This is a genomic window from Rothia sp. 27098_8_161 (assembly GCF_041432905.1).
Lineage (GTDB): Bacteria > Actinomycetota > Actinomycetes > Actinomycetales > Micrococcaceae > Rothia.
Map to the genome: position 1 here is coordinate 1 of NZ_JAPWAL010000011.1, position 57,671 is coordinate 57,671.

Sequence of the window (57,671 nt, forward strand, 5' to 3'; positions counted from 1 at the left end):
ATGCAACCCAAGGAGACAGCAATGAAGCTCATCTATACTGCTTCCCAGGTACGCGAAGCAGAAAAGCCCTACATTGAAGCCGCCGACTATGACGGCTACCTCATGCAACGCGCCGCAGACGCCGTCGCAGCCGAAGCGCAGGAGCTGCTCCACGGTAAAGACAAAGCAAAAATCCTGCTACTCATCGGTCCGGGCAACAACGGTGCAGACACCATCTACGCCGGCGCCCGCCTCAGCGCCAAGGGGCACCGCGTTGATGCAGTCATTTTCGACTCCAGCGAAAAGAACCTCGAACTCATCGCCCGCGAAGGCGGCGAAGGCACCCGCGTGCTCGACCCCGAACACGCCCTTGAACAGCTTGTAGGCTACGACCTGACCATCGATGGCATCCTAGGTACCGGCTCCAGCGGTGCCGTACGCGGTAACGCCGGCGAATACCTGGGAGTCCTCCGCGCCGCGCAGCTCGACGGTAAGCTCAGCGCAGTCCTCGCCGTTGATACCCCCTCCGGGGTCGATAACAACCGCGGAACCGTGCACGAACCATCCTTACGCGCCGACCGCACCGTCACCTTCATCGGTCACAAGCTACCGGCAGGCACCAGCCATAGCGTCCACTCCGGAGATATTAAACTCTACGACCTGGGTGTGCCCGAAGCCCTCGACGCCCACAAGCCCGCCCTGCGCGTTCTCGACCGCGAAGACTACCGCGAACTCATTGAAATCCCCGACGAGCACTCCCACAAGTACACCCGTGGCGTACTCGGCATGCTCACCGGAAGCCTCGAATACCCCGGTGCAGCCCTCATGAGTGTGCGTGCTGCCCTCAACACCGGCGTTGGTATGGTTCGCTTCGGCGCCATCTCCCACGAGCTCCGCCAGCTCATGATCGCTCACAACCCCGAAACCGTCTACTTCAGCGGCGCACCTGCCCTGCAGAGAGTTACCGTGTGGGCCGGCGGCTCTGGCTCCAGCTACGACTCGCTGGACAAGAACCGCTACCTGCTCCACTCACCCGAACCCGCAATCCTCGATGCTGGTGCCTGCGACCTGGCGGCAGAATACATGGCAACCGGTAAGCACCTCGGATCCCACAAGATCCTCACCCCGCACGCGGCAGAGCTCGAACGATTCCTGCGCATCGTGCACGAGCTCGCGCCCGAAACCTGGAAGAAGCACCTGGGTGACGCCATCGTACCTAGCCGCAAGGACATTGACGCAGAGCCCTTCCGCTGGGTGCGTGCCGCCTCCGAACTCTCCGGCGCCACCGTCATGCTCAAGGGCGGTTACACGCTCATTGCGGCACCCAACGGCGCCACCTACAGCGTTGCCGGAGGAAGCCCCTGGCTCGCCACCGCAGGCAGCGGAGACACCCTCACCGGCATCTACGGCGCGCTGCTTGCCCAGACCGTAGCCGCCTTTGAAGCCCGAGGAGAAATCTTGGAAGACTGCACCTACGCCTCCATCGGTGCGCTCGCAGTCTACCTGCACGGTGAAGCCGCACGTGCCAGTGCCACCGGAAGTGTCAAGGACGAGCTGTTGGGCCCCGCCCCGGCAACCCGCGTTGCGAAGATGCTCCCCGAAGTTATTGCGCGACTCATTGCCGAATAGGGCAGAGATACCCAGCGTGCCTTCACCCTAATGCCTTCAAGAGGCCCTGGAGCGTCTATAAGAGAACTAAACAGAATGCCACACAGAAGGGGCGTGAATCCACCGGAAATGGATTCACGCCCCTTCTGTGGGTTTATATCAATGGATGATGCCAAGCTGCCTGTGCCGGAACAGTGTCTTCAAAAACAGCATACATTCCAGTGGGAGACCCCCCAACTCTTCTTAGTACGCGCCTTCCTTAGCGAAAACCGCACGGACAGTACGCAGAAGAATAATGAGGTCACCGGTAAGCGACCAGTTCTCAACATAGTAGAGATCCAGACGAACCGACTCTTCCCAAGAAAGGTCACTACGGCCAGAAACCTGCCACAGACCGGTAATACCGGGCTTCACCAGTAGGCGGCGGTACGCAATGTCCTCGTACTGATCAACTTCCTCAACCAGTGGAGGACGCGGACCCACCAGCGACATATCGCCAACGAACACGTTCCACAGCTGAGGTAACTCATCAATCGAATACTTACGGATGAACTTGCCAATGGGGGTAATACGCGGGTCGTCCTTCATCTTGAAGAGCACACCATTACCCTCGTTCTGCTCCATGAGGCGCTTCTTAACCTCTTCGGCATCAGTACGCATCGAACGGAACTTCACCATCTTGAACATTTCACCGTTCAGACCCACACGGTTCTGCAAGAAGAAGACCGGACCGCCATCACGCTTGACCAGCAACGCCACCACCAGGAACAGAGGAGACAGCAGAATCAAACCCAGACTCGAAGACACAACATCCACAGTGCGCTTGAAGAACGCCGACAGACCGGTAATACGCGGCGTCGACACGTGCACCAGCGGCAGACCATTCAGCGGCTGCATGTGCATACGCGGACCAGCAATATCGGTCGTCGCAGGAGCCATAATCAGCGAAATATGAGCGTCAGCAAGCTTCCAACCCAGCAGACGAACCTGATCCGGGCTCAAATGGTGACCATTCGTAACAGCGACCATATGGATGTCGTTCTCGCGGATGGCCTCCATAATGTCAGCCGGAGAAGTGCTGTAACCAAGCACCGGAATCGGTGCGCCAGCAACAGTGGTCCCCAGAGTGAAACCGGGCAGATAGAACGCGGCGGGGGACAGACCGGAAGCAACCACACCCTCCAGGTTCTTGTACAGGTGCTGACCGGTCGTCACATCAGAAATAATCATGACGCGAGTCAACGCACGACCGCGAGTACGCGAACGCACCAGACCCTGACGAACTAGCCAACGTTCAACGAGCAGAAGGAACAGACCCAGCGGGTAAGCAATCAGTAGGTACATGCGGGTGACGTCAACCTTGAGGAAGAACGCCACAATAATCAGCAGGCAGAAGAAATAGGTGGAACCGCGAGTAATGAGGCGGTACTCCTCGTTGCCAAAACCCATGATGCGCAGGCTGCGGGAGCTGTTCACCTGGAGAATAAACCACCAGCCGATAACCATACCAACGCCCAGGAAGATGTAATCAATAGCGGGAATACGGCCATCCAGAGTGTTAATAGGCCAAACGTTCACATAGGGCAGGTCAGCATTCTCCCACCCGAAACGAATCAGATGCGTAGCGATAACCGCAATAGCGATGGCGAGAAAATCGCCAAGGTAAAGGGCTCGCTGAACCTTGGGATGCCAGCTTCGCTTGACGACGAAGTCTGAACCCCACATTCTTTTAAGACGATCTTGTACTTTCAACGGTGTAATCTTCCCCGGAAATTTGTCCTGTGTCGTGGGCTGAGAGCGGCGAATAGGCACATTTACTCCTAATTATCGGTGAATAGGGAATAGTGTCCTAGTCATTGTTCTGAATGAATGAGTGAACCAATAATCTTGCTGAGTGAATAGTGACAGAGACTACAGTAAAGGCGCTGGTAAGGCCCTAGCGGAACGCTATATAAAGCTAATGAGTCCATAAACGTGTTCCGTAAACTATTCTACGGGGTCGGGGGGTCATGCTGCGTGAAGAATGAAGACTCAAAGACTCTTGAGCGTAATGAAATCAATCACAGAAAAAGAAGAAAAATGGTCTTTGGAAGAATGCCTAGTGGAGCTAAAACCTACAAAACCGTCAGAATGTTTCATGCACTTGCAGGAAAAAATAACCGACAGTTAAAAGGCAAATCCCGAAGATCCCCAAACCCTAAGTGCAGGGTGCACAAGGGACATTAAGGACGTTCAAGCCCCGCACGATCCAAAATGAAATCAATCATCGGTTCATAACGACGCGGCGGAACATTATCGTCCATCGGCACACACACCGGCAGATCCCCCTGCTCAGCCGCCACAAACAAACCCGGATCATTACAATCCGCAATACCAATCGTCAACAACTTACAGGTCGAAGAAGCATAACCAGCCATGCCGTGATCCGAAACCACCAGATCCGGAGTCACACCGCGAGCCTTCAACTGATCCAGCGCGATGCGCATCGGGCCAGGGAAATGCGTATGCTGCAGATTGCCGTACTGCTCAAACATTACGACATCCATAATCTGGCGGACATCGCCATCCAGGAAGCGCTCGCCCTCCTCAATCTGAAGAACCTCAGCGCCGGCAGCCTTTGCCGCCGCTGCCATCACCGCATACATGGGGAACAGACCCGCCGGGTGACCGGTCGCAAACAGAATACGAGAACCCGCACGCACCGCATCGCCAAAGATGCGGGCGTACTCCTCCAGCGCGCTGATGCACTGCTCGGCACCAATAGTGTCCTGACCGTGAGTATGCGAACGATCCGGGTTCAGGCCCGCGCGGCGGACCATCACCTCAAACACCGAATCATAATCCCATTTGCGGTTCCACTGCACACCAAACTCAAGGTGCTCATTACCATCCAGGAAACCCTGAATATGGTCCAGGTTATTCTCTCGGGCGGTCGCCACCTCACCGGTAATACGCACCGAATCCAGGTACGCGGCGAACTCATCGCGGTTCATGGAGAAAGACATTAAAACTCCTCACAACGTGAAAAATACATTACTGCGAGATACCCTGACGTACCTCGGCATAAGCTTTAAGGGTTCGGCGCGCCGTCTGATCCCAACCCATCGTACGGGCACGCGCCGCGGCGTTCGCACCCAACGAATGACGCAGATACGGGGCACGCACCAGACGCTCAATAGCCGCAGCCCAACGCTGCGGAGTACGAGGTGCCACCAGCAGACCCGTACGGTGGTTCTCCACCGCATAGCGCAGACCGTCAGCATCCGTAGCGAGCACCGCCGCGCCGCATGCCTGCGCCTCCAGTGCCACCAAACCGAACGTCTCAGATGACGACGGGGACGCCACAATATCGGCGGCACGGAAAATATTCGCCAACTCAGACGCCGGAACTGGGTCCTTCAAATGCACCCGATCTACGACACCCAGCTCAGCTGCACGTTGCAACAGGCGGCGCTCATAATCCGAACCGGAACGACCAATAATATCCACGTCTACCTCCAAATCATCGGGGAGCAACGCGAGCGCCTCCACCAGCAGATGCGGGCCCTTCAACGCCTGAGGCCTACCGGCAAAAATAATGCGGGAACGAGTCTCAGAGGTGTCATTGAGCGGATGCACGCCAGGAATCGTATGGAAAATCGAGGTATCAACACCCGGTGGGATAATGGCCAGCTTCTGCGCCTCCGTACCGTAGTACTCGCCCATCTGCTGTGCCTCCAGGGGAGTATTCACAATCACCCGGCTGGCGGAGCTACTCATCAGGCGCTCGGCGGTATAACGTTCCTCAGGCTCGGGTGCTTCACCTTCGCCGCGGCGCGTATCCTTAGCGGCAGCCGTCGTATGCGGAGTAAAAAGAACAGGAATCGGGAATCCAACGCCCTGAGCCGACCACAGCTGGGATGCACGAGCCGCAGCCTGACCCGACAGCCAATAGTGGGCGTGAATAATATCCGGGGTGTACAGTGCCTGCTCCACACATGCCTGCGCAAAATCATCGGTGACCGCAACCAACTCGTTCTTCGAAAGACCACGGGCGGATGGAAGATCAAGGCTGTGGTGCACAATGCGTTCGCTGGGCTGAGGAGGCTGATGGAACAGCGAATCAGCCAGAAGCGCCTCACCGCGGTCCAGCGTGAAAACCTCAATCCGCAACTCGGGATTCAGCTCCAGCATGGCATGTACCGACCGGGCAATATAGACGTTCATGCCGCCTGCATCTCCGCTACCGGGCTGCGCAAAAGGGTCGGTGTGCATGGAATACACGTGAACCGTCCGAACCGGCGGCAGAGTGCTCATCGATGCTTTCCTCTCTCAAAGGTGTACCTGACCTAGTGTAGCGCGATAGGACTTTCGCACACCGGGAGGTCTAGAATTTAGTACAAGAGAGGCTGCCCAAGTACAGCCTGTAGTACCCGCCCGTCAGAAGGACCGTGAAGGACCGTGACTCACCCTCAGCAGCCTGCCGAACCGATCTACTGCCCGCCCTGCACCCCGGTAGAGGTAGAGCGAAGCGCCACGATTGACCTTGATGCGCTAGAACATAATGTGCGCCGTCTCAAGGAACTTATTGGCGACCGCGTGCTCATTGCAGTGATTAAAGCGGATGCGTACGGTCACGGCGCGTACCCGGTGGCACGTTCGGCTATTGTCGCCGGTGCTGACCTGCTGGGTGTGGTGCACGTGAACGAGGCGCTGGAACTGCGTGCTGACGGTATTGATGCGCCGCTCATGGCGTGGCTACACACCCCCTCCACCGATTTTGAGGCTGCACTGCAGGAGAAAATCCGCCTGGGTGTTTCTGGTTGGGACCTGGAAGCGGTAGCCGCCGCCGCTGAACGCGCCGGCGAGCGCGCTATCGTGCATCTGAAGGCTGATACCGGTCTGGGCCGTAACGGTGCCACCGCTTCGGATTGGCCGGCGTTGGTGGCTCGCGCCGCATCCTTGGAGGAGTCTGGGCTGATTGCGGTTGAGGGTATTTTCAGTCACCTGGCGGTTGCGGATGAGCCGACCCGCGCCGAGACTGCACAGCAGCTCGATACCCTGGATGCTTTTGTGGCTCAGGCTCGTGAAGCCGGCCTGGACCCGAAGATTGTGCATCTGGCGAACTCTCCGGCGACCCTGACCGCCTCGCTGGATGGTTGGGATACGGAGGAGCGTATGCTCGGTGACGGCGTGCGTTGCGGCCTTGCACTGTATGGTCTTTCCCCGCTGCCGGAGGTCACCGCTGAGGAACTAGGCCTAAAGCCCGTCATGACGGTGGGTAGCTATATTGCCGCCGTGAAGGAAGTTCCTGCAGGTCAGGGTGTTTCCTACGGTCTGCGCTACCACACCGGAAAGCCGACCACCCTGGCGCTGGTGCCGCTCGGCTACGCTGACGGCGTGCCGCGTATTGCGGAGAACGCGCCGGTGCGCATCTATCCGGGCGCGCAGAACGTGGAGAACGGCTGCGTGCCTAATAACGCGGAGGGTAAGACCTACCGCGTGGTTGGTCGCATCGCCATGGACCAGATGGTCGTTGACCTGGGCGAACCCGGCCTGAGCGACCCCGAGCTGGGTTACCTTGGTGCTCCCGCAGTCCTCTTCGGTGCCGGTGAGAACCCGCCCGTGGAAGAGTGGGCGGATGCCGCGCAGACTATTAACTATGAAATCGTAACCCGTATTTCACCCCGCGTGGAGCGCCTCTACATCGGTGGCTCCTGGGTTGAAGCTGAACTGAACGAGCTGTGGGGCACCGGTCAGGAGCAGGAGGGCTAATGAGCACTGAGTACATTTCTACCGTCTTCGACCTGGATGTGACCGGCCCCGACCATACCCGCCGCCTGGCGCTCACTCTGGCGCAGCACCTGAATGCCGGGGACGTACTGTTGCTCTCGGGTGAACTTGGCGCGGGTAAGACCACGTTCACCCGCTCCCTGGGTGAAGGGCTGGGCGTGCGCGAAGGCGTTATCTCACCGACCTTCGTGCTCTCGCGCGTGCACCCGAACCTGACGGATGGCCCCCGCCCCGGTGGCCCCGACCTGGTGCATGTGGACGCCTATCGCCTCTCCAGCGCTGAAGAGCTCGACGACCTCGACCTGGAGTTCTCCCTGCCGCGCTCTGTGACCGTCATCGAGTGGGGCCGCGATAAGGCTGAGCACCTGAGCGATTCTCGCCTGGAGCTGGACTTCACCCGACTGACCGGTGCGGATGCACGCTTCGCCTACTCGGGTGCCGAAGAGTTCAGTTGGGACGACGAAGACAAGGACGAAAGTGACGAGGACGCGGATACCCCCGAACCTCGTCTGCTGCGGGTGCGCGCCTTCGGCCCCCGCTGGGAGCATGCTTTCGACGCTCTGAAAGAGGACCTGCAGAGCGCCTAGAGCCCGCGCGTTAGAATGATAGGGTGCTAGTACTTGCCCTTGATTCATCCGCCACCGCATCCGTGGCGCTCGCCCGTGTGCACGGCTCCGAAGCCGGTGCATCCTTCGAAATCCTCGCCCGCTATGAGAGTGAAGATACCCGCTCCCATGCCGAGGTGATGGGGCCCTACGCGCAGGCTGCCCTGCAGGACGCTGGCGTGCGCGGAGAAGAATTGGATGTGATTCTGACCGGTACCGGCCCGGGGCCTTTTACAGGTTTGCGTGCCGGTATCGTTACTGCGCGTACTCTGGGTTTTGCCTGGTCGGTGCCGGTGTACGGCTTGATGAGCTTGACCGCCCTGGCTGAGCATGCTGTATCTGGCGCAGCTACCGGGGAAGCTAGCGCAGTCGCCGGGGAAGAAAACACAGAACGAGCGTTCGCTTCTGCTGATCTTGTCGAAGGTGCTGAACTGCTCGTACTCTCCGACGCGCGCCGCCGCGAAGTCTACTCCGCCCGCTACCGTGTGAACGCCGAAGGTTACAACCTAGTGGGCGGCCCAAACGTATGCCCCGCCTCCGAAATTCTGCCCGGTGGGGATCCCGCCTACGCATACGGTTACGGTGCTGGCCTGTACCCCGAAACTCTCGAAGGGCACGGCTGGGCCATCATCGATTCTGCCCGTCAGGTTCACCCCCACGCCGAGTACCTGGTTGCCGCCGCGGCACGCCTGGGCGTAAAGAACCTGAGTGATGACACCTCCGCCCAGTACCTGCGCGACTCGGACGCGAAGATCCCCGCCGCAATGCTTGCCCGCCAGCAGAAGCAGGGCGCACAAATTGCTGCACAGACTGCCGCGCAGGAGGAGAGCTAAATGAGTGCTACCGAAAATATCGCGCGAGATGACCTGGCACTGAATAACCTGGCTCTGGGTGCCCGTCTGCGCATTGCCGAACTTGCCGACGTGCAGGCCATGCACCGCATGGAAACCATCCTGTTCCCCGTCGACGCCTGGCACATCGACATGTTCCTCGAAGAGCTGACCCACCCGACTCGCACCTACTACATACTTGAATTGCCAACTGAAGGTTCGGAAGATAACGAGGGCAGCTGGCGCGCTGTCGGCTACTGCGGAACCATGGTCGTAGCTGACACCGCCGATGTTCAAACCATCGGTGTGGTTCCCGAGTATGAGGGCCACGGCTACGGTCGCACCATGCTTGAGCAGATGCACGAGCGCGCCCGCGAGCAGGGTGCCGAGCGCATCCTGCTGGAGGTGCGTGCCGACAACCCGCGCGCCCAGCGCCTCTACGAACGCAACGGCTACCGCGCGATTCACGTACGACGCGGCTACTACGATGACGGAACAGACGCCATCATTATGGAATGCACGTTCTAAATAGTCCGTTGGGTTAAACGGCAATCCCCGCAGTAGGGGCATGCTTCCGCCGCCCTCTATATCTCAGCATCTCTGCATCACAGCATCCCTACACCACTGCAACTAGAAGCACTACGCGCAGACAGCGCAACAGAAAGACGAACTATGAGCACTCGCGAACCCCTCGTTCTGGGCATCGAATCCTCCTGTGATGAGACCGGTATCGGCATTGTGCGCGGTGCACAGCTGCTCAGCAACACCATCTCCTCCTCTATGGAGGAGCACGTGCGCTTTGGTGGAGTAATCCCCGAAATCGCCTCCCGCGCTCACCTGGATGCCATGATTCCCGCGCTCAAAGCGGCACTTGCCGAAGCGGACATCACCCTCGATCAGGTGGACGCTATCGCCGTCACCGCGGGCCCCGGACTGGCGGGCGCACTCATGGTGGGTGTCTCCGCGGCCAAGGCGCTCGCTATTGCCACCGGTAAGCCCCTCTACGGCATTAACCACCTGGTCGCCCACGTTGGTGTTGGCCTGCTGGAAGATAACGGTACCGAGGACGGCTCCGACCTGTTGGCGAACGCCGGTTCCGGTGGCCTGGGCGCACTGCTGGTCTCTGGCGGTCACACCGAAATCCTGCAGGTGCGCGACATTACCTCCGATGTGCGTCTGCTCGGCGCGACCCTCGATGATGCCGCAGGCGAGGCCTATGACAAGGTCGCCCGACTGCTCGGCCTGGACTACCCGGGCGGCCCCGCGATTGATCGCGCCGCCGCTGACGGCAACCGCAACGCCTTCGTGTTCCCTCGCGGCCTGTCGAACCGCAAGTTCATGGGCACCGCCGAGGAGCCCGGCGCGCACCGCTACGATTTCTCCTTCTCCGGTCTGAAGACCGCTGTGGCGCGCGTGATAGAAAGTTTTGAAGCAGCCGGTGAAGAGGTTCCGGTTGCCGATATTGCCGCGTCCTTCCAGGAGGCGGTCGTGGACGTCATCACCAAGAAGGCGATGCTTGCCTGCCGCGAGCAGGGCATGAAGACTCTGCTGCTTGGCGGCGGCGTGGCGGCTAACTCGCGCCTGCGTGAGCTGCTTGCCGCTCGATGCGCCTCCGAGGGGGTGCGCCTGATTATTCCGAAGTTCACCCTGTGCACCGATAACGGTGCGATGGTTGCGGCGCTGGGCGCTCGCCTGGTCGCCGCCGGTCGTGAGCCCTCGGGAGTGGAATTCACGACGGATTCCTCGCTGCCGGTGACCACCGTTTGTTTCTAAGCGGTCTGCTTCTAAACGGCAATGCGAGCACGTTGAAGCGGCTCGCCTCGAAAATGCTCATAAAAATGCCTCGGCACAGTCTCCCAAAGGACTGCGCCGAGGCATTTTCTGTATTCAAGCTTTAGTTACGGGGGAGGGTCTAACGCAGTGCTCGCGCGCGGGACTGCGTGGCGACATCTAGCGCCACCTCACGCAGAGAGCCGGTCTTCTCAAAGACTGCACGCTGACGATCCGCGCCCGTACCCTCGGCGAGGATGCGGCGTACCTGAGTTAGCTCTACCTCGCAGTCAAGGTCGCGTGACACCGGCTCCAACTTGGGTAGAAGCAGCTCAAAATCTTCATGCAGAGTACGCTGTGTCGGCTCGTTAGAGACCACGATCTTAGCCTCCAGGCCGTAGCGGGCAACGCGCCACTTATTCTCCTGCGCGTGCCAGGGGGCGAGCACCTCAATGCTTTTACCCGCCTCAATACGGCGGGAGAAGTATTCCACCAGGCACTGCGTGAACGCCACGATCGCCGCAACATCCGGCAGGGAAGCGAGGCCATCGCAATAGCGCATCTCAATGGTGCCGTAACGCGGAACCGGGCGAACATCCCAACGGTCTTCGCTCGAATCGGTAATCACGTCAGTTGCCACGAGCGAATCCAGGTAGTCGCTGTACTGCTCCCAAGTATCAAAGTGGAAGGGCAAACCGTTCGTCGGGAGCTGCTGGTAAAGCTGGGTGCGGTGCGAAGCGTAACCGGTATCGACTCCGTCCCAATAGGGGGAAGAACACGAAAGCGCCAGCAGGTGCGGACCGTAGTTGGTCAGCGCGTCAACGAGCGGCAGAACCTTATCGCGAGAGTCAATGCCCACGTGCACGTGCACACCGTAAATGACCATGTGATGGCCCCAATACTGGGCTCGTTCGACCACACGCTGGTAGCGTTCCTTCGCCACGACCGGCTGGTCAGCCCAATGGGAGAAGGGGTGAGTGCCGGCGGGGTAGAACTCAATGCCGAGCTCATCGGTAATTTCACGCAGGGTATCCGTCAAATCCTGCAGCTGACGGCATGCCTCAGCGACGGTGCGGCAGATGCCGGTCACCACCTCGAGGGTGTTTTCCAGGAATTCGCCGGTTACGTGCGCCCGGTCGGAGGCGGGCTTGAGCAGTTCGGGGTGGCGCTCGCGCAGAATGGAAAGCACCTCGCTGGCGCGCTGTGTCAGTTCGCCGCTTTCACGGTCGATGAGCGCAATCTCCCATTCCACGCCGAGAGTGGACTGCGGGGAGGTAGCAAAGTCGATCATATTGCCTTTCCTGCGTCTGGAAATAGGGTCGTGCATGGTGCCGACTGCGGAAGTTATTATCGGTGGGCTCTACCCGGTCGTGCGCTAACTGATGAGAGATCGCTTTCGCGGGGGAGTACCTCTACTAGGCACCGTATCTAGTGTACGGTCTTGCGGTGCCCAGCGCCCTGTCGAGCGCAGAATCCGGAACGGGAAACGTCACGAATCGTTAAGAACGGTAACCCGTCCTCGGGGCTGGGCAGTCAGGGCTGAGCAGCCAGAGTTGAGTAGTCACGGCTGGGCAGTTAGGTTTGGTGAGGTTAGAGCGGGCGCACATGCCAGCCGACGCGTCGTGAATCCCTACCCAAACCGATGCGGGTAAAGACCAGCGTTGCCGGACGGTACGAGGACTCCTGCGCACCCGCCTGTGCATCTGAAGAAGAAATATTGTTCTTTTTCTTTTTCCTCTTGAAAGGCTTAGAACCCGCAGAACCCAGCAGACGCGCACGCAACTGCTCCGGAACAATATCCACGCCACGCTTCTTAATCGTCAGCGCAGTAAAGCCCTGCTCGCGCACCCAACGCTTCAGCTGCTTCTCCTGCAGAGGAATCTCCTCCAGCACCTCGTAGCAAGCAACCAGCGGATGCTCCACCAGCTCGGCAGAATACAGATATGCAAGATGCTCATCCAGCAGATGTGCGCCAATGCTCTGCGCAAACTCAGCGACCAGATGTGAACGCACAACCGCCGGGGCAGGCTCCAATAGGTAATCACCAGGCTGAGGTAGAGACGCCGGAACATCAACGCTCTGCTTCGCCTCTTCCGCCGTCAATGGGCTACGGAAGCTCACCGCCTCATACGCCGGCATCAGGGCACCGGTTTCGGCGGTGCCTTCATGAGGGATAGTCTCTTCCATAGGCAGCTCATGCACTGAGGTGGCCGTGCGAGCCACCCCCTCCTGAGCTAGCGCGTTAAACCAGAGCACCAACTCGGCAAGCGAACCCTCCGACTGAATCCACTCCGCCTCAACGCACGGGTTGGGGTTTGCCTCCGACGCAATATCTTCTGGTGAGGGGATGCCCTCATGCGGAAAACCGGGACCCAACTTCACGCCCATCGGCACGCCCGTACGAGCCAGATTCAGCACGAACGAGAACGGGGGAGAGAACGCCTCCGGATCAAAAAGACGCTCCGTATGAGCCTTCTTCGCACCCCGCAACTCGCGGCGTGCCGGGTCCATCCACACCATGCCCACCGGCTCACCGGCAGCGTCCAGAAGCTCACCGTGCACATAGCCGGTCACATCCCCCGAATACACGCGCGCCTGCGGGCAAAACTCAAGATTCTTCGCCGCAAAAGAAGCCGTCAGCGGGTCCAACTCCACCGCAACCACGGCACCGCGATCTGCCGCATACACGGCAGAATCTGACGCAATACCGCAACCCAAATCAGCCACCGTGCCGGCAACCGGGCGCAGACGCTGGGCGCGATAATGCGCAATCACCGGGCGGGTCGCCTGCTCCGCCGCCTCCTGAGTCAGCATGAGGGTGCGGGCGCGCTCGCCGAATTTGGCGCGTGCACGGGTACGAGCCTGCGCCAGCGAAATAATCTGTGCAGACTCCTCGGGGCTGAAACCTTGCGAACGCAAAGAAGTAACGGTGCTGAGCGTATCCGAGCCCAGCGGGTAGAGCTCATCGGCTGCCGCGAGCGCTTCGGCGCTGAACGGAAGCGTGGCGGCGGGAGTAAAAGGGGATGCGGGAATAGGCATGCTCCTCATTTTACGGGGTGCCGGTTTCGGCAGGTGGGGAGCCTGATTCGCCCAGCTTTTTGCTCAGCGTTCGCCTTGCGGTGAAACACTCCGACAGAGGGGCGCTTTTCTTGACCGAAAGCACAGGTGAAACTAGAGTTGAGGTAGCACTCGAGACAGTTATCGGGCGCGCCACTGCGCCGCTATCTCGCATCAAACGTAAATCCACAACCCGGAGGAACCGATTATGGCTATCAAGCCCCTGGAAGACCGCGTCGTTATCAAGATTGAGCAGGCTGAGCAGACTACCGCATCCGGTCTGGTCATCCCCGAAACTGCGAAGGAAAAGCCGCAGGAAGCACGCGTTGTCGCCGTTGGCCCGGGCCGCGTGGATGAGAAGGGCAACCGCATTCCCGTAGACATCAAGGAAGGCGATGTTGTCGTTTTCTCCCGCTACGGTGGCACCGAGGTCAAGTACCAGGGCGAAGAATACCTGATTCTTTCCGCACGCGACGTTCTGGCAATCGTCGACTAATACTTTCAGATGCTCATGCGCCGTACCGCTCATCCGGTACGGCGCATGAGCTATCATCTGCCCCTCAAAATTTCCTTTTCTGTGACGCACTAGGAGTAGCGAACACATGGCTAAGCAGCTTGAATTCAACGATGCCGCCCGCAAGTCCCTGCAGGCTGGCGTCGATAAGCTGGCAAACGCGGTCAAGGTAACCCTCGGCCCGCGCGGGCGCAACGTTGTGCTCGACAAGCAGTGGGGTGCACCCGTCATCACCAACGACGGCGTGTCCATTGCTCGTGAAATTGAACTGGATGACCCGTACGAGAACCTGGGTGCCCAGCTGGCGAAAGAAGTCGCCACCAAGACCAACGACGTAGCCGGTGACGGCACCACCACCGCAACCGTGCTCGCACAGGCACTGGTCAACGAGGGCCTGCGCAACGTCACCAGCGGCGCGGCACCCGCCGACGTCAAGCGCGGCATTGAGGCTGCCGTGGAGGCGGTCTCCGCACGCCTGCTCGAGAACGCACGCCCTGTGCAGGGCTCGGAGGTGGCTCACGTTGCCGCTATCTCCGCCCAGTCTGAGCAGATTGGTGAGCTGCTGGCTCGCGCCTTCGAGAAGGTCGGCCAGGACGGCGTCATCACCATTGAAGACGGCTCCTCCACCGAAATCGAACTGGACATCACCGAAGGTATGCAGTTCGACAAGGGCTACCTCTCGCCCTCCTTCGTCACCGACGCTGAGCGCGGCGAAGCAGTGCTGGAGAACAGCCTCGTGCTGCTCTACCAGGGCAAGATTTCCACCATCGCAGAAATCATGCCCGTGCTCGAGAAGATTGTTCAGGCCAAGAAGCCGCTGACCATCATCGCAGAAGATGTTGACGGTGAGGCGCTCTCCGCACTGGTCGTGAACAAGCTGCGTGGCACCATCAACGTGGTTGCTCTGAAGGCTCCCGGTTTCGGTGACCGCCGCAAGGCAATCATGCAGGATTTGGCAATTCTGACCGGCGGTACCGTCGTGACCGGTGAGCTGGGCATCGACCTGCCGCAGGTCACCTTGGAGCACCTGGGCTCGGCACGCCGCGTGACCGTCACCAAGTCCCACACCACCATCGTGGATGGCGGCGGCGCCCCTGAGGCAATCGAGGATCGAGTGCAGCAACTACGCCGCGAAATTGAGCGCGTGGATTCCGAATGGGACCGCGAGAAGCTCAAGGAGCGCCTGGCTAAGCTCGCCGGCGGTGTGGGGGTCATCAAGGTTGGTGCCGCAACCGAGGTTGAGGCGAAGGAACGCAAGCACCGTATCGAGGATGCTGTGTCCTCCACCCGTGCCGCTCTGGAAGAGGGCATCGTCTCCGGTGGCGGTTCCGCACTGGTTCACGCGTTGAAGGCACTGGACGGCATGGACCTGGGTAATCACGACGCAAACGTGGGTGTACAGATCGTTCGCCGTGCCCTGGCTCAGCCGCTGCGCTGGATTGCTGAGAACGCTGGCGAAGACGGCTACGTCATCGTCTCCCAGGTCTCCGAGTTGCCCGTGGGTCACGGTTTCAATGCCAAGACCGGCGAGTACGTGGACCTCATCGAAGCTGGCGTGATTGACCCGGTGAAGGTGACCCGTTCGGCTCTGCAGAACGCCTCCTCCATCGCGGCTCTGGTGCTGACCACCGAGACCCTGGTGGTTGAGAAGCCTGAAGAAACTGAAGAAGACTAAATAGTGTGTGTGCCCGGTACCGCCCCCCACTATGGAGGCGGTACCGGGCACTCGCTGTCGGTAGGCTCGGGCGCGCTCGCGTTCGAAGGGCGCTAGAACCTGCCGACAGCCTCCCGCTGAAGGACGCTTACTATGAGTGCTTCTCAGCAAAGAAATCTTTAGCGGTTTACTATAGAAGGTAAGCTGTTCCCGTTTGCGCTCAAACCACCTTGTGGGGTGCGAGCAGACGGTTCGTACCGCATCTTGACATATGCAACGTATAGGCTGAGCTTCTCACCGATGAAGCCAGCATCCGAAAGGTAGACAATGACCATTCCCACCGCTCTGTCCGAGGATCCCTTCGGCTTCACCGGCCTGACCTACGATGACGTGCTGCTGCTGCCCGGTAACACCGACGTCATCCCCTCCGATGCGGACACCTCTACCCGCCTGTCCAAGCGCATCACCCTGAACACCCCCATTATCTCCGCCGCAATGGACACCGTGACCGACTCCGCTATGGCTATCGCTATGGCACGTCTGGGCGGTATGGGCGTTATCCACCGCAACCTTTCCATCGAGGACCAGGCTGCACATGTGGACCGTGTTAAGCGCTCCGAGTCCGGCATGATCATTAACCCCGTTACCATCGGTGCTGACGCAACCATTGCCGAATACGACGAGGTCTGCGGCTACTACAAGGTCTCCGGTCTGCCCGTCGTTAGCGAAGAGGGCGTGCTGGAAGGTATCATCACCAACCGCGATATCCGCTACATCTCCCGCTCCGACTACGAGGGCATTCGCGTCCGCGATATCATGACCCCCATGCCGCTGGTCACCGCGCACCCCAGCGTCACCAAGGACGAAGCATTTGCGTTGCTGTCCCACAACAAGATTGAGCGTCTGCCTCTGGTCGACAACGCAGGCAAGCTCGCCGGTCTAATTACCCTCAAGGACTTCGTCAAGACTGAGCAGTACCCCAATGCCACCAAGGACGAGGACGGCCGCCTGCGTGCCGGCGCCGCTATCGGATTCTTCGGCGACGGCTACGAGCGCGCAATGACCCTGGTTGAGGCAGGCGTTGACGCACTGTTCGTGGACACCGCAAACGGTCACTCCCAGGGCGTGCTCGACATGATTGCCCGCCTGAAGAAGGACCCCGCCGCAGCACACGTGGACGTCATCGGTGGCCAGGCTGCAACCCGCCTGGGCGCACAGGCAATCATCGACGCCGGCGCTGACGGCGTGAAGGTCGGCGTTGGCCCTGGCTCCATCTGCACCACCCGCATTATTGCCGGTGTTGGCGTTCCCCAGGTGACCGCTATCAACGAGTCCGCTAAGGCAGCAATCCCGGCGGGTGTGCCGCTGATTGCTGACGGCGGTATGCAGCACTCCGGCGAGATTGGCAAAGCACTGGTTGCCGGCGCTGACTCCGTGATGCTCGGCTCCCTGCTGGCTGGTACCACCGAGTCTCCCGGTGAGCTGATCTTCATGAACGGTAAGCAGTACAAGGCATACCGCGGCATGGGTTCGCTTGGCGCGATGCAGACCCGCGGTCGCCACAAGTCCTTCTCCAAGGACCGCTACTTCCAGGCTGACGTCTCCAGCGAAGAGAAGCTGATTCCCGAGGGTATTGAGGGTCAGGTTCCCTTCCGCGGCCCGCTCTCCGCAGTGATTCACCAGCTCGAAGGTGGCCTGCGTCAGACCATGTTCTACGTTGGTTCCCGCACTATCGAGGAGCTCAAGTACAAGGGTCAGTTCGTGCGCATCACCCCCGCAGGTCTGAAGGAATCGCACCCGCACGACATCATGATGACCGTTGAGGCACCGAACTACCGCCGCTAAAACGCCTCACCAACGATGATTCGCCGCACGGTGTGCACACCATGCGCCGTTGAGCCCGCCCCATACCCGTTCAGGGATCGGGCGGGCATCGGAGCGAATAACGCCCAGCGGCACCCCTCAAACCGAATTCGAAAGGATTCACCCCATGTCTGAAATTCAGATTGGCCTCTCTAAGAACGCCCGCCCCACCTATTCCCTGGATGATGTAGCGCTGGTGCCTACCCGCCGTACTCGCGACCGCCGTGACGTTGACACCTCCTGGCAGATTGACGCGTTCAAGTTCGACACCCCCATCATTGGTGCGCCCATGGACTCGGTCATGTCCCCGGCGACCGCCATCGCACTGGGTAAGCTGGGTGGCCTGGGCGTTCTAAACCTCGAGGGCCTGTGGACCCGCTATGAGGACCCGCAGCCGTTGCTGGACGAGATTGTTGAGCTGCCCGAGGCGGACCCCGCCTCAGCGACCACCCGCATGCAGCAGATTTACTCCGAGCCGATTAAGCCGGAACTGATCACTGCACGCCTGGAAGAGATTCGTGACTCCGGCGTGGTTGTTGCCGGCTCCCTGAGCCCGCAGAACACCCAGGAGCACTACGAAACCGTGGTGAAGGCTGGCGTTGAGCTGTTCGTCATCCGCGGTGCATCTGTCTCTGCTGAGCACATTTCGACCTCGCACGAGCCGCTGAACCTAAAGAAGTTCATCTACGAGCTGGACGTTCCGGTCATCGTTGGTGGCGTGGCTGGCTACTCGCAGGCTAAGCACCTGATGCGTACCGGCGCAGCCGGCGTGCTGGTGGGCTTCGGCGGCGGTTCTGCACAGACCACCCGTCAGGGCCTGGGCATTTCTGCACCGATGGCAACCGCTATCGCTGATGTGGCTGCAGCACGTTCGGACTACCTGGATGAGTCCGGCGGCCGCTACGTGCACGTGATCGCTGACGGCTCCCTGGGTCGCTCCGGCGACATGGTGAAGGCGCTTGCACTGGGCGCTGACGCTGTCATGCTGGGCGCTCCGCTGGCTCGCGCATCCGAGGCTCCCGGCCAGGGCTGGTACTGGGGCAACGAGGCGCACTCGCTGGACTTCCCGCGCGGCGTGCGCACCCCGCTGGGTGTTGTCGGCTCCCTGGAGGAGGTCCTGTACGGTCCTTCGCACCACGTGAACGGCACCAGCAACATTGTCGGTGCGCTCAAGCGCGCAATGGCTAACTGCGGCTACCTGGACCTGAAGAAGTTCCAGAAGGCTGAACTGACTGTGGTTCCCTCCTACCGCGGCTAATGTAGCTTCAAGAATCACCGCCCGGTGGTTGGTGGGTTTATCCCTCCGACTACCGGGCGGTATTGTTTTGACCTGCTCTTTTAGGTAGGGGTTGAGTCACTGCCTTTGGGAGAATGGAATTTATGCCACGTTGTGAAACTTTCTCATTTTATGGTGACTGAGATTATATTTTCACTGTAGTATACCTAGCAAGGATATGGCTAAAGTCTATATTCCTTGAAAGAACTTCTGCAAAACTGCAAGTTCAATACCATATGGATATACCTATCGAAGGAGATTAGAAATGGGTATCTTCGCCCCCCTGGTAAAAAGGTGCTTACCGCTATCGCCTTGAGCGCGACGGCACTGACTGCCGTTCCTGTCGCAACTGTCCCGGCTGTGGCGACTGTTGTTGATGTGCATGGTGGTACTTGGGACTATGGCTCATCTGTCTGGGGTGTGTGGTCTCGTTATTACCACAAAGAAGAACGGCATAGCGCAACCGTTTGGGGAAGTGACTGGGTTTACTCCGGATGTCAGAAGCCCTTTACCACTGCTAGGGCTTGGTCTGGTCGTTCTTGGAACCACACTAACGAGGCTTACTATAACAACCATTGTTAGAGATGAGCGCGTTGGATGTTCTATAACGTATTAGCAATATGGTCCTGCAAATGATGCAGGCGGCTAATATACAAAATATTTGGCGGGCCGTCTGAGTGAATCTATCAGACGGTCCGCCCATGTGACAGAAATGAATCCCCATGCTTAAGTGTCGATTCCGATTTGGCCGGTATGTATCGGTCCTCACCTCAGTTTATCTATGGGCGCCCCTCGCCTCCATTGTGTTCCCTTTCTTCATGCTTCTGAGTATCAACTCGGAGATGTCTCTTGGGCATACCCGTAACCTCCAGATTGCTTCAATCAGTGAAGGCGTAGATACTCGCAAATTTCTAGAGGATATGTGTCAGGAAGCGGAGAAGAACAGTATCGCTATAGCTCGTCGCACCCTTGATGTGTCAGATACTCGGCACGGTATCGTACTCGAATTCTGTGGTGCCGAAAATACTGTACGTGGGTGGGAACAAACAGGATACCCTTCCTATACCCCTGAAGACCGCGTTGAGGTCAAAAGGTTTAATCCGGGCAAGGTTGCAGAAGCGCGAGGTCTCTACAACCTTTATGGCGGTAGTGAGCAACAACGCGCCCAGCTACTCGCTACCCTGCGTGAAAATGGTGCGCATACAACGGAATACGATGTTCTCAATCTCCGAAGTATTGCAGGGTACTACATGGGAACCCCAGGCGGGTATGCCTTTATTGCAACATGCCTAGCCCTTAGTACGGCTCTGATTGGTGCCATATTCCGGCAGACGAAAAAAGCGCGCGCCTGCGTCTGCATGGAGCATCCTTAAACCGTGTCTACGGTGCACAGCTGCTAGAGTCGGGGCCTGCTATTCTTTGTGGAATTCTGAGCCTCTATGCCCTTTTCTATATATTCCTCGCCCTGTACAATTCGTGGGCTTTTGCGGCTTTGACACTGAAAGTTCAGCTTATTCTGCTGTGCTGGATGTTAGGCCTTATGCTTCTGTTGCATTATGTGGCTTGTGCACTTACTGTAGCTATACCTATTGGACAAGCCCTTAAAGGAAAGGTACCCACGCGTATTACCTATGCGGCTAGCTGGGCGTGCCGCTCTTTGGCGCTTATTCTTGTTGTTGCTACTCTGACCACTTTGGCTTATGCGACTCAGCAAGTCCATGCACTCAATCAAGCCCGCCCCGCGGTGCTTCAGGGTAACGGATATAGTGTGTCCTTTAATGGTTTCCGATATAAGACTAGTGACATCCAGAACCTTCAAGGCTGGAGTAAAGAACAGATAGAATCTGATAACGTCATCCTCGCTAGTGCAGAGAACCTTGTCTATACATCCTATGAATCGATTGAAGCTTATAGAGCCGGAAAGAATGAATCAGGCTCTCTGAAATCTGATCAGAGCTTGGGCCGTACCTTCCTGTACGTGAATCGTGAATATCTGGACAGTAATCCTGAATCCCTGCCAGCAGGCTTACCTCCTCTTGATGACCTGGAAGGTCGTAGCGGTCTTAGCGTCTACTATCCCCAGGAATTGGAAAAGCACACTGATGATATAAGGCACCTTGCTTCTAGTACTTTTGACTCGGCTGATAGCTCTTCTTCCTCGAATAATTTAGAAGCTTCACGTGCTGAGCTTTCGGAGTTGAGGGCATATGAGTCTGTAACGAGATCCTATACATATGGTGACGGTACTAAAGCGAACTACTTTGTGCAGAACCCCATCATTGTGTATGTCCCGAAAACTGTGCTGACTGACAGAACGGAGATGCTCGTTGCCGCCTTCAGTCAGAACGGGGCATTTATTAAGGACCGGCAGAAAGCTCTTGATTCTCTGAAGGGTAGTGCAGCTCGAAGCTACGTAGGTGAAATTCTGCCGGTGAGCGAAAAATATTTTAGTCTCACAAGCAGGATGCAGAGCGAACAACGCATTAGCTTGTATGCGCTCATCATCCTTTCCGTTTTGTGTCTTGTGACCCTTCTGGAGTACGCACGTGTGTACTGCGCAGAACATCAGCAGCGTATCGCTCGTTCCTTTACCTACGGTATGCATCCGACCCGGACTTTCCGTGGGGTTCTCATTGGGGAGGCGGTTTTGACGATTCTTGTCATTAGCTATGGAGTCCTCCAACTAACGAGTTTGGCCCACGAGCAGTATCTCAATGCTGGGGCTGAGACTGCATCTGTTATTGCAGTACTGGCAACGGTACTCTTCACATCCACTGTTATTGTGTCGATTGGTACGAGTTTATGGTCCTTTGGTAGAGGCTACCGAGTTACTGTTGCCAATCATGCGCGAAAGGAAATGTACTGATGACGTCCATCTTAAAAACAGAGAATCTGCTGGCCGTAAGCGGGGGGTCTGTGCGTATTGCAGGACATCCTATTTTTGCTGATGTCCATATTGCTGTAGCTCCGGGGGAAATGATAGCCCTTACCGGTGCTTCGGGAAGCGGTAAGACCACCCTACTCAATTGCCTGGGAACCCTCGCAGATTTTAGTGAGGGCGAGTATTCATTCCGTGGTGCACGGTTAAGCGGAGCTTCAGCGCGAACCCGCCGTCATTTCCGCCGTGATAGTCTAGGGTATCTCTTCCAGAACTATGCCTTAGTAGAAGGGGAGAGCGTTGAAAAGAATATCCTCGGACCGCTCGCGGTTATGCCGCGTTCGCAGCGTCCGAGCCGCAAAGAGCTAGAGTCCGTCCTCGCCCGGGTCGGTTTGTCTGGGCGAGAGAAGTCTCTTATCTACCAACTCTCGGGTGGTGAGCAGCAGCGCGTGGCGCTTGCTGGGCTTATGTTGAAGCAGCCTTCCCTGATTCTGGCAGATGAGCCGACCGGCGCGCTGGACGCCGAGAACGAGGCGCAGGTGCTTGATATTCTGCGAGAGCTGGTGAACGCCGGGGCCTGTGCCATTATTGCTACGCACAGCGATGCGGTGGCGGACTTCTGCGACCGGCGTATTGATATGTCTCAGTTCAAGGGATAAACGAAGAGGATTGTTTTTTGCAATGTGCCGCCTGGCTATGGAGTCGTTAACTCCGTCGCCGGGCGGTACTTTCTTATACAGGGTTTATTTTTACTTGCTGAAAAGAACGGTCATTCGCTGAAGGGTTCCCGCGCCGCGGGCGTTCAACCCCACAACGCGATAGCGTAAAATAGATATATCCCCGCGCAAGTGCGCGGATTAGTACCAACACGTTGAGGTAATTTTCGTGACCAACTCTGTGAACCTGGACCAGCTCGAAGAGCGTCCCGTCCTGGTGGTAGATTACGGTGCACAGTACGCACAGCTCATTGCTCGTCGCGTGCGTGAAGCCGGTATCTACTCCGAAATCGTCCCCCACTCCATGAGCACCGAGAAGATGCTCGCCAAGAATCCGGCAGCCATCGTGCTCTCCGGTGGCCCCTCCTCGGTCTACGCCGATGGTGCACCCAAGGGTGACAAGACCCTGTTTGAAGCCGGCGTGCCGATTTTCGGTATCTGCTACGGCTTCCAGGTCATGGCCCAGACCCTCGGCGGCACCGTCGCCCAGACCGGTCTGCGCGAATACGGCGCAACCGACGCTGTGGTCTGCGCTGAGAACTCTTCCTTCCTCACCGGCACCCCCACTACCCAGAACGTGTGGATGTCTCACGGTGACTCCGTGACCGAAGCCCCCGAAGGCTTCGAGGTGCTGGCAAAAACCCCCGGTGCATCCGTGGCAGCCTTCGTGGACGAGTCCCGCAAGCTCGGCGGCGTGCAGTGGCACCCCGAGGTGAAGCACTCTGACTATGGCCAGGTTGCCCTGGAGAACTTCCTCTACAACGTGGCAGGCCTGAAGCCCACCTGGTCCACCAGCAACATCATCGAAGAGCAGGTCTCAAAGATTCGCGAGCAGGTCGGTAGCGACCGCGTCATCTGCGCGCTCTCCGGCGGTGTTGACTCCTCCGTGGCGGCAGCACTGGTGCACAAGGCTGTTGGCGACCAGCTCACCTGCTTCTTCATCGACCACGGTCTGCTCCGTGAGGGCGAGCGTGAACAGGTCGAGCAGGACTACGCAGCCTCCATGGGTATCAAGGTCATCACCATCGACGAGTCGGAGCGTTTTCTCTCCGCCCTCGAGGGTGTCACCGAGCCCGAAGCGAAGCGTAAGGCTATCGGCCGCGAGTTCATCCGCTCCTTCGAAGAGGCACAGCGCAAGCTGATTGCTGAAGCTGGCGAAGAGGGCGCAGACATCAAGTTCCTGGTCCAGGGTACCCTGTACCCGGACGTTGTTGAGTCCGGCGGCGGCGACGGCACCGCAAACATTAAGAGCCACCACAACGTGGGCGGCCTCCCTGACGACCTGACCTTCGAACTGGTTGAGCCGCTGCGCACCCTGTTCAAGGACGAGGTTCGCGCTATCGGTCGTGAGCTCGGCGTTCCCGAGAAGATTGTGGCACGTCAGCCGTTCCCCGGCCCCGGCCTGGGCATCCGCATTGTCGGCGAGGTTAACCGCGAGAACCTGGAGACCCTGCGTGCCGCTGACGCTATCGTGCGTGAAGAGCTGACCGCAGCAGGTCAGGACGAGCACATCTGGCAGTGCCCCGTGGTTCTGCTGGCTGGCGTTCGTTCCGTGGGCGTTCAGGGTGACGGCCGTACTTACGGTCACCCGATTGTGCTGCGCCCGGTCTCTTCGGAAGACGCAATGACCGCTGACTGGTCGCGCCTGCCGTACGACCTGCTGGCTAAGATCTCGAACCGTATTACGAACGAGGTCAAGGACGTTAACCGAGTGGTGCTGGACGTTACCTCCAAGCCCCCGGGAACCATTGAGTGGGAGTAATCCTTCCACCGGTAGGCTCGTAGCTGCTTGAGGTAGTGAGAGTCTATAAAGAAAGCCGCCCGGTGCATCCTGTTAGTGGATGCGCTGGGCGGCTTTCTTCATGTGAGCGTTTCTAAAAAAACTCCGTAGCTTAGATTTTTCGCATAAATTTTAAAGAAAAACGCCGAAATATTTAAAACGAGAGTTCAAATAAAAGAACTAAAAAATCTCCACAAAACCACACGGGGAAATGAAAACCCTTTAATGCGGGTGATGCGGGTGACGAATCGAATCACGCCAATGAGCGCTCGAACCCAATCCAAAATGCAACGCAAAGAATATTCCAAAGCAACAGAACCCAAACGCGCACGCCATGTAGACGCCATAGGTCAGCATCATGAACTCAGAATCATGGTTCACATCCGATGCCACAATTAGGGCCAAAGAGACACCCAAGATCACAAGCCACATAGCGCTCGCAGCCGCAATCAGCCACGAGATAATGCTCAATACCGGGTGAGGCACCCTAAAGGTCTGCTCAGGGCCCTCGGGGGCGGGCACAGTGGCTACAGAAGCTGTAGCAGGGGTAGTAGACATAGCGGGAGAACGCCACGGAATATGCGCATCAGCATGCTGGCTAGAAGCCTTCGCCGGACGCTGCGGGACACCACCAGATTCGGGAGGGGATGAAAGATACGGCTGTTGCATTGCGGGCTCCTGCATATTTAGCCTCACGGGAGAAGAAACAGCTTAGTTCCTAATCTCGTAAGGAATGAGTGTCAGTGATAGAACGAAAGAATATGGTGGAAAATATATTCCCTCTATATTTCAAGATTAGAAGCGAACCGTCTAAAAAATGAGAGTATCAGCGAATAAGATGCAATATGACGCAAAAATTTCGAAAAATACAAGGAAAAATTAATAAACCTCAATCTGAAGGTTCAGGGTAGGGTTATTAGACAGGGACCTTAACCGTAAAACAACGGCACAGACACAGCAACAGCGAAAGGAACGAGCATGGGAATGATCCTCCCACTCCTCTACTTAGGGGTAGGCTTCGGGCTCGCAACGTTGCTACCCGAGCACTGGGGCAACCACCTGAAAGAAAGCGCCTCCGCCCTGCTGACCTGCTGGATTATCCCCACCGTCATCGTTTATATCGTCGCCACCAGCCGTCCCGAACTCTTCTTCATGGCAGCCTCCACCATGGTGCTCATGGCGCTTCTCGTACGCTGCTCCGGCTTTTTCACTAACGACCCGGTGCAACGGCTCGCCCTCGTCTACCTCAACGCCGGAATCTTCGGAATCCCCGTAGTCGCCAGCTTCTGGGGTGAGGAAGCCGTACGCCTATACGTCGGCGCGTATATCGGCAACTCCGTCATGGGTAATATTCTCGGCACCTCACTCATGCGCAGAGAAACCAATACAGATGGACTCACGACTAGCCGCACCAAGCCCACACAAAAAGCTGCCGTTAGTGCAGTACTACGGTCCCTGCTCACTAACCGCCCCATTGTCGCCGTAGCAATCGGGCTGATATGCATGCCCACCGGACCGTTTCTCAACACCCACGCCGCCGGTATCTACCGGCTCATCACCTGGGTCTTCAGCTTCGTCGGGCTCATGGTGCTAGGCATGTGGCTGAGCACCGCCCGACTGCACCGAACCGACCTAAAACAAGCCCTCGGGTGGGCAGTACTTCGTGTTGTGCTCGTGAGCGTCTACAGTGTCGGCATACTAACCGCTGCATACTGGATGCACACGCATACCGGAGTGCACCTCGATCAGCTATTGGCACACCCGCAGGTACTTTTTATCCTCGGAGTGCTACCGCCAGCCGCTAATATCGTCATTCTGGAAACCCACTACCGGCACGAGGGGACTGCAGCTCCGGTTATTGCTGCCGGGGCAGTCGTCAGCCTGGGAATGATAGCGCTCGCCGTGCCGATTCTGCAGCTGATGTTCTCCGGCTAAGCGGCACTAAGAATGCACGCCGGAATAATAAAGGACAACACAAAAGGAGGGCGGGACATAAGCCTCACCCTCCTTCTGCTGTCTAATACCTTATCGGCACGCGGTAGCACTCAACGAGCTACAGCGCTTATCGAACGATGTAGTACACCTTCGCCTCGTAGGGGCGCAGGGTCGAATCCGCGTCGTCCTTGTAGTTCGAGCTCACCAGCTCAACACGAGCACCAGCCTCAAGAGCCTCAGCAAGCACATCGAAGTCGCGCTCCTGCTCCTCGGCAGTGAAGTTCGAAACCACCAGCAAAGACTCGTTCGCGGGGCTGCCGTCCGCACCACCGGTACGGGTGTACGCGTACACAGCCTCGTCTTCGTTGTGCGGAACCTGAACCGAGTCCACCGGAGTGAAGGCCGCGTAAACCATCAGGTCCTTCAGCTTGCCGCGGCGCAGAGCCACCAGCTGCTGGTAGTGGTAGAAGATCGAATCCTCATCAGCCAGAACAGCCTCAGCGTTAATCGCCGGGTAGTTCGGGTTCACGGCAATCCACGGGGTCACACCCTCGGGGCTGAAACCACCGTTAGCGGATGCATCCCACTGAACCGGGGTGCGAGCATTGTCGCGGCCCTTAATGTAGATTGCCTGCATCGCCTCTTCGTGGCTCAGACGCTTGTGGTCAATGTGCATATCCTCGTAGAAGCGGATCGAGTCACCATCGCGGTAATCCTCAATCGAATCGAACTTCACGTTGGTCATGCCCAGCTCTTCACCCTGGTAAATGTACGGGGTGCCCTGCATGAAGTGCAGGGTGGTCGCCAACTGCTTAGCGGACAGGGTACGGAACTCATCCGAATCGTTACCGAAACGAGAGACAACGCGCGGCTGGTCGTGGTTGTTCCAGTACAGCGAACCCCAGGCGTTACCCGCCAAGGTGGTCTGCCAGTCGTTCAGGATGCGCTTGAGCTCGGTCAGCTTGTACGGCGCGTAGGACCACTTGCCGCCCAGATTGCCGTTCGGGTCGTTATCCACGCCCATGTGATCGAAGTGGAAGATCATGTTCAGCTCACCGGTGTGGTAGCCAGCCCACAGCTTAGCGTCCTCGGGGCTGGTTGCGCTGGTCTCGCCCACGGTCATCACATCGTAGCGGCTGAAGGTCTCACGGGTGAGCTCCTTCATCCACGGGTGTACCATGGTGCCGTTCGCAATGACGAACGGAATTGAGGAAGTGTGCTTCTCAAAGTCAGTGGAGGGGTCATCCGGGTAGCCCTCGGGCTTGGAGATGATGTTGATAGCGTCCAGGCGGAAGCCGTCAACGCCCTTGTCTAGCCACCAGCGGACCATGGAATACAGGTCCTCACGAACCTTCTCGTTCTCCCAGTTCAGATCGGGCTGTTCCTTGAAGAAGATGTGCAGGTAGAACTGGCCGGTCGCCTCGTCCCACTCCCACGCCGGGCCGCCGAACTCGGATGCCCAGTTGTTCGGAGGAATTGGGTTGCCGTCCTCGTCGAAGCCCTTCGGGTCCTTCCAAATGTAGTAGTCGCGGTAGGGGTTGTCCTTCGAGGAACGGGACTCCTTGAACCAGGGGTGCTCATCGGAGGTGTGGTTTGCGACCAGGTCCATCAGGATCTTGATACCGTGCTCGTGAGCGGTTTCGAGCATCTCGTCGAAGTCTTCCATGGTGCCAAAGTCACTCATGATCGCGAAGTAGTCAGAGATGTCGTAGCCGTTGTCCACGTTCGGCGAATCGAACACGGGGGAGAGCCAGATGACGTTGATGCCCAGCTTAGCCAGGTAGGGCAGCTTCTCGGTGATGCCCTTCAGATCACCGATACCGTCGCCGTTTGCGTCGTTGAAGGAGCGGGGGTACACCTGGTACACCACGGCTTCCTTCCACCACTGGCGGCCTTCGTAGGAGGGAACCTCGTATGCCTCGGAGTTGCTCATAATTGCCTTTCTATACCGGCTAACCAGCCAAAAAGAGAACAAGTTGTCTGTGAAAAATAAAAGACGGTGAAAAATAAAAGATAGAAACCCACGCCGGTGTGGGAAACCCCAAACTATGGGGGTTTCCCGCACCCAAATGCAAGAGCCTTACTTACGCATTACCGAAAAGGTAAACCTTCACCTCGTAGGGACGCAACAGGGTACCCTCGTCGGTGAACTCGCGGTTCTCGTCGCGGTAGTTCGAGCTGATCAGCTTCGGGCTGTTCTCAGTTGCTTTCAGCTCAGCAGGGGAGAGAGCCTGCGAGTTTGTCAGCACCACTGAGTCCAGGTTGCCGCCCGCATAGTTCAGCTGAACGGTGTCATCGGTAAAGTTAGCGACAACCAGCAGGGTGCGCTCGCCGGTTGCTTCGGCGTCCTCGTCGGAGTTCACGCGCAGGTAGGCGTAGACCTGCTCGTCTTCTTCATCCAACAGGCGGTACTCACCGGTCAGGACAATCGGGTGCTCGCGGCGCAAGCTAATCAGGTCGCGGTAGTGGTAGAACACGGAATCCGGGTTAGCGAGCTCTGCCTCTGCGTTGATTTCGGTGTAGCGCAGGTTCAGTTTCAGCCACGGGGTGCCGGAGGTGAATCCTGCGTTCTCGCCGGCGGTCCACTGCATGGGGGTGCGTGCGTTATCGCGACCGGAGGCGCTGATGTAGCGCAGCATATCCTCCGCGGAGACGCGGCCCGACTCTTCAACGTACTTGCGCCAGGAGTCGTGAATCTCCAGGTCGTTGTAGTCCTTCACATCGTCAAAGAAGACGTTGGTCATACCCAGTTCTTCACCCTGGTAGATGTAGGGGGTGCCCTGCATCAGATGCAGTACGGTGCCCAGCATCTTGGCGCTGACGGTGCGGTACTCAGGGGAGTCGTTACCGAAGCGGGAGACGGTGCGCGGCTGGTCGTGGTTGTTCCAGTACAGGGAGTTCCAGCCGCGGCCGTGCAGACCCTCCTGCCAGTGGGTGAGGACCTTCTTGAGGTCAACCAGGTTGAAGCGGCGGTCGGACCACTTGCCGGTCACGCCACCTTCGGAGGCGTCTACGTCCATGTGCTCGAATTGGAACACCATCTGCAGCTCATTGCGGTCGAAACCGGTGTAGAGCGCGGCGTCGTCCACGGTCACGCAGGGGGTTTCCCCCACGGTCATGACCGGGTACTTGCTCAAGACCTCGCGGTTCATCTCCTGCAGGAATTCGTGCACGCGCGGGCCGTTAGCTGCGACAGCCAGGGAGTTGTCGAGGCCGCCAGCGAGGACCGCAGGGTCCTCGGGGAAGGAGAGGTCCTTAGAAATCAGGTTGATGACGTCCATGCGGAAGCCGTCCACACCCTTGTCCAGCCAGAAGCGCATGATGTCGTAGACCTCTTCGCGGACCTTCGGGTTCTCCCAGTTCAGGTCGGGCTGCTTGATGGAGAAGTAGTGCAGGTAGAACTGGCCGGTCGCCTCGTCCCATTCCCACACGGAGGGGCTGAAGCAGGAAATCCAGTTGTTCGGCGGAATCGGGTTGCCGTCCTCATCGAAGCCCTTGGGATCGCGCCAGATGTAGTAGTCGCGGTAGGGGTTGTCCTTGGAGGAGCGTGCCTGCTTGAACCATTCGTGTTCGTCGGAGGTGTGGTTGACAACCAGGTCCATCATGAGCTTAATGCCGTGCTTGTGCGCGGTTTCGAGTAGCTCATCGAAGTCTTCCATGGTGCCGAACTCAGTCATGATGGCGCGGTAGTCGGAGATGTCGTAGCCGTTGTCATCATTCGGCGAGGCGTAGATGGGGGAGAGCCACAGCACCTGAATACCCAGCTTGGCGAGGTACGGAATCTTCTCGGTAATGCCGGGCAGATCGCCGATGCCGTCGCCATTGGAATCGTTGAAGGAGCGGGGGTAGATCTGGTAGACCACCGGTTCCTGCCACCACTGGGTTTGGGTCGTCATGATTGTTCCTTCCCTTGGTATGGTTGCGTGGGGCCGCTCTGTGGGCGGCTAAAGTCTGATTAGCGCTGGTTGGTGAGAGGCGTAAGGAGGCTCTGCGGTGCCCAGCTGGAGGGGTCAATGTCCAGGAGCAGACCGCTGTGATCGGAGATCGCTTTGGGGGAGTTGTCGCGGAAGACTACCGCGTGAGAGTTGACCGTGAGCAGTCGGTCGGCGAAAACGAAGTCGATGCGCTTGGCGTCAGTGTTACCTTCCCAACCGGCGATTTCGCGGTGGACGGTATTCTCACCGTCCGTGTGCTCAGCCAGCATGCGGGTGTCAATCATGCCGCTGGAAGTCACATATGCGTAGCCTTCATCGCTCAGATGCGCGGCAGAGTTAAAGTCGCCGCCGAGTAGCACGGGTGCGGTGAGGGCGCATTCTGCGAGTGCCTGCGAGAGACGGGTGTATTCCTGCGCGAAGAGGGGTTCGCCGTCGAAGTCCCACCAGGACATGTGGGTGGTGGCACACCAGAAGGTGCCCGTCTCAGTTTCGATGAGCGCAGCTAGGGCTGCACGGCGCTGTACCTGGTGGTAACCGTAGTCGGGGGACATCTCGATGGGCTTGATGCCGCGAATCGGCAGGCGCGAGAGGATTGCGACGCATTCGTCGTAGAGGTCCCAACCGATGTGGGTTTCGGTGAGGGTCCACTCATAGCTTGCACCCATTTCGTTGAGTGCCTGTACGAGTAGCAGGGCGTAGTTATCTTCGCGGACCGGCACGCCTGCGCCGCCGCGGTAGTTCAGGGGCTCCTTCACAACGGGGGTGGAGGTGAGCTGGTTGACTTCCTGCAGCGCAATGACATCCACCTGCTGTTCAATGATGAACTTTGCAAGGATGCGGATTTTCAAAATCTGGTGGATTTCGCACCAGCTATGGGTGTTGAGGGTGAGGAAGCGCATATAACTAAGTCCGGGGTAGTGTATGAGAAAGAAGTTTGAGGGACGCACCCCGTTGTTGAAGGTTGGGAGCACAGCGGGGGCTCTGGACCTATGGGTGCACTGTTTATGCTATCGATTCTGTGCGCTGGGTAATAGGGAAAAAGTCTCATCTGCAGCAAGTATTTTTAACCAGTGCCGGGAGATGTTTCAGGTTCTGAAAAACTCTTTCAAAACTTCATAAATTGGTATCTCTGACTACGTAAAAGCTGGCATTATTGTTTCTGTCTAAAAACACATTCGGCATTTAGCGCACGCAGGTCATGTGGCGCCGATTTCATACACTTCCAATTAATTAGAGGTATAAAGATACGGCGCTCGAATGCATGAACAGCAGGTTGGCAATGAACGCCAACCCCTGCGTCCGCGCACTCGACAACCCGAAAGGGCGTATAGCCTCATGATGGAAAAAGTACAGAGGTTCGGCTCTGCCATGCTGGCACCCGTTCTTCTCTTCGCATTCGCTGGCCTCGCGGTCGGTATTGCGATCATTGCACAGAACGGCGACCTAATCCCCCTCGCCGCTGACAAGAACAGCCCCTGGAACCACTTCTGGTCTGTTTGGGAGTCTGGCGCATGGACCGTCTTCAACCAGATGGAACTGCTCTTCGTGATCGGTCTGCCCATTGCACTGGCAAAGACCGCTAACGCACGTGCAGTGATGGAAGCTGCCATGGTCTACCTGACCTTCAACTACTTCGTTGGCACCATGCTCAAGGTATGGGGTAAGGGCGAAGGCGGCACCGGTTTCTTCGACCTGGACTACACCACCGACATTTCTGAGAGCGCGGCAGGTACCGGTCTGAAGATGATTGCCGGTATCAAGACCATGGACACCGGTATCTTCGGTGCCATCATCATCTCCGCAATCGTGGTGTGGGTACACAACCGCTGGTTCGACAAGAAGTTGCCGGACTTCCTCGGTATCTTCCAGGGCTCGCAGTACGTTTACGGCGTCTGCTTCTTCCTGATGATGCCCGTGGCATTCCTGTTCTCCTGGCTGTGGCCCTACGCTCAGCACGGCATCTCCTCCCTGCAGGGCTTCTTCATCGCATCCGGCGCAATCGGTGTGTGGGTTTACACCTTCCTGGAGCGCTTCCTGATTCCTACCGGTCTGCACCACTTCATCTACTCCCCGTTCGTCTTCGGTAACGTTGTTACCCCGAACGGTATCGCTAAGGACTGGCCGAGCCACCTGAGCGAGTTCGCTAAGAGCGACAAGCCCCTGAAGGAACTGTTCCCCGGCGGCGGCTTTGCACTGCACGGTAACTCCAAGGTCTTCGCACCCATCGGTATCGCCGCAGCGTTCTACACCACTGCTCGCCCGGAGAAGCGCAAGGAAGTTCTTGCTCTGCTGATCCCCGTCAGCCTCACTGCAATCCTGATCGGTATTACCGAGCCCCTCGAGTTCACCTTCCTGTTCCTGGCACCCCCGCTGTTCCTGGTCCACGCAATCCTGGCAGCAACCATGGCAGCAATCATGTACCAGCTGGGTCTGGTTGGTTACATGGGTGGCGGTCTGCTGGACTTCCTATTCCAGAACTGGATCCCGCTGTGGGCAAACCACTCCGGCACCTACCTCATGCAGATCGGTGTGGGCCTGTGCTTCACCGTCCTGTACTTCGTGATCTTCCGCTTCATGATTCTGAAGTTCGACTTCAAGACCCCCGGTCGTGAAGAAGACGGCGGCGAGACCAAGCTCTACAGCAAGGCAGAGTACAAGGCTGCTAAGGCTGCTGAGAAGGACGGCGGCGCAGCAGCTCCCGCAGCTGACGGTGACCTCTACGCACCTCGCGCAGCAGGCTTCCTCGAACTGCTCGGTGGCGCAGAGAACATCACCACCGTGAACAACTGCGCAACCCGCCTGCGCGTCTCCGTTGCTGATGAGTCTCTCGTCAGCACTTCGGACGCAGACTTCAAGAATGCAGGCGCTCTGGGTCTGGTCCGCAAGGGTAAGGCATTCCAGGTTATCGTCGGCATGGACGTTCCCCAGGTTCGCGAGCGTTTCGAGACCATGGTGAACGAAGCTAAGACCCTCTCCTAAGAGGATTCAGCTTTCAGCCGCCTGACGGCATGACGCCTCATAAGGTATAGACTTCGCCGGCGGTATCGGATAACACCGATACCGCCGGCGAAGCTGTACCCGGATACATACCCGACGTATACCCAGCTCAAATCTGTAGACACACTCACCCTAAGTGAGAGATGACTATCCTCACCCACCCTGGCCGATAACCCTAGAGCGTGTACTATTTATATATTGCTCACCATCGGATTCAGGAGCTTTGAGTGGATTTACAAGACGTCGTGAATGCGAACCAGCACCGATTCAGTGAAACTGAGCGGGAAATTTTGGCATTCATGCTGGAAAATGAAGAGTTCGTTGCAGAGTCAACGATCAACTCCCTGGCGCATAAAACTTATACTTCGACCAGCTCAATTATCCGTTTGACGAAGAAACTGAACTTCTCCGGATTTGCTGAGCTGAAGTACTTCATTAAGTCATCTCTGAACCGCAGCGAACCCTTCAATCCACGGTTCATTGAGAGCGGCCGCGAAGACATTCAGCGGACCTACGACTACCTCGAGCATATGGAGCTGAGCGGACTGCTTAAGCGCATTCATGAGGCTCGCACAGTGTACTGCTTCGGTACCGGCTACGCTCAGCGTAACGCCGTGCAGGAATTTGCCAAGTCCATGCAGGTTTGCGGTAAGTTCTGCCACGTCATTCCGGCACGTAATGAGTTCGAAAGTGCCATGAACAATATGACCCAGGACGACGTGGTCATCATTGTGTCCTTCTCCGGCCAGACCGAGAACATGCGTGAACACATTAAGATGCTGGCGCTACGCCGCATCCCAATGATTGCGGTGACCGCCATTGGCGTGAACTACATGTCCTCGCACGCCGAGTACTCTCTGCACTACCAGACCACTCCCACCCATATCAGCACCCACCGCAAGCCCTACTATTCGTTCGTGGCGCTGTCGGTGCTGCTGGACTACATCGTGCGCCGCTACATTGAATTCGTTGAACACGAGCGCCGTGAAACCCTGCAGGACCAGGTGGACGACGCTCTCAACAGCGGGGGCGAAATCGACGCCTGACAAGGCGTGACTGTGCCCGTCTGCTCCTTTACTCACTCCTCCTGAATCCGACCGAATCCGCCTGAGACCATCTGAAAGAGACACCCTGTGACCGCAATTTTCGCGCTCATCGATAACACCGAGAAGATGCGTAAGTACCTGTTCTGGTACCTCATGATCATCCCCGCACTGCTGTTGCTGTGGATTGTGCTGGGCGCAGCGAACTCCCAGATGGACTTCCAAGCAGCCCTGAAGATTCCCTTCTTCACCGTGGCGTTTCTGAATGCCTGCCTCAGCCTGCTGCTGGGTGGCACCCTCAATCTCGCAGGTGCAGAGAACGAACGTACCGAACGGGCCTACGCCCTGTACCTGACCGTACTGCTGGTCATTATTGGTAACCTGCCCGGCGCAATCCTGAGCTTCTTCCTCTTCCGCTCCCTGCGTTTCGGCAACCTGGAAAGCGAACTGGCGCCCAAGTACCGTTGGGTGCTTCTGCCTGCCCTGTTCTTCTACGTATTGGTGACCGTAGTGCTGTTCGCCGTCAATATCGCAATGTGGTCGAAGTAAGCGCACAGGCACAGTAAGCACAAAAGTGCAGTAACCATACAGGCACACACTGACACTCGCCCTTTTGAGGCACACCGGGCAGAGGACCCCGGAAGAACTACAATCTTCGGTGTGTACGCGCAAACGTACACCGTACTGATCCACAAGGACACTCGCACCGTGAACCAGATTCCAGAGCCTACCGACGCGCACCACGCACCCGGCACTCCGGCTGATACTGCTCAGCCCGCCGTAGCCGCCGCGACCTCAGCAGAGGAAACCCACGAAGTAGCCGACGAAATCAACATCGCCGAGCTGCCCGCACACCTGAACCCCGCCCACGAGGACTTTGACCCCTCGGCGGGGCTTGAGCGCTGGACAGAACAGATGGACATTTACACCGGTCCCGACGCGATGCTCGACTTCAACCAGGTCGACTACGTGCACATCGACCTGTCCGAGGCGAACCCCTCCGGTTTGGCTCAGCTACTCGCTGGACGTAAGACTCGCCTCTCCACGATTCTGCGCGAAAAGTCGCAGCTGGAGGCAGGCATGCGCTCCGCACGCACCCTGCGCACCAAAATCTACGAGCTTGCCACCGACCACGGCCTGGACTCCGGCTACTTCGTGGCGGGTACCGCCTCGTGGCTTTCGCACGACACCCGCGAGAATACCGCCGCCTACGAGAAGCGCTTCATCGCACCGATTCTTATGGCACCGCTGAGCATCACTCCGCACCCGAAGGACGATGACTTTGAGCTGCGCCTCGCCGGTTCCGCACGCCTGAACCCCGCGATGGTCCGACAGATCAAGCAGGAATACGGTATCGATCTGGGCACCATGGATGTGGCGCAGCTGGCGAACTCCATGTCCCGTCTGGACCCTGAGCCGGTCATCGAACGTATGCGCGCCTCTGCAGGCCGTATTCCGGGCATGACCATCGAGTCGAAGTACTTTATCTCAACCTTTGCTGACCTGAAGGAAAGCCTGGGCGAGCTGCCGCATACCGCCATCACCCCGCTGGTTCGTGACCTGGCGGCGCTGAAGGTGCCCGGCGTGAAGCCCCGCGAGCTCAACGCCCACAACCTGCAACCACCCCTGGATCAGCGTGACCCTGCAGAGGAAATGCTCCTGCTGGATGCGGACGCAAACGCTCAGGAAATTGTTGACACAGCGGTCAGTGGATTCTCCTTCACTATCACTGCGGCGCCCGGCACCGAGCCGCTACGTACTGCTGTGAATATTGCTTCTGCCCTGATGGGGCGCGGCAAGTCAGTGCTGGTGGTGGGCGAGAAGCGCTCCACTCTTGCCGATTTTTCGGCGCTGCTCAAGCGCACCGGCATTGAGAACCTGCGATACGATCTGCTTGCCGAGCATAATGCTGAGGCTCAGCGCGCCGAGTTCATCCGCGCAATCGTGCGTAATGAGGGCGCCGAAGAACCGAACTCCGAGGACCTGAACGAAGAGCTCATGGCAACCCGTGCCGCGCTGCTTGACCATACTCGTGCCCTGCTGAACAAGGACTCGAACTGGCAGATTTCTGTCTACTCGGCGCTGCAGCGTCTGGCTGAGCTGACCGCCTCCGAGGACGGCCCGGCAACCCGCGTGCGTTTTGACCGCCCTATGCTTGATTCGCTCATGGAGCGTGAGCAGGTGCGTGCCGAGCTGGTGCGTCTGGGCGAGATTGATGGTTTTGCGGCAGCTTCGCGTACCTCCCCGTGGTACCGTGCCCGCCTGGTCAATGACGAGGAAGCTGCCGAGGCATACGCCCTGGTCATTACCCTCAAGTCGTCCTTGCTCAACCTGCGTGAGACGATGAACCACACCAGCGCCATGCTGGGTTTGCGCCCGGGTCGTACCATCGCTGAGTGGGAGTCGCAGCTGGCGATTCTGATGCGCATCCGTGAGACGCTCAAGCGTTTCCGTGCGGATGTCTACGACCGCCCTGTGACCGACCTAATCGCGGCGACTGCCTCCGGTTCGTGGCGCCGTGAGAACGGCATCGAGATGAGCAGTATGCAACGTTCCCGCCTGCGCCGCGCGGCGAAGGAGTACATCCTGCCCGGAGTGAATATCGGTGAGCTGCACGAGCAGCTGAAGGTGGTTCAGTCGGAGCGTGCCGAGTGGATTCGCCACATTGAGGCGCCCCGCACCCCGCAGATTCCGGAGAACCTGGATCAGCTGGCTGACGCCCTGAACTCCCTGGTTTCTGAGCTGGCGGGCCTGGGCATTGTCCTGGCTGACACCATTGAAGGCACCGACTTTGTGCGCACCAACCTTGACACACTGGATGCGCGTCTGGACGCCCTCATGGCGGACCGCGTGCTGCTGATGACCCTGCCGGAGCGTGACGCCCTGACCCAGAAGCTGCGTGAGCGCGGTCTGTCGGAACTGCTCGATGACCTGTACGCGCGTCAGGTTCCGACCGAGGTTGTTTCCGCTGAGCTGGAGCTTGCCTGGTGGCAGTCTGCCTTGGAATTCTTGCTACAGCATCACGAAGGTAAACTGCTGGACGGTGACCGTCTGCGCGATGCAGAGTCACGTTTCCGCCGTGCCGATTACGCCCACATGACTAGCGCTCCGGCCCGTTTGCTGGCGAAGGTTGCTCGCGTGTGGACTGAGCGTATTGAGTCTGAGCATGACCAGGCGGCGTACCTGAAGAGTCAGCTGCGTGGCTACGAGTTCATGCTCGAAGAGTTGCTGACTCACGCCCCGGTCATGGTGCGTACCCTGTTTCCGCTGTGGACTGCGAGCCCTTTCGCCCTGGCGCGTAAGGTTCCCTCCTCCATGCGTTTTGATACGGTGCTGCTGCTGGACTCCGAGTCAACCCCGCTGGCGGCGAACCTGCCGGCGATTACCCGCGCCGACCAGGTGATCGCCCTGGGCGACCCGCATTCGGGTTACCCCTCGCCGTTCATCGTGTCTGCGCCGACTTTCGGTGCACCTGAGCCGACCGATGAGCAGCTGGACAGCACCTTCGACGTGCTCGCTACCGTGCTGCCCAACCGTACCCTGGCGATGCTGCACCGCAGCATGGACTCGGTGATTCTCGACTACCTGAACCGTGAGTTCTACGGTTCGCAGCTGCATGCGGCTCCTGTGAGCCGCGCCTCCGCCCAGCCTGCCGGTTCGCTGACCGTTGAGTGCATTGATACTCGCGGTAAGGTCAGCGATAATGCGAACCTGGATTCGCCCGGTGTTGAGGTGGAGCGCGTCACGAACCTGGTGCTGGAGCACGCGTACCGCGCCCCGGACCGTTCGCTGGCGGTTGTGACCGCTAGCCCGAAGCACGCTCAGCGTGTGGCTGAGTCGGTGCGTCACGCCCTGAGCCTGTACCCGCAGCTGGCACCGTTCTTTGCCGCCGGCGAGGAGTCTTTCCGTGTGGTCGACCTGACCCGCGCTGAGACCCTTGAACGCGATACCGTGATTTTCTCCCTGGGTGTAGGCCGTGCCCGCCTGGGCCAGGCGTCGTACGATTTGGGTCAACTGTCTGCCGAGCACGGTCGCCAGGGCTTTGTGGTTGCGTTGACTCGCGCACGCCGTGCCCTGCGCATCGTTTCGTGCATTGACCCGTCGGAGCTGGACCCGCAGAAGCTACATCATGGTGCGGTGGACTTCTACCATCTGCTGCGTGAGCATGCGGAACGTCAGGCGCGTGAAGAAGTGGAGGCGAAGGCACAGCGCGTACCGGAGAGCCTGCCGCGTAACGCATTCTTGGCAGCTGACGATGTGGACACCCCGGATTTGGGCGACTGGCTGCTGAACGATTTGGTTGCGCGTCTGCAGGATTGCGGTGTGCGTGTGAGCCGCGGTGAGGGCGATATCGCTCTGATTGCGCACGCCCCGGAGAAGCTGGCGGCTGAGCCGGTGCCTGCGTTGGGCGTGGCTCCCGTGGTCTCGTCGAACCCGAGCGTCCCGGCGGCTATGCCGCTGGTGGCGTGCTCTGATGGCGAGCAGAATTATGCGCGGGCTTCGGTGCGTGAGCGGACCCGTCTGCTGCCGGAGCGTCTGAGCCGCACGGGCTGGAACTACATTACGCTGGGCACCCTGGAGGTGTTCGCTGATCCGGATGCTGTGGTGGCGCGTGTGCTGCACTACCTGGATATGGATGAGGGCGCTGAGGTCCGTGGCTAGTTATTCGTCGACGCCGAAGCCTCGCCGCGGCCACCGCCGTGTGAGCGGCGGCGGCTCGGTGAGTGGGGCTGAGCCTCTGCTGGTGGGTGTAACGACGCCTCCGGCGGTGGCTTCGGGTACCTCGTCTGTTGCGGGGACTTCCGTGAAGAAAGCTGATGCTCAGAACCTGACCTCTCAGAAGGCGGGTTCACAGAAAGCGGCTACCTCCGCGCAGCCGCTGCCACCGGAGGAGCGTGAGCGTCTGGAGTGGATGCGTCAGCAGTGTCCTCCGCACTGGGGTAACAATATCGTGTAGCGCATCCGAGCCGGGAGTGCTTCTTGAACGCCGAGGGGCGGGGCAACTTGTGTTGCCCCGCCCCTCTTATGGCTGGTGCGGAACTTCCGCTTAGGAGTTGCCCTTATCGGTGCTGTAGAAGCCGGAACCCTTGAAAGTCACGCCGACGGTGTTATAGCGCTTGCGCAGGGTTTCTTCGCCGCACTGCGGGCAGACGCGCAGTGCATCGTCGCTAAAGGACTGGCGCTGTTCAAAGACGTGATTGCAATTCTTGCACTGGTAAACGTAGACCGGCATATTGTCCTTCTGTATCGATTTTTTAGCTGAGCGGGTTTAATAACAGTGGTTTGAGTGTACCGCTTTTGAAATGCTCTGGGCTATTTGCGGTTTCTTCTCAAAAGCTATTGCTGGTTTCTTTTTGCCTTTTTCTTGAGCGACTTTGTTGGAGTGTTCCTGCATATCTTTGAGCTTTTGCATGAAGATTTGGGGTGTCAAGCAGGAGGTGGGCGGTGCTGGTCAACCGGCTACACTGATGACTGCTGAGAGGCATGGAAAATGCCTTCTTCGGTGAGGATGACTGGCAGAATAGCGTCCCACTGGTCGTAGGGAATAGCTTTATAAATTTCATCGGCAAAGACCACACCGATGGTCTGCTCATTCAGCTGCTGTGCGCTGAGCAGGGGGATAATGCGGTCGTAGTAGCCGCCTCCCTGACCGAGGCGGTGCCCGCCAGCATCAAAGGCGAGAGCGGGGATGAGGCGCACATCGGCGTTCACGAAGGCTTGCTCGTCCTGTTCTTCGCCCTCGGGTTCGGGGATTCCCATGGGACTGAGCGGATGCTCAGCGGCGGGGTCCCAGCGCACCCAGGCGAGCTTGCGGCCGGGACGCACGACGGGTACAAGGATGCGGTGTCCCTGCTGATGGAGAGCGTTTAGTGACTGAACGATGGGCGGTTCAGATTTGGTGGGCAGGTATGCCGCGATGGTGCCGGGGGAGTGGAGGCGCTGCGCGACCGCCTCAAGAATGTGGCGGGTGAAAAGGTCAGCCATCTGCTGCTGGTCATGTTCGCCGCGGCGGCTGCGTGCGGTGAGGCGGTGCGGGCGAATCTGGGAACGGAGAATGTCTTTATCCAGGGAGATATCTTCTGCGCTGGCACCGGTGTCGGAGTTGCTGATTGCGGCTGCGGTATTGAGAGGCATGGTGTGTCCCATCGTCTTGCGGGTGAGGTCTTAATATAGGGGCGGGGGAGAGTGGCTCTATGGGTTAGGTTGGCTGGTTTGAATCGTGGTGCCTCTGCGCTGAGGGGCGTTTAAGGTGGGGCGAAAACATCTATGCGGGCGGCAAAAAGTAACCTACTCTGCTGGGCTGTAGAATCTACTTTTTAGTATAGGGATTACAGAAAATAGCATTGGGTTCTGAAGAACGTATTTTCTCTACATCCCGAAGAACGTAGCTTCACTGATATGTAGTTAGTCACGTTGAAGATTTTTTCATGTCATAGTGTCGATAAATCAGCTTAAGTACTTTATAACTTAGGGTATTCTTGTGGCATGGCTACTGAAATTAAGTCTGTTACTAAGGCAGTTATTCCTGCTGCTGGTCTGGGCACCCGATTCCTGCCCGCCACGAAGGCAACCCCGAAGGAAATGCTCCCCGTCGTCGATCGCCCCGCGATTCAGTACGTGGTGGAGGAAGCAATCCGTGCCGGTCTGAACGACGTTCTGATGATTACCGGCCGTAACAAGCGCGCTCTTGAGGATCACTTTGACCGTGTTCCCGTTCTGGAGCAGCAGCTTGCTGAGCAGGGTAAGGACGCCCTGCTCGCATCCGTGGTAGCTACCAATGAGATGGGCGGTGACCTGCACTACGTGCGTCAGGGTGACCCCAAGGGTCTGGGCCACGCTGTTCTGCGCGCAAAGCGCCACGTCGGCGATGAGGCATTCGCTGTTCTGCTCGGCGATGACCTGATTGACGAGAAGGAAGACCTGCTCGCTCGCATGGTGGAGGTCCAGGAGCGTACCGGCGGTTCCGTCGTTGCTCTGATGGAGGTTCCCCGTGAGGCTATTTCTGCTTACGGTGCAGCTGCTATTGAGGCTGTTGAGGGTGAGGACGATTTTGTAAAGATTACCGGTCTGGTTGAGAAGCCTGCTGCTGATGAGGCTCCCTCGAACTACGCTGTGATTGGTCGTTACGTTCTGAGCTCGAAGGTCTTCGAGGTTCTGGAGAACACTGCTCCGGGTCGCGGCGGCGAGATTCAGCTGACCGACGCTCTGCAGACCCTGGCTCAGGGGGAGGGCGAAGGCGAAGGCGTCTACGGCGTGGTCTTCTCCGGCCGCCGTTTCGACACCGGTGACAAGCTGTCCTACCTGAAGGCAAACGTTATTCTTGCTGCTGAGCGCCCCGAGTTCGGTGAGGACCTGCGCGCATGGCTGAAGGACTTTGTCGCAGAGAACTGCTAAGCACTCTGCATCCGCTCTCTAGCGAGGGCAACCGATAAATACCAACCACGCTGAGGAAGGTGTTCTCTCTTGTGGGCGTTAGCCCAAGAAGGGGGCGCCTTCCTTTGTGTCGTACGTGGGATATTGTTGAGTGAGGGGTCAATGAGAGTACTGCTGCGAACATGTATTGCATCTTCGGATGCATATTCCTTCTAGGGTATATGCGCATATTTAGACCGATTCTTGCCCCTTATGGAAAGCATCGAGAATATAAGGGTATGATTAAAGTCTAGGGATAAAGGGACTATAGAGGGCGACCTGATATGACGCTGTTGAACACTTCTGGTGTGTTGGTAATTCTGACCGTGATTTTGCTGCTGTGGGTTGTACCCAGGAGTCTCCATCGAGCGCCCGCAGGTTCCGTCATGGAGCCTGAGCGTCCCTTGATTAGCGCCGAGCGTACCGCTGAGGACATTCTTGCCTCTGCAGGTGTGCTGCTGAATGAGTCGGATGCGTACCAGTCTTCCGATTATGCGGTGGCGCCGGGTACCTCTCTGCCCTCTTCTGCTCTTTCGCAGGCTTCTTCCTCTCACGCTGTCGATGACTCCGCTCAGCCTGCTCTGGATACGGCTTCTATTTCGCAGATTCGCGAATCTTCTCCCACTGCGCCCTATACCGATGGAATCCCTGTAGTGGAGGAGGTAAAGCCCTCCGCCCTGTCTTACTTTGACACCTCAAGCCCGAGTGGTATTGGCCTGCTGGTTGCTGTTGCATTGGCTGGTTTGGGCCTTCTGAGTGGCGTTCTTGCTCTCTTTGGTGTTGCGGCGTGGGGTTGGGCTGTTCTCTTCCTGATTCTTGCCGGTGGCGTGTGGGCTGTGAGCCGCTTCGGTCTGCTGGAGTCTGCGAGTCATCAGATTAAGGCTCGTCGTGCTGCTCGTCTTGCTGCGGCATCTGAGGAGGAGCCCGGTGAAGAGGATGCCGAAGATTCTGATGAGGACGAAGTGCCTGCCGGTAGTGCCGACGAGTCTGCGGAGGCGCCGGTTCAGGACCCGATCGAAGAAGAGAAAACCCCCGCTTGCTCCGCTACCCGCAAGCCCGTACACGGCATGAACCGCGAGGCAGCACGCCCGAGCCGCGCACATGCTGCAGTGGAGGCATCTGAGGGTGCACCCGAGGTGGCTGCTCGCGAGGAGGCGCCCGCGCCTTCTCAGGCTGTTCGTCCTGTTCGCCCGGCACCCGCTCGTTTTGCCGCAACTAGCTCTGCCGAGTCGCCTGCGGCTCATAGCCCTGAGCATCGCCAGCAGCGTCCGAGCCGCTTCCAGCCGATTCGCCGCGGTAGCGTGCTCTTCGACCAGGAGAGTGGCTCGGCTACTTCCTCCGCGGCTGCGCCTCGTACCGCGGGGCAACCTCAGGTTGTACAGGCGTATGTTGGGCAGGCTCAGGCGGTACAGACTCCTATTTCACAGCATCAGCCCGTTCAGAAGGCTCCGGCACCTGTCGCCCAGCCGGTAGCGCCTCAGCCTGCTCAGGTTCAGCAGGATTCCGCTCAGGCACCTGCACAGTCGATGGCAGCTGCCGTACAGCAGCCGGCAATTCATCCTGATCAGCCGGTGGCTCGCCAGGCTCTGCGCGACGGTTCACCCGTCCGCCAGGTAGCTGCGGCTCCTGCCGCTCAGCCGATTCCTGAAGAGATTCCTCTGCCGGATGTCCTGGATGATTCCGAGTTCGATACGCTGGATATCGCCTCGCTGAACGACCCGGCTCTCTCGACCGGTGCTACCTCGACCGTTGGTGTTCGTTCGACGAGCCGTCACCCCGGTGCTGGCTCCTCCTTTGAGGCTGTGAGCAACACCTGGAACCCGGTTCAGTTGCCCAAGCCGCTGAGCGCCCTGCACCGCCAGGATCAGGATAAGAAGTAAGCTCTGCGGTCACTACATGTAAAACCCCCGACATGTCGTACTGTCGGGGGTTTCGCGTCCCTGGGTAATAGGGACGGTTAAAAAGAAAAAGGAACCCCGTCTATGGGGTTCCTTTTCTAGCATCACACACAGGAAGAAAGCCTTCTAGACCGACTAGGAAGGCCTTCCCACAAGACCTGCCCTATTCGGTAATAAAAATATATCCTAATTCCTGCACCTGGTACAAGCTGAAAATAGTGACACCCTGTCAATAAACTAAGGTTTACCTAAGTAAAATCCTTGTTATTGCAGGCGACAAGGGGCAATAACCCCTGGCTGAAAAAAATTTAAAAAAATTTTAGCCCCCTCCGTACGTTGAATAAGAAGCCTCAAAGAACCTTCAATCAGGCTAATATTGCCCACTCATGAGAAAATAGCCAGATGAAAGATTGGTTTGACGCACTCCCGATTGAGGTAGCCCTAGCAATCATGTGGGGTGTCGGCATTGTTCGCACCAGCATTGTCTACGGCCTCGGAGTGCTGACCGCAGAAGGGGGATCCCGCTTTGACCGCATCCGCAAAGCCATGGATAGCCCGCTCTACCGCAAAGCGCGCGCCTTCATCAACCGATGGGGCGTTATTGCCGTGCCCCTCTGCTTTCTTACCGTGGGTCTGCAAACCGCGGTCATCATCACGACCGGCTTTACGAAAATGCCGTTGCGTCGCTGGGTTCCCGCGATGCTGGTCGGAACCTTAATATGGGCGTGTATCTACACCACCATCGGTTTCGCAATTCTTGCCGCGCTCGGCCTGGAACCGTGGATGTTCCCGGTCGCCCTCGCCATTGTTATTACGGTGCTGGTCATTGCGGCTCAGCTGCGCGAACGCCGCATTAACCGCGAAACCGTTGAGAACGCTACGGCAAACATTACCGAGAACTAGTCCTGCCTCCAGCAGGGGATAGGTGCACTATCTCCCCGGGTTGAGGCCGCTTACCTGACCCCAATACCCCCGCCCAAGATGTGCTAGCGTGGAGGGATGACTTCATCCGCACCCTCCACCGTAGGTATCCCCGAAGAGCAGCCCGCCAACGACCCCGCTCTCACCGCAATCGACCCCGAGCTGAGCGCGCCTGAAAACGCTACCGACGAGGTAGAAACCGAAGCGCTCACCGAGGCCCCCACCCGCGTGTACCTGCATCCCGAGCAGCTGGCAATGATTCAGACTCCGGAGGCTTTGCCCATCCCCGTGCTACAGCGCTCTGTGCTGCGTGTTAGCTACGTTCCGGCGATTATGCCCGGCAAGTGGTTCAACCGCTGGCATGAGCGTTACGGCGACCGCGTGCAGCTGGCGGAGGTACCCGTGCGTGAGGCGCGCGGCCTGGACTCCCTACATCAGGATTTGTGCCTGATTGATCCCGCCGCCAACCCCCCTGCTGGATCTTCAGAAGAGGGAACCTCTGAGGTGCCTGCCGAAGTTGCCGAGCACTCTCCCATTGAGTGTAAGGACGTACCCGAGAATCCCTTCGCACACATGAGCATTGTGCGCCCCGACCGCGAACCGGTAAGCACCGACGGCGAGAAGTACCACAGCATCCGCCTCTACGAGGAACTGCCCGTGGTCATTCTGCCGGTGGATCATGTGCTCACCGTACTTGATGAGGTGCCCGTGGAGGAGCTTGCCGAAGAGTTCCTGTTGCAACCGGCCTCCGATATTCCCGCCTATGAGGAAGTATCCCGCGCCTGGCGTGAGAACGCAGGTCGCATTGTGCCCGAAGGTCTGACCGATAAGGAAACCATCGAGCTGGTTGCCGCCGGTGTGGGCCTGTACATTGTGCCCATGTCCATTGCGCGTTTCTACCACCGCAAGGACCTCACCTACCGCCCCGTTGCGGGCTTGGACGTCTACCCGGTGCACCTGGTGTGGCCGCGTGCCCCCAAGGGCGAGCCGCGCAGCGAAGAGCTTGAAGCGCTCCTGCAGGACTTCATCGGTATTGTGCGTGGCCGCACCGCAACCAGTGACCGCGGCAGCGAAACCCGGCAGGCACGCGCTGAACGCGTCGCCGCCGAAAAAGCAAAGGCAAAAGCGAAGGCACGAGCCGCCAACGCCCGCCGTGAAGCACACGATAAAAAACGCGCCAACGCCAAGAAAAACGGTAACGCACGCCAGCACTCCCGACAGACCGCCAAAGCCGCCAGTGCACGCCGCGGCAAGAAACGCTAAAGAACGATAGACGGTAAAATCAAACCATGGCATTAGCAATGGAAACCCGCCCCGCAGCCTACGCAGTCATCATTGAGCAGGGCAAGCTGCTCATGACCCGCTGGGTGCCCGAAGACCGCGCACTCAGCCCTCTCTGGTCCCTGCCCGGAGGCGGCATGGAACCCGGCGAACAGGCCGATGAAACCGCGCTGAGGGAAACCCTTGAAGAGACTGGCTATAGCGTCGCTATTGAAGACATTCTGGGCGTGCACGCCGGGCACTTCCCCGTGCGCTCCACCCAGAAAGACCCGCAAGCGCTGCCTTTCTGCGCCCTGCGGGTGGTTTTCCGTGCCCATATTGTCACCGGCGAACTGCGCCATGAAATTAACGGTTCCTCCGACACCGCACGCTGGGTACCCATCGCTGAGCTAGATACCATCCGCTACGGTACTCTCATAGACGAGGTAGCCTCCATGATGGGCTACTCCAATGCCGCCAGCTGGGCACGCGAATACCGCGAATTTCTTGCCGACGAAAATGCACGGAAGCTTCCCTAATGAACCGACTAACCATCACCCGCCGTGCGGTGTTCACCTCCCTGGTGCTCATGCCGCTGCTCGCCGCCTGCGGGAATAATGACGCAACCCCCCAGATGGACCCTTCCGCATCCAGCTACGGTACTCTGCGCATCGGCTACGGTGCCCTGCGTGAAATGCGTGCTGTGGCGCACCTGTACGCGCGCGCCCTGCGACAGGTTGGCTACTCCGTTGAACTAGTTGACACCGACAATAGCCGCGCTACCGCCCTGCGCGGGCTCATGGTTCCTTCGGCTAACTCCGCCACCCCTACCGCAACTTTGCCCGACGATGAGGAAACCGGTAGCACCGCAGCCGCGCTTGAATCGTTGGACCTGGTTATCGACTACAGCGGTGACCTGCTGCTTTACCTGACCGACGACGGAAAAATCAGCCCCGCCGCAGCGCAGAACGAACGCATCGCGGCCTCCGTGAGCGCCTCCGCTCAAGCCGCAGGCGTGACCCTGCCCCCGGCAGCTACCCCCAACCCGGAGGAGAGCACCGCCTCCGCGCATGCTAGGGACGCAACCGCGAGCCCCACGGCAAGCTCTACCCGCTCCGCAGACCCCATCAACCTGCGTGCCATGAGCACCACCGACATGACCAACGCCATCTCGCGTATCCTGCCCGAAGAGCTCATGCTCCTCAACGGTGCCCACGCCACCAACAAGGATGTACTGGTCACCACCCGCGCCGTGAGTGCCCGCCACAAGCTCAACTCCCTTGCGAACCTGCGTGAGGTACACTCTTCTCTGGCGTTCTCCATTCCGACCGGGTACTCCAGCGGCACCTACGGCGTGGATTCTTTGCATAGCCTCTACCGCTACCGTGTGCACAACCCGAAGATTCAGGACAACCCTGCCGAGCGCGTTAAAGCCCTGACCTCCGACAGCGTGCAGGTGACCCTGCTGCACAGCAGCGACTCCGCGATTGAAGAGAACCGCCTGGTTATCCTGGAAGACCCGTCAACGGCACTTTTGCAGCAGCAGTTGGTGCCCATTATTCGTCGTGCCCTGCCAGATAGCGCCCGTACGGCAATTAACCGCGTATCATCTACATTAGACACGGGTAACCTCTCGTTCCTATTGCGTCTGACCAGCGGATCCAACCCCATCGCAGATGATGACGCAGCGCAATTCATTTTGGATCACCCTAGAAAGTAAATCATCATGACGAAGTACCGTCAGTCCTCAAAGTTGAGCAACGTCCTGTACGACATCCGCGGCCCCATTCTGGACGAGGCCAATCGCATGGAGGCGATGGGTCACCGCATCCTCAAACTGAACATTGGTAACCCCGCCCCCTTCGGCTTTGAAGCGCCCGACGCCATCATGATGGACATCATTCGTCACCTGCCCGAAACCCAGGGCTACTCCGACTCCCGCGGCCTCTACTCGGCACGTACCGCCATTGTGCAGCACTACCAGAACCGCGGCATTATGAATCTTGACACCGACGCCGTCTACCTCGGCAACGGCGTGTCTGAGCTAATCCCGATGACCCTGCAGGCACTGTGCGAGACCGGCGACGAAATCCTGGTTCCCATGCCTGACTATCCGCTGTGGACCGCATCCACTGCGCTGGTTGCCGGCAAGCCCGTGCACTACCTCTGCGATGAGGAAAACAACTGGTACCCGGATATTGAAGACATTAAGTCGAAGATTACCGAGCGCACCAAGGGCATCGTGGTTATTAACCCGAACAACCCCACCGGCGCCGTGTACCCACGCGCAGTCCTGCAACAGATTGTGGACGTGGCACGCGAGCACAATCTGGTGGTCTTCGCTGATGAAATTTACGAAAAGATTACCTATGACGATGTTGAGGTAGTCAACATGGCAACCCTCACCGGCGACGACGTGCTCTGCCTGACCTTCTCCGGTCTGTCCAAGGCATACCGCGTCTGCGGTTACCGTGCAGGCTGGGTCGCTATCACCGGCCCGAAGAAGGACGCCACAAGCTACCTTGAGGGTATTCACCTGCTCGCCTCCATGCGCCTGTGCTCCAACGTTCCGGCACAGCACGCAATCCAGACCGCGCTCGGCGGCTACCAGTCCATTAACGAGCTGATTATTCCCGGCGGCCGCCTGTACGAGCAGCGCACCCTGGCGCACAAGATGCTCAACGAGATTGACGGCATCAGCTGCACCAACGCCGAAGGCGCACTGTACCTGTTTCCGAAGATTGATGTTGAGCGCTTCGACATTACTGACGATGAGCAGTTCGTCCTGGACCTGCTTAAGAGCCAGAAGATCCTCTTCAGCCACGGCCGCGCCTTCAACTGGAAGGATCCGGACCACTTCCGCCTGGTGTTCCTGCCCGATACGCAGACCCTCACCAGCGCCCTGGAGCGTCTGGGTAACTTCATGGCTGACTACAAGCAGAAGCACTAGCCTTCCCGCCTCTGCTACATATAGACAGAAGTAGCCTGCCCCGCAGTTCTGATGAGCTACGGGGCAGGCTATTTTTAGTGGCTTAGCGGATGCGTGATGCGCCAGAGGGCCGAGGAACGCGCCGGGGGAGGGGCGTGCTAGTTCGCCGCAGGCTCCCCGCCCTGCGCACCAGTCTGCACACCGCGTGCCGCGTTCAGGCGCTCCTGTGCGCCCTGAAGCCACGCCTCGCAGCGGGCGGCTAGTGCCTCGCCACGCTCCCACAGGGCGATGGAGGTTTCTAGGTCACTGGCGCCGGACTCCAGCTGGCGCACGACCTGCTCCAGCTCGGCACGCGCCTGCTCATAGCCGAGGGTTTCGATGGGTGCGCCCAGTTCGGCGCTGTTGAAGCTAATGTTCTCGCTCATTGAGGAACCTTTCAGAGGTAAAAACTAGGGGTAAAACTTAGGGGTATCGAGGTTTAGGAGATGTTTGAGGGATCCGTGGAGTTTACGGTCGCCTGCGCCGAACCGACCGCCGCGCGCACCGTAATCTGCTCGCCCTCGCTCAGCGCTGAAGCGTCACGCACAATAGCGCCCGCGGCATCCTGAACGATGGAGTAGCCGCGGTTGAGCGTCTGCGCAGGTGAGAGCGACCGCACCCGTGCCAACGTATGCGATAGGGTTGCTGACTCGCGCTCCAGACGGTGATGCACCGAACGGTGCGCACGCTCGCGCAGCTGGCTCAGCTCCTCCACACGCATGAGCAGGGAGGACTCCGGATGGGTGAGCACCGGGCGGCTACGCAGCTGGGCAATGTAGTTCATCTGCATGCCCACGTAGCCGAGCACCGCTCGGTCCAGGCGGGCGCGTGCCTCGATGATACGGGCGGTTTCCTCCGAAATATCGGGCACAATGCGCTTACCCGCATCGGTGGGGGTGGAGGCGCGCAGGTCGGCGACCGCATCGAGGATGGGGGAGTCCGCCTCGTGACCGATTGCCGAGACCACCGGGGTGGTGGCTGCTGCGGCGGCGCGGATGAGGGCTTCCTCGGAGAAGGGCAACAAGTCCTCGAAGGATCCGCCGCCTCGGGCGATGACGATGATGTCCACTTCCGGGTGGGCATCCAGCTCGGTAAGAGCCGCAATGACCTCAGCCGCCGCGCCTTCACCTTGAACGCGGGTATTGCGCACTTCGAAGACCACACCGGGCCAGCGCAGGGAGGCGTTGCGGATAACGTCCTTCTCCGCATCAGAATCGCGACCGGTGATTAGACCGACCCTGTTCGGTAGCATGGGTAGCGGCTTCTTTCGCGCGTCAGAGAACAGCCCCTCGGCGGCGAGAGCTTCACGTAGACGCTGCAGCTGCTCATGCAGGTTGCCGGTGCCGACCGCGTACACTTCCTTGCCGATGAGGGAGAGTTTGCCGTTCTTCCACAGGCTCGGCTTGGCGCGGGTGACGATGCGAGCGCCTACGGTCACATCAGCTGCCAGGCCGCTACCGGCACGCCCGAAGAGTGCGAGGGTGAAGGAGAAGTCTTCGTTGAGGTCTTTGAGCTCCATGAAGACGTTGCCGCCGCGGCCATTTAGGGAGGCAACCTGCGCCTCCACCCAGAGCTCGGGAACCTTATCTACGTAGTTTTTGAGGTTCTGTGCGAGCAGGGCGAGGGGCCAGGGGTTGGTTGCGGTGGTTTCCTGAGACTTCCCGGGAAGCTGCCGCTCGTGCACGGGTGGCACCACCAGGGCGGGTGCCGGCTGCGCTGCGGAAAGGTTGTAGAAGTTCATACCCTCTATTGTCCCTGATTGGTGAGTTATGCGCCTGCTCACAGGTCAGTCAAGCGAATCGGTGTATCTTGCACGCAACCAGAAAGACTTAGCTTCTGGCGCATTCTGCGGGTCCGAATCGGCTTTGAACAGTGTGAGCGGGTACCCTAGGCTCATGCGCTCACCCGATCAGTCAGCACACCAGAACAATGCCCGCAACACCGCCGCGGCTTCGTCAGCGGCGGGTATTGGCACCCAAAACTACCCGGCGGATACGACCCGAGTCGTCGACACCCGGATTACCCGCACGGACGGCTACTATACGGCGGATGAAGACACCACCCTGCTACAGCCCACCCGCACGCTCGGCCACACCGCAGCCCCCACCAAAGCTGAGTTGCAGGCGGCCCCGGAGCCTCCCTTCGCGGCAGGTTTGCGAAGGTTCCTGACCGTTGTGCTGTGCACCCTGGCCCTGGTCACCGGTCTGGGGGCAACCACGGGTTCCTGGGTGAACTCAAAGCTCATGTCAGAGCGTGGTTTCTCGCAGATTTCCTCCAACCTGGCGGAAGACCCAGAGCTTGCCTCACGCATCGCCGACGGAGCGGTGGAAGACCTCATGAACTCCGAGGCTATGACAACCTTCCTCGACGGCACCAAAGAAAGCGGCTTATACTCCATTCTTGTAAAGCCGACACAAGACGGCATACGTTCCCTGCTCAACCGTTCCGCGGCTGAGCTATCAAAAACTAAAGAATATCGAAGCCTCTGGAAGGAAATAGCTGAGGAAACTCGCCGCTACAACCTTGAGCACCAGGACGGCCCTGCCGTCATTGTGCTCACCCCCTTCTACCGCGCGCTGGATGCGAAGATCGGCTCTATCGGCTTCTTCGACCCGGACCTGACGAAGCTCGGCCCTGAAACCCTCAACATTGACCGGGTAAAGGACGGCAGCAACCAGCAGGGTCAGCAGGATTGGTACCTGCACGCCGGCATTAACCGTGCCGCCGCGTTGGGCAAGTCCACAGTGCCGCTGACCATCATTTCGGTGCTGAGCCTGCTGCTGGCTACGTTGCTGGCACCCAGACACCGCATCCTGGTGCCGGTGGTTACGGCTCTGCTCTACGCCCTGCTGTGCTGGGGCGCCGCATCCTGGTTTGGCGGTCAGAGCCCTGAATCCCTGGGAATTACCAGCCACAGCACCGCCGGAACGGCGCTGATTACCGGGATATGGAACCAGCTTGCACCGTCACTGACCGAGCATTTGCAGGCGGCGGCAAGCTACGGGCCGGTCCTGGCGATCATCGCCCTGCTGCTCGGTATTCTGATCCGCCTCATCGCCCTGGGACGTAACCCTGCGAGCGATGCCACAGCCATCACACACTAAAAGTCCGAACAACGTAGGATAGTAACCATGTCCACTGAAACTATTGCCCTGGGCCTGCCGCCCGTACCCCGCGAGCGCCGCAGTCGCGCCGAGGTTGAAGCCGCTGCACCTGTCAATGGCGAGAAGAAAGTCCTCCTCGCCACCCCGCGCGGTTACTGCGCAGGCGTTGACCGTGCCGTGATTGCTGTTGAGAAGGCACTGGAGCACTATGGTGCGCCCGTCTACGTTCGTAAGCAGATTGTTCACAACCGCCACGTGGTAGAGACCCTGGAGAAGCAGGGCGCTATCTTCGTTGATGAAGTGGACGAAGTTCCCGAAGGTTCCGTGACCGTGTTCTCGGCGCACGGCGTGTCCCCGGCAGTGGTTTCCGCAGCCGGTGAGCGCTCCCTAAACACCATTGACGCGACCTGCCCGCTGGTGAACAAGGTGCACCGTGAGGCCGTACGCTTCGCAAAGCAGGACTACGACATCCTGCTCATTGGCCACACCGGCCACGAAGAGGTTGAAGGTACCGCCGGCGAGGCACCCGAGCATATCCAGATTGTGAACTCACCCGACGAAGTGGACCAGGTGACCGTCCGCAACCCGGAGAAGGTCGTATGGATTTCTCAGACCACCCTGTCCGTGGATGAGACCCTGGAAACCGTGGCGCGTCTGCGTGAGCGCTTCCCCTCCCTGCAGGACCCGCCCTCGGACGACATCTGCTACGCAACCTCCAACCGCCAGGGTGCAATCAAAGAGATCGCTCCGCGCGCTGACTTGGTGATTGTGGTTGGTTCGGCGAACTCCTCGAACTCCGTGCGCCTGAAGGAAGTGGCACTTGAATACGGCGCTAAGCGTGCCGAGCGTGTGGACTTCGCACACCAGGTGGACGAGGCCTGGTTCGAGGGCGTGGCGACCGTGGGTCTGACTTCGGGCGCGTCCGTGCCGGAGGTGCTGGTTCAGGAGGTGCTGGCGCTACTGGCTGAGTACGGCTACAGCACTATCGAAGAGGTTGAGACCGCGAAGGAAGACATTCTGTTCTCCCTGCCGAAGGAACTACGTTCCGCCCTGAAGAATGACGAGAACGTCGGCCGCCAGCTCGGTGGCCGTGGCGCGAAGCCCACTCGCTAATACTTTTAGCTTATGACCCCGTGTCCTCTTCCCCGTGTGGGGAGAAGACACGGGGTTTTTCGTGTCTGAGGATGAGCGGGCAAGGAAGCTTGCGCAGCTTCACGTTCACGCTACGCGGGAGAGTGCGCCCTCTGCGGAGCTGGGGAGCCTTGAGGACGGAGTGCCCGCTTCGCGTAACTGACCGAGACGTTCGCATATCCTCAACTCATGACATTTGTCATGGGCAGGTCATGACACTCTGTACCGCACCGGTGTGAAAACCGGCGGTGTAATAGAAACATGAACACCGCAGTACTTCAGAACAGCACGCAAAATATCGCAGAAACCGTTATTTCCGCCCGCTCCCTCCGCCAGGTTTTCTCCACCCGTGCGGCAGACACCGTGGTCGCTGTCGACTCGATTCACCTGACCATCAAGCGCGGCGAAATCATCGCATTGCTCGGCCCCAACGGCGCAGGCAAGACCACCCTCATTGACATGATTCTTGGTTTGACCCAGCCCAGCGGCGGTGAGTTGAGCGTCTTCGGCCGCAACGCCTCCGAGGTGGCACGCGCCGGTCTACTCGGTGCGGTTCAGCAGACCGGTGGCCTGCTCAAGGACTTGACGATTCGCGCCACGGTCGAGATGATTGCCGCCCTGTACCCCAAGCCCATTGATGTGGATGAGGTACTCGCCGGCGCCGACCTGACCGAGATTGCTAAGCGCAAGGTCGGCAAGTGCTCGGGCGGTCAGCAGCAGCGTCTGCGTTACGCCTTGGCGACTATGCACTCGCCGGAACTGCTAATCCTGGACGAGCCGACCTCCGGCATGGACGTGAATGCGCGCCGTACCTTCTGGGAGCGTATGGAAGCCATCGCCGAGCGTGGAACGACCATTCTTTTTGCGACGCACTACCTGGAAGAAGCGCAGAATTTCGCCCAGCGCATTGTGCTTATGGAATCCGGCTCTATCATCGCTGACGGCTCCTCCGACGAGATCCGTGCACTGACCGGCCACCGCCACCTCAGCTTCCTCGCAGCCGCACCCATCACCGACCTGGACGTGCCGGTTGAGGTTACCGAAGAGTCCGGCGGGTACCGCCACCGCATCTCCGTGCTGGAAATTGAACAGGTACTGCGCACTCTGCTGAACAACTACAGCATCACCGACCTGGAGGTCACCAAGCCCTCCCTGGACGATTCCTTCACCCTGCTGACTGAGCAGGCCGCCGCCTCCAAGGCATCCGAAGCCTAAACACCACACCGCCTCAACATCACACCGCCGTTACATACTTTCAAGGAAAATATCATGCTCCGCTACGCACTCTACGACATCCGCGCTTCTCTCTTCTCTATGGACCGTTTCTTCTTCGGCGTGGCACTGCCTATCGTCTTCTTCCTGCTCTTTGGCGCGATGCAGGAGTATGCCTCCCAGCCGATGGGCGAGGGCAACGTAGCTGCATACGTCATGATTGGCATGGCGCTATACGGTGCCGTGCAGAACACCGTAGCAATTAGCGGCAGCACCGTCACCGAGCTGTCGAGCGGCTGGAACCGCCAGCTGGCATTGACCCCGCTGACCACCGGCAAGTACCTGGGTGCGAAGACATTGACCGCGCTGGTGATTTCTGCGGTGCCGGTGATTGCGGTGAATATTGTGGGCATGTTTACCGGTGTGGAGATGCCGCTGAACCAGCAGCTTGCGGCTGGTGCCCTGACGGTGATGTGTGGTCTGGTATTCGCTTTCTACGGCATCATGATGGGTCTGCTGATTCGTAACGAGAACGCCGTGTCTATTGCGAACGGTCTGCTGGTGGTTATGAGCTTTTTCGGTACCGTGTTCTCCCCACTAAGCACCGACCTGCTGAACTACGCCCGCTTCACTCCGCTGTACGGTGCCGCTGAGATTGCCCGCTACCCATTCGCCGCAGGTCAGACCATTATTCTGGGTGGTAAGGACTGGTTCGTCACCGAGCCTCTCTGGTACGCCGTGGTGAGCCTGGTCGTGTGGGCGGCGATCTTCCTGGGTGTTTCTGCCCTGCTGATGCGCCGCGCAACCCGCCGCTAAATGCTTCTTTCCGCTGCAGTCTCAAGAGTTCCGTAGTATCAGGGGCTCCCGAGGCTGCGGCGGAAGCCATACCCACTCACACCACATCTACTAACACAGCCGCGCCGGTGGTATCTGCACCCGCGGTACCCGCACGTTAGGCTAGACCCATGACCGAAACCCACACCCACCCGAACGAATACCCTCATGCAGAGAACGAGGCGGCCCCCTCCGCCGCGCAGCATACCCTGGGTAAGAACCGCTTCCGTTTCCTCCACCGCGAACGCCGCGGCAGCGTGAACTGGCTGGCGCTGGGCTTCAGCGCCCCGTGGCTGGTGTTTCTGCTTATGCCGCTAGATAGATTCCTCACCGCCCCGGAGCTGGCGCATATGCGCTGGATCGGTGTGGCGCTGGTGGCGCTGTTCGCGGTGGTGAACTGCTCAGCGTACGCGGTGCCGTGGCTGGTTCCGGTCGCCTCCACAATGCGCCGAAACGTCATCTGGACGACGCTGATGGCACTGCCCGTGGCTGGTCTGACGGTACTGCGGGTGGAACCGGCATATATGGTGTTCCTGGCGTTCAGTATGTACTTTGTGGCGTTCTGGATTTTTGGCACAATCGCCCCGTACCGCCTGCGCTTGGGCGTAGCGGCGACGATTGCCGTGGCCTGCTGGTTAATTTTTGTGGCGGGTACCGGTTTTGATGTCACCGCGCATGGCGGTAGTTCCCTCTTTATTGGTGCGCCGATGGCGGGCTTGCTGGGCTTCTCCTACTTGATTGAGCTCGGTGAACGTGCGGGCGTAGCGCGTGCCTCCCTGGCGCTCTCTGAGGAACGTGAAGAGATCGCCCGTGACGTGCACGACGTGCTGGGCCACTCCCTGACCGTCATCACCCTCAAAGCGGAGCTGGCACAGCGCCTGCTGGAGATTGACCCCGCCCGCGCCGGTGCGGAGATGGAGGCTATCGTGCAGCTGTCCCGCGCATCCCTGGCGGAGGTTCGTTCAACCGTGACGCGTCTGCGTGTGCCTGATTTCTCGGGCGAGATTGAGGGTGCGGGTCGTGCCCTACAGACTGCCGGTATTCGCGCCGAACTGCCGGAGGCTCAGAGTGCGCTCGCGGTGGCTGGTGTGAACGCGAAGCTGTTCTCCTGGGTTCTGCGTGAGGCGGTGACGAACATGGTGCGCCACTCGGGCGCGAACGCGGCTCGGGTGCGTCTGAGCGCAACCGGTCTGGACATCATCGATAACGGCGTGGGTGTGGGTGATGCCCGTGGTAACGGTCTGACGGGTATGGGTCAGCGTGTGGCGGCCTCCGGCGGTAGCGTGGTGATTGAGACGGCACCCGAGCAGTGGCTGGAGGAGAACCCTGCTGGTGGGGTGGGCACCCGCATCCGTGTGAGCATGGATGGCGATACCTCACTGCTGTAGGTAGATGCTGCAGATTGTGGAACTTAGTGCCGCGCCCTAGACGGGTAAGCTACCCACCCCTGTATGGTGGTGGTAGACAACCTATCACGGTTGTTCCGCCCGGTATGTTCTGCCCGTCTTCAGCCCTGGGAGGCTTCCATGATTCGTGTTCTGCTCGCTGACGATCAGCAGCTCATCCGTGAGGCTCTTGCCGCCCTACTGGGTCTGGAGGTTGATCTGCAGATTGTGGGTCAGGTCGGTAGTGGCGACGAGGTGCTGGGTGCTGTCGCACTGTTGCAGCCGGACGTGGTGCTGTTGGACGTGCAGATGCCCGGTACTTTGCTGACTGATGGTATTGAGGCGGCTGCGGCGCTGCGTAATGCGGGTGCTTTGAGCGAGTCGGGTGAGCCGGTGCGCACTCTGATTGTGACGACTTTTGGCCGCCCTGGCTATGTGCGCCGCGCGCTGGAGGCTGGTGCGAGTGGTTTTGTAGTGAAGGATACGGGTGCTCGCCAGTTGGCGGAGGCGATTCGTCGTGTGCATGCGGGGTTGCGTGTGGTGGATCCGTCGTTGGCGGCGGATTCTTTGGTGACGGGTGCTTCTCCGTTGACGGAGCGTGAGGCGCAGGTACTGCGTGAGGCGGTATCGGGTGGTACGGCTCAGCAGATTGCAGCGGCGTTGTTTTTGTCGGCTGGTACGGTGCGTAATTATTTGTCGGCGGCAATGGCGAAGACGGGTGCGTCGACGCGTCAGGATGCGGTGCGTATAGCCACGGAGAACGGCTGGCTCTAGCCCCCTGATCTCATCAACCAGGGCGGCTCCTGCCTGAACACGGTAGAATGGTAGTGTTTATGTCCGCAGGCGCCCCGCACCCGTTTCTTCCCGAGACTTGCGGTGCCGCGCTTGGAAGCGGGCACCATTTTCGCCCTGTGCCCTCCCACACCCGCCGCATCACTTACGCGGCGCATCCTGAGTGTATGGCGGGGTACATGATTCGAAGGAAAACTTGTGGCTCTAACTATCGGCATCGTTGGCCTGCCTAATGTGGGCAAATCCACCCTGTTCAACGCTCTGACCGGCAACACTGTGCTGGCGGCTAACTACCCGTTCGCGACCATTGACCCGAACGTGGGCGTGGTGAACCTGCCGGATGTGCGTCTGAACCGCCTGGCTGAGATTTTTGGTTCGGAGCGTATTCTGCCTGCGACTGTTTCGTTTGTTGATATTGCGGGTATTGTGAAGGGCGCTTCTGAGGGTGAGGGCCTGGGTAACAAGTTCCTCGCGAATATTCGTGAGGCGCATGCTATCGCCCAGGTGGTGCGTGCGTTTGATGACCCGGACGTCATTCACG

General features: G+C 58.9%; 48 protein-coding genes (1 of these 48 running past the window's edge). 35 read left to right on the plus strand and 13 right to left on the minus strand.

Translation table 11 applies throughout. The features are described from left to right. The first annotated feature begins 21 nt into the window (after positions 1-21). Positions 22-1,608 (plus strand): bifunctional ADP-dependent NAD(P)H-hydrate dehydratase/NAD(P)H-hydrate epimerase, encoded by a 1,587-nt coding sequence (locus O3648_RS05160; protein ID WP_371568905.1) that lies wholly within the window; start codon positions 22-24, stop codon positions 1,606-1,608. Between the two features lie 222 nt (positions 1,609-1,830). On the opposite strand, the gene O3648_RS05165 is transcribed toward O3648_RS05160, so the two are convergent. The 3 genes from O3648_RS05165 to O3648_RS05175 form a co-directional block, all read right to left on the minus strand. Next, entirely contained in the window at positions 1,831-3,312 is a 1,482-nt protein-coding gene (locus O3648_RS05165) for a sugar transferase (RefSeq protein WP_279791309.1), read from the minus strand. A 497-nt stretch (positions 3,313-3,809) separates the two neighbouring features. Beyond that, positions 3,810-4,592 (minus strand): phosphatase, encoded by a 783-nt coding sequence (locus O3648_RS05170; protein WP_279791308.1) that lies wholly within the window; start codon positions 4,590-4,592, stop codon positions 3,810-3,812. Positions 4,593-4,620: 28 nt separating this feature from the next. Next, on the minus strand, positions 4,621-5,883 hold the full coding sequence (locus O3648_RS05175; RefSeq protein WP_279741234.1) for a glycosyltransferase: 1,263 nt from the start codon (positions 5,881-5,883) through the stop codon (positions 4,621-4,623). Between the two features lie 144 nt (positions 5,884-6,027). Here O3648_RS05175 and alr point away from each other — a divergent pair, with 144 nt between their 5' ends. The 5 genes from alr (at position 6,028) to tsaD (ending at position 10,567) form a co-directional block, all read left to right on the plus strand. Next, positions 6,028-7,341, plus strand: coding sequence for an alanine racemase (alr, locus tag O3648_RS05180; protein ID WP_279741233.1), 1,314 nt, complete (start codon positions 6,028-6,030; stop codon positions 7,339-7,341). Further along, positions 7,341-7,946 (plus strand): tRNA (adenosine(37)-N6)-threonylcarbamoyltransferase complex ATPase subunit type 1 TsaE, encoded by a 606-nt coding sequence (tsaE, locus tag O3648_RS05185; RefSeq protein ID WP_279741232.1) that lies wholly within the window; start codon positions 7,341-7,343, stop codon positions 7,944-7,946. The genes alr and tsaE overlap by 1 nt, the downstream gene beginning before the upstream one ends. Before the next feature lie 23 nt (positions 7,947-7,969). Further along, on the plus strand, positions 7,970-8,797 hold the full coding sequence (tsaB, locus tag O3648_RS05190) for a tRNA (adenosine(37)-N6)-threonylcarbamoyltransferase complex dimerization subunit type 1 TsaB (protein ID WP_279741231.1): 828 nt from the start codon (positions 7,970-7,972) through the stop codon (positions 8,795-8,797). Further along, entirely contained in the window at positions 8,798-9,322 is a 525-nt protein-coding gene (gene rimI / locus O3648_RS05195; RefSeq protein ID WP_279741229.1) for a ribosomal protein S18-alanine N-acetyltransferase, read from the plus strand. Positions 9,323-9,466: 144 nt separating this feature from the next. After that, positions 9,467-10,567, plus strand: a complete 1,101-nt coding sequence (gene tsaD, locus O3648_RS05200) for a tRNA (adenosine(37)-N6)-threonylcarbamoyltransferase complex transferase subunit TsaD (RefSeq protein ID WP_279741227.1) — start codon at positions 9,467-9,469, stop codon at positions 10,565-10,567. Between the two features lie 139 nt (positions 10,568-10,706). On the opposite strand, the gene O3648_RS05205 is transcribed toward tsaD, so the two are convergent. Together O3648_RS05205 and O3648_RS05210 are read right to left on the minus strand one after the other, a co-directional pair. After that, positions 10,707-11,855 carry a glutamate--cysteine ligase gene (locus tag O3648_RS05205; RefSeq protein ID WP_279741225.1) on the minus strand — a complete coding sequence of 383 codons (1,149 nt, stop codon included), beginning with the start codon at positions 11,853-11,855 and terminating at the stop codon, positions 10,707-10,709. Positions 11,856-12,154: 299 nt separating this feature from the next. Beyond that, positions 12,155-13,603: a class I SAM-dependent methyltransferase gene (locus O3648_RS05210; RefSeq protein WP_279741223.1), complete on the minus strand. Its 1,449-nt coding sequence runs from the start codon at positions 13,601-13,603 to the stop codon at positions 12,155-12,157. Positions 13,604-13,829: 226 nt separating this feature from the next. Here O3648_RS05210 and groES point away from each other — a divergent pair, with 226 nt between their 5' ends. The 9 genes from groES to guaA all read left to right on the plus strand — a co-directional run bounded on the left by groES (position 13,830) and on the right by guaA (position 24,284). Continuing rightward, on the plus strand, positions 13,830-14,117 hold the full coding sequence (gene groES, locus O3648_RS05215) for a co-chaperone GroES (RefSeq protein ID WP_005505066.1): 288 nt from the start codon (positions 13,830-13,832) through the stop codon (positions 14,115-14,117). 106 nt (positions 14,118-14,223) lie between these two features. Continuing rightward, positions 14,224-15,810, plus strand: a complete 1,587-nt coding sequence (gene groL, locus O3648_RS05220; RefSeq protein WP_371568912.1) for a chaperonin GroEL — start codon at positions 14,224-14,226, stop codon at positions 15,808-15,810. Between the two features lie 306 nt (positions 15,811-16,116). Next, the gene (gene guaB / locus O3648_RS05225; RefSeq protein WP_279741219.1) at positions 16,117-17,634 is read left to right on the plus strand and encodes an IMP dehydrogenase; all 1,518 of its coding nucleotides are present in this window, start codon (positions 16,117-16,119) and stop codon (positions 17,632-17,634) included. Positions 17,635-17,779: 145 nt separating this feature from the next. Further along, complete coding sequence (locus O3648_RS05230; RefSeq protein ID WP_070690995.1) at positions 17,780-18,910, plus strand: GuaB3 family IMP dehydrogenase-related protein; 1,131 nt, start codon at positions 17,780-17,782, stop codon at positions 18,908-18,910. Positions 18,911-19,306: 396 nt separating this feature from the next. Continuing rightward, positions 19,307-19,510: a lactococcin 972 family bacteriocin gene (locus tag O3648_RS05235; protein WP_371568963.1), complete on the plus strand. Its 204-nt coding sequence runs from the start codon at positions 19,307-19,309 to the stop codon at positions 19,508-19,510. Positions 19,511-19,770: 260 nt separating this feature from the next. Further along, the gene (locus O3648_RS05240) at positions 19,771-20,301 is read left to right on the plus strand and encodes a hypothetical protein (RefSeq protein WP_371568915.1); all 531 of its coding nucleotides are present in this window, start codon (positions 19,771-19,773) and stop codon (positions 20,299-20,301) included. A 167-nt stretch (positions 20,302-20,468) separates the two neighbouring features. Continuing rightward, positions 20,469-21,794, plus strand: coding sequence for a hypothetical protein (locus tag O3648_RS05245; RefSeq protein WP_371568918.1), 1,326 nt, complete (start codon positions 20,469-20,471; stop codon positions 21,792-21,794). Then, the gene (locus tag O3648_RS05250) at positions 21,794-22,465 is read left to right on the plus strand and encodes an ABC transporter ATP-binding protein (protein WP_279741215.1); all 672 of its coding nucleotides are present in this window, start codon (positions 21,794-21,796) and stop codon (positions 22,463-22,465) included. Before O3648_RS05245 ends, O3648_RS05250 begins: the two co-directional genes overlap by 1 nt. Before the next feature lie 226 nt (positions 22,466-22,691). After that, complete coding sequence (gene guaA, locus O3648_RS05255; RefSeq protein ID WP_279791300.1) at positions 22,692-24,284, plus strand: glutamine-hydrolyzing GMP synthase; 1,593 nt, start codon at positions 22,692-22,694, stop codon at positions 24,282-24,284. 240 nt (positions 24,285-24,524) lie between these two features. Here the strand turns inward: guaA and O3648_RS05260 are convergent, their stop codons facing one another. Beyond that, complete coding sequence (locus tag O3648_RS05260; protein WP_371568921.1) at positions 24,525-24,971, minus strand: hypothetical protein; 447 nt, start codon at positions 24,969-24,971, stop codon at positions 24,525-24,527. A 309-nt stretch (positions 24,972-25,280) separates the two neighbouring features. On the opposite strand from O3648_RS05260, the gene O3648_RS05265 reads away from it, so the two are divergent. Further along, complete coding sequence (locus O3648_RS05265) at positions 25,281-26,237, plus strand: permease (RefSeq protein WP_279741210.1); 957 nt, start codon at positions 25,281-25,283, stop codon at positions 26,235-26,237. A 127-nt stretch (positions 26,238-26,364) separates the two neighbouring features. Here O3648_RS05265 and O3648_RS05270 read toward each other — a convergent pair whose 3' ends face one another. The 3 genes from O3648_RS05270 to O3648_RS05280 all read right to left on the minus strand — a co-directional run bounded on the left by O3648_RS05270 (position 26,365) and on the right by O3648_RS05280 (position 31,071). Beyond that, entirely contained in the window at positions 26,365-28,170 is a 1,806-nt protein-coding gene (locus tag O3648_RS05270; RefSeq protein WP_279741209.1) for an alpha-glucosidase, read from the minus strand. A gap of 151 nt (positions 28,171-28,321) precedes the next feature. Continuing rightward, on the minus strand, positions 28,322-30,133 hold the full coding sequence (locus tag O3648_RS05275) for an alpha-glucosidase (protein WP_371568926.1): 1,812 nt from the start codon (positions 30,131-30,133) through the stop codon (positions 28,322-28,324). 59 nt (positions 30,134-30,192) lie between these two features. Next, positions 30,193-31,071: an endonuclease/exonuclease/phosphatase family protein gene (locus O3648_RS05280; RefSeq protein ID WP_371568929.1), complete on the minus strand. Its 879-nt coding sequence runs from the start codon at positions 31,069-31,071 to the stop codon at positions 30,193-30,195. A gap of 436 nt (positions 31,072-31,507) precedes the next feature. On the opposite strand from O3648_RS05280, the gene O3648_RS05285 reads away from it, so the two are divergent. From O3648_RS05285 to O3648_RS05305, 5 genes are all read left to right on the plus strand, one after another. After that, positions 31,508-33,151: an alpha-glucoside-specific PTS transporter subunit IIBC gene (locus O3648_RS05285; RefSeq protein ID WP_279741205.1), complete on the plus strand. Its 1,644-nt coding sequence runs from the start codon at positions 31,508-31,510 to the stop codon at positions 33,149-33,151. Between the two features lie 245 nt (positions 33,152-33,396). After that, positions 33,397-34,215, plus strand: a complete 819-nt coding sequence (locus O3648_RS05290) for a MurR/RpiR family transcriptional regulator (protein ID WP_279741203.1) — start codon at positions 33,397-33,399, stop codon at positions 34,213-34,215. A gap of 87 nt (positions 34,216-34,302) precedes the next feature. Beyond that, positions 34,303-34,761, plus strand: coding sequence for a cell shape determination protein CcmA (locus O3648_RS05295; RefSeq protein WP_371568931.1), 459 nt, complete (start codon positions 34,303-34,305; stop codon positions 34,759-34,761). A gap of 111 nt (positions 34,762-34,872) precedes the next feature. Then, a complete protein-coding gene (locus tag O3648_RS05300) occupies positions 34,873-38,874 on the plus strand; it encodes a DNA helicase (RefSeq protein WP_348539266.1) in 4,002 nt (1,333 codons plus the stop codon). Beyond that, positions 38,867-39,169 carry a hypothetical protein gene (locus O3648_RS05305; RefSeq protein ID WP_279754895.1) on the plus strand — a complete coding sequence of 101 codons (303 nt, stop codon included), beginning with the start codon at positions 38,867-38,869 and terminating at the stop codon, positions 39,167-39,169. The genes O3648_RS05300 and O3648_RS05305 overlap by 8 nt, the downstream gene beginning before the upstream one ends. A gap of 90 nt (positions 39,170-39,259) precedes the next feature. Here O3648_RS05305 and O3648_RS05310 read toward each other — a convergent pair whose 3' ends face one another. Together O3648_RS05310 and O3648_RS05315 are read right to left on the minus strand one after the other, a co-directional pair. Beyond that, complete coding sequence (locus tag O3648_RS05310; protein ID WP_005505091.1) at positions 39,260-39,445, minus strand: FmdB family zinc ribbon protein; 186 nt, start codon at positions 39,443-39,445, stop codon at positions 39,260-39,262. Positions 39,446-39,672: 227 nt separating this feature from the next. Further along, positions 39,673-40,347, minus strand: coding sequence for a 5-formyltetrahydrofolate cyclo-ligase (locus O3648_RS05315; RefSeq protein ID WP_371568934.1), 675 nt, complete (start codon positions 40,345-40,347; stop codon positions 39,673-39,675). A 351-nt stretch (positions 40,348-40,698) separates the two neighbouring features. Between O3648_RS05315 and galU the strand changes: the two genes are divergently transcribed. From galU to O3648_RS05350, 7 genes are all read left to right on the plus strand, one after another. After that, the gene (galU, locus tag O3648_RS05320; RefSeq protein ID WP_279741195.1) at positions 40,699-41,607 is read left to right on the plus strand and encodes a UTP--glucose-1-phosphate uridylyltransferase GalU; all 909 of its coding nucleotides are present in this window, start codon (positions 40,699-40,701) and stop codon (positions 41,605-41,607) included. 302 nt (positions 41,608-41,909) lie between these two features. Further along, positions 41,910-43,505, plus strand: coding sequence for a hypothetical protein (locus tag O3648_RS05325; RefSeq protein ID WP_371568936.1), 1,596 nt, complete (start codon positions 41,910-41,912; stop codon positions 43,503-43,505). A gap of 420 nt (positions 43,506-43,925) precedes the next feature. Continuing rightward, positions 43,926-44,426 carry a DedA family protein gene (locus O3648_RS05330; protein WP_371568938.1) on the plus strand — a complete coding sequence of 167 codons (501 nt, stop codon included), beginning with the start codon at positions 43,926-43,928 and terminating at the stop codon, positions 44,424-44,426. 96 nt (positions 44,427-44,522) lie between these two features. Beyond that, complete coding sequence (locus O3648_RS05335; RefSeq protein ID WP_371568941.1) at positions 44,523-45,707, plus strand: LysR substrate-binding domain-containing protein; 1,185 nt, start codon at positions 44,523-44,525, stop codon at positions 45,705-45,707. A gap of 26 nt (positions 45,708-45,733) precedes the next feature. Further along, a complete protein-coding gene (locus tag O3648_RS05340; protein WP_005508451.1) occupies positions 45,734-46,243 on the plus strand; it encodes an NUDIX domain-containing protein in 510 nt (169 codons plus the stop codon). Further along, entirely contained in the window at positions 46,243-47,424 is a 1,182-nt protein-coding gene (locus O3648_RS05345) for a glycine betaine ABC transporter substrate-binding protein (protein WP_279789673.1), read from the plus strand. The genes O3648_RS05340 and O3648_RS05345 overlap by 1 nt, the downstream gene beginning before the upstream one ends. 6 nt (positions 47,425-47,430) lie before the next feature. Continuing rightward, on the plus strand, positions 47,431-48,654 hold the full coding sequence (locus tag O3648_RS05350; RefSeq protein ID WP_371568944.1) for a pyridoxal phosphate-dependent aminotransferase: 1,224 nt from the start codon (positions 47,431-47,433) through the stop codon (positions 48,652-48,654). A 137-nt stretch (positions 48,655-48,791) separates the two neighbouring features. Here O3648_RS05350 and O3648_RS05355 read toward each other — a convergent pair whose 3' ends face one another. Together O3648_RS05355 and xseA are read right to left on the minus strand one after the other, a co-directional pair. Beyond that, positions 48,792-49,058: an exodeoxyribonuclease VII small subunit gene (locus O3648_RS05355; RefSeq protein WP_371568947.1), complete on the minus strand. Its 267-nt coding sequence runs from the start codon at positions 49,056-49,058 to the stop codon at positions 48,792-48,794. A 53-nt stretch (positions 49,059-49,111) separates the two neighbouring features. After that, positions 49,112-50,413 (minus strand): exodeoxyribonuclease VII large subunit, encoded by a 1,302-nt coding sequence (gene xseA, locus O3648_RS05360; RefSeq protein WP_371568950.1) that lies wholly within the window; start codon positions 50,411-50,413, stop codon positions 49,112-49,114. A gap of 154 nt (positions 50,414-50,567) precedes the next feature. Here xseA and O3648_RS05365 point away from each other — a divergent pair, with 154 nt between their 5' ends. The 7 genes from O3648_RS05365 to ychF all read left to right on the plus strand — a co-directional run. Further along, the gene (locus O3648_RS05365; protein ID WP_279789678.1) at positions 50,568-51,776 is read left to right on the plus strand and encodes a dehydrogenase; all 1,209 of its coding nucleotides are present in this window, start codon (positions 50,568-50,570) and stop codon (positions 51,774-51,776) included. Between the two features lie 27 nt (positions 51,777-51,803). Beyond that, positions 51,804-52,889, plus strand: coding sequence for a 4-hydroxy-3-methylbut-2-enyl diphosphate reductase (locus O3648_RS05370; protein ID WP_279755113.1), 1,086 nt, complete (start codon positions 51,804-51,806; stop codon positions 52,887-52,889). A 279-nt stretch (positions 52,890-53,168) separates the two neighbouring features. After that, the gene (locus tag O3648_RS05375; protein ID WP_371568954.1) at positions 53,169-54,122 is read left to right on the plus strand and encodes an ATP-binding cassette domain-containing protein; all 954 of its coding nucleotides are present in this window, start codon (positions 53,169-53,171) and stop codon (positions 54,120-54,122) included. A gap of 54 nt (positions 54,123-54,176) precedes the next feature. Beyond that, positions 54,177-54,935: an ABC transporter permease gene (locus tag O3648_RS05380; RefSeq protein ID WP_279755115.1), complete on the plus strand. Its 759-nt coding sequence runs from the start codon at positions 54,177-54,179 to the stop codon at positions 54,933-54,935. 149 nt (positions 54,936-55,084) lie between these two features. Beyond that, complete coding sequence (locus O3648_RS05385) at positions 55,085-56,341, plus strand: sensor histidine kinase (RefSeq protein ID WP_371568956.1); 1,257 nt, start codon at positions 55,085-55,087, stop codon at positions 56,339-56,341. 138 nt (positions 56,342-56,479) lie between these two features. Next, positions 56,480-57,112 carry a response regulator gene (locus O3648_RS05390; protein ID WP_371568958.1) on the plus strand — a complete coding sequence of 211 codons (633 nt, stop codon included), beginning with the start codon at positions 56,480-56,482 and terminating at the stop codon, positions 57,110-57,112. 216 nt (positions 57,113-57,328) lie between these two features. Next, positions 57,329-57,671, plus strand: the start of a protein-coding gene (ychF, locus tag O3648_RS05395; RefSeq protein WP_279741172.1) for a redox-regulated ATPase YchF. The gene runs 743 nt beyond the window's last position; only the first 343 of its 1,086 coding nucleotides appear in the window; it begins with the start codon at positions 57,329-57,331; its stop codon lies off the right edge, out of view.

Coding starts and splice junctions, on each gene's coding strand:
- O3648_RS05160 (WP_371568905.1), top strand. CDS start 22: ATGAAGCTCATCTATACTGCTTCCCAGGTACGCGAAGCAGAAAAGCCC.
- O3648_RS05165 (WP_279791309.1), bottom strand. CDS start 3,312: ATGTGGGGTTCAGACTTCGTCGTCAAGCGAAGCTGGCATCCCAAGGTT.
- O3648_RS05170 (WP_279791308.1), bottom strand. CDS start 4,592: ATGTCTTTCTCCATGAACCGCGATGAGTTCGCCGCGTACCTGGATTCG.
- O3648_RS05175 (WP_279741234.1), bottom strand. CDS start 5,883: ATGAGCACTCTGCCGCCGGTTCGGACGGTTCACGTGTATTCCATGCAC.
- tsaE (WP_279741232.1), top strand. CDS start 7,341: ATGAGCACTGAGTACATTTCTACCGTCTTCGACCTGGATGTGACCGGC.
- rimI (WP_279741229.1), top strand. CDS start 8,798: ATGAGTGCTACCGAAAATATCGCGCGAGATGACCTGGCACTGAATAAC.
- tsaD (WP_279741227.1), top strand. CDS start 9,467: ATGAGCACTCGCGAACCCCTCGTTCTGGGCATCGAATCCTCCTGTGAT.
- O3648_RS05205 (WP_279741225.1), bottom strand. CDS start 11,855: ATGATCGACTTTGCTACCTCCCCGCAGTCCACTCTCGGCGTGGAATGG.
- O3648_RS05210 (WP_279741223.1), bottom strand. CDS start 13,603: ATGCCTATTCCCGCATCCCCTTTTACTCCCGCCGCCACGCTTCCGTTC.
- groES (WP_005505066.1), top strand. CDS start 13,830: ATGGCTATCAAGCCCCTGGAAGACCGCGTCGTTATCAAGATTGAGCAG.
- groL (WP_371568912.1), top strand. CDS start 14,224: ATGGCTAAGCAGCTTGAATTCAACGATGCCGCCCGCAAGTCCCTGCAG.
- guaB (WP_279741219.1), top strand. CDS start 16,117: ATGACCATTCCCACCGCTCTGTCCGAGGATCCCTTCGGCTTCACCGGC.
- O3648_RS05230 (WP_070690995.1), top strand. CDS start 17,780: ATGTCTGAAATTCAGATTGGCCTCTCTAAGAACGCCCGCCCCACCTAT.
- O3648_RS05240 (WP_371568915.1), top strand. CDS start 19,771: ATGTCTCTTGGGCATACCCGTAACCTCCAGATTGCTTCAATCAGTGAA.
- O3648_RS05245 (WP_371568918.1), top strand. CDS start 20,469: ATGCTTCTGTTGCATTATGTGGCTTGTGCACTTACTGTAGCTATACCT.
- O3648_RS05250 (WP_279741215.1), top strand. CDS start 21,794: ATGACGTCCATCTTAAAAACAGAGAATCTGCTGGCCGTAAGCGGGGGG.
- O3648_RS05260 (WP_371568921.1), bottom strand. CDS start 24,971: ATGCAACAGCCGTATCTTTCATCCCCTCCCGAATCTGGTGGTGTCCCG.
- O3648_RS05265 (WP_279741210.1), top strand. CDS start 25,281: ATGGGAATGATCCTCCCACTCCTCTACTTAGGGGTAGGCTTCGGGCTC.
- O3648_RS05270 (WP_279741209.1), bottom strand. CDS start 28,170: ATGAGCAACTCCGAGGCATACGAGGTTCCCTCCTACGAAGGCCGCCAG.
- O3648_RS05275 (WP_371568926.1), bottom strand. CDS start 30,133: ATGACGACCCAAACCCAGTGGTGGCAGGAACCGGTGGTCTACCAGATC.
- O3648_RS05280 (WP_371568929.1), bottom strand. CDS start 31,071: ATGCGCTTCCTCACCCTCAACACCCATAGCTGGTGCGAAATCCACCAG.
- O3648_RS05285 (WP_279741205.1), top strand. CDS start 31,508: ATGATGGAAAAAGTACAGAGGTTCGGCTCTGCCATGCTGGCACCCGTT.
- O3648_RS05310 (WP_005505091.1), bottom strand. CDS start 39,445: ATGCCGGTCTACGTTTACCAGTGCAAGAATTGCAATCACGTCTTTGAA.
- O3648_RS05315 (WP_371568934.1), bottom strand. CDS start 40,347: ATGCCTCTCAATACCGCAGCCGCAATCAGCAACTCCGACACCGGTGCC.
- galU (WP_279741195.1), top strand. CDS start 40,699: ATGGCTACTGAAATTAAGTCTGTTACTAAGGCAGTTATTCCTGCTGCT.
- O3648_RS05325 (WP_371568936.1), top strand. CDS start 41,910: ATGACGCTGTTGAACACTTCTGGTGTGTTGGTAATTCTGACCGTGATT.
- O3648_RS05330 (WP_371568938.1), top strand. CDS start 43,926: ATGAAAGATTGGTTTGACGCACTCCCGATTGAGGTAGCCCTAGCAATC.
- O3648_RS05335 (WP_371568941.1), top strand. CDS start 44,523: ATGACTTCATCCGCACCCTCCACCGTAGGTATCCCCGAAGAGCAGCCC.
- O3648_RS05340 (WP_005508451.1), top strand. CDS start 45,734: ATGGCATTAGCAATGGAAACCCGCCCCGCAGCCTACGCAGTCATCATT.
- O3648_RS05345 (WP_279789673.1), top strand. CDS start 46,243: ATGAACCGACTAACCATCACCCGCCGTGCGGTGTTCACCTCCCTGGTG.
- O3648_RS05350 (WP_371568944.1), top strand. CDS start 47,431: ATGACGAAGTACCGTCAGTCCTCAAAGTTGAGCAACGTCCTGTACGAC.
- O3648_RS05355 (WP_371568947.1), bottom strand. CDS start 49,058: ATGAGCGAGAACATTAGCTTCAACAGCGCCGAACTGGGCGCACCCATC.
- xseA (WP_371568950.1), bottom strand. CDS start 50,413: ATGAACTTCTACAACCTTTCCGCAGCGCAGCCGGCACCCGCCCTGGTG.
- O3648_RS05365 (WP_279789678.1), top strand. CDS start 50,568: ATGCGCTCACCCGATCAGTCAGCACACCAGAACAATGCCCGCAACACC.
- O3648_RS05370 (WP_279755113.1), top strand. CDS start 51,804: ATGTCCACTGAAACTATTGCCCTGGGCCTGCCGCCCGTACCCCGCGAG.
- O3648_RS05375 (WP_371568954.1), top strand. CDS start 53,169: ATGAACACCGCAGTACTTCAGAACAGCACGCAAAATATCGCAGAAACC.
- O3648_RS05380 (WP_279755115.1), top strand. CDS start 54,177: ATGCTCCGCTACGCACTCTACGACATCCGCGCTTCTCTCTTCTCTATG.
- O3648_RS05385 (WP_371568956.1), top strand. CDS start 55,085: ATGACCGAAACCCACACCCACCCGAACGAATACCCTCATGCAGAGAAC.
- O3648_RS05390 (WP_371568958.1), top strand. CDS start 56,480: ATGATTCGTGTTCTGCTCGCTGACGATCAGCAGCTCATCCGTGAGGCT.